This window comes from Centipeda artemidis DSM 19719, from assembly GCF_000426665.1.
Classification (GTDB): Bacteria; Bacillota; Negativicutes; order Selenomonadales; family Selenomonadaceae; genus Centipeda; species Centipeda artemidis.
Genome location: NZ_AUFU01000013.1, coordinates 1 through 57,671, shown reverse-complemented (window position 1 = coordinate 57,671; position 57,671 = coordinate 1). Strand labels below are relative to the sequence as shown.

Genomic DNA, 57,671 nt, shown 5'->3' with positions numbered 1-57,671 from the left:
GAAGAGGTACTGCGGCAGGAGATGCCCCAGTACGGTCTCCGCATCCGGCTCATAGATGTACTGTGCACGCGGCTGTCCGTCGTCCTCCGGCGCTTCGAACGGGAGGAGTTTCACAGCCTCCGGCACGCAGGTGATCGCCGAGACAAAACGCGTGTAGATCATGTAGACTTCCTTGATGCCGCCCTCCGAAAAGGCTGTGATCAGTTCGTCCGCGATCTTTTGTGCGTGCTGTGCGCGCGGCTTTTCGCTGATGCCGATGTGCTCGCTCACGATGTCAAAGGAGCGATTTTTGAAGAAATCGCGCGCCTTGCGCCCGACGGTGACAATCTGCGTGTTCGCCTTGTCCTCGACCAGCGCCATGGCCGCCTTCAGCGCGTTGCTCGAATAGGCGCCCGCGAGACCTTTGTCCGCCGCCATGACGAGGATGAGACGCTTGCCGCTCTCATGCCGCTCGAGCAGGGGATGCGATACGTCGTCCGCCGCAGCCGCGACGCTCCGAATGACCGCCGCGGTCTTTTCCGCGTACGGACGGTTCGCATTGGCCGCCTCCTTGGCACGGCGCAGACGCGAGGTCGCGACCATGTCCATGGCGTTCGTGATCTGCTGGATGCTCTTGACGCTTCGAATGCGACGACGAATGTCTTGTAAATTGGCCATTTCGTGTCACCTCTCTCCTTACGCTTCTTTGTAGGAGATGGTGTCCTTGAACTCCCCGATCGCCTGCGTGATCTCCGCTTCGATGGCATCGTCCAGTTTCTGCTGGCTCGTAATCGTCGCCGCGATGTTCGGATGCGTTGCCCGCATGAACTTGATGAAGTCCGTGTGGAACGTGACGACCTTGTCCACGGGGATGTCCGTGAGGTGTCCGCGCACCGCCGTGAAGATGACGAGCACCTGCTCGGCAACGGAGAGCGGGCTGTACTGCGACTGCTTCAGCGTCTCGACCATGCGTGCGCCGCGGTCGAGCTGTGCCTTTGTCGCTTTATCGAGGTCGGAGCCGAACTGCGCGAATGCCGCAAGCTCGCGGTACTGCGCGAGATCGAGACGCATCGTGCCCGCGACCTGCTTCATCGCCTTGATCTGTGCGGAACCGCCGACACGGGAGACCGAGAGACCGACGCTGATCGCGGGGCGGATGCCCGAGTAGAACGAGTCGGTATCGAGCATGATCTGACCGTCTGTGATCGAGATGACGTTCGTCGGGATGTACGCCGAAAGGTCGCCCGCGAGCGTCTCGATGATCGGCAGCGCCGTGATGGAGCCTGCGCCGAGTGCGTCGGAGAGTTTCGCCGCGCGCTCGAGGAGGCGGGAGTGTAAGTAGAACACGTCACCCGGATATGCTTCGCGTCCCGGCGGACGGCGGAGCAGCAGCGACATGGCGCGGTACGCAGCCGCGTGTTTCGAGAGGTCGTCATAGACGCAGAGCGCATGACCGCCTTTATACATGAAGTACTCCGCCATCGCAACGCCCGCATAGGGAGCGAGGTACTGCAGCGGCGCGCTGTCCGCCGCCGTTGCGGCGACGACGATCGTGTACTCCATAGCGCCGCCGTCTTCGAGTGTCTTGACAACGCGCGCGACGGTCGATGCCTTCTGACCGATGGCGACGTAGACGCAGATACAGTTCTGTCCCTTTTGGTTCAGAATCGTATCGACGGCAATCGCCGTCTTGCCCGTGCCGCGGTCGCCGATGATCAGCTCGCGCTGTCCGCGGCCGATCGGCACGAGGGCGTCGATCGCCTTCAGACCCGTCTGGAGCGGCTCGTGGACGCTCTTGCGGTCCGCGATACCGGGCGCGGGCGACTCGACCGGGCGGAACTCCTTCGTGTCGATGGGGCCCTTGCCGTCGATGGGGCGTCCGAGCGCGTCCACGACGCGGCCGATCATCGCCTCGCCGACAGGCACCTGCATGATGCGCCCCGTGCGCTTGACGGTGTCGCCTTCCTTGATGAGGGCTTCGCCGCCGAGAAGCACGGCGCCGACGCTCTCCTGCTCGAGGTTCAGAACCAGTCCGTACACCTCGTTGCCAAAGTCGAGCAGCTCGCCCGCCATCGCCTTGTCAAGGCCGTAGATGTGGGCAATGCCGTCGCCGACCTCAAGAACTGTGCCGACGTCGTTGACGTTCAGATCGACGTCGTAGTTCTTGATTCGTTCCTTAATTATGGAAGTAATCTCTTCCGGATTCATTTTCATATTTCGCTGTCACCCCGCTAGTTCGCCATTAACTCTGCCGTCATTGCCTCGAGACGTCCTTTGATGCTGCCGTCGATGCGGCGGTCGCCGATGCGCACCACCACACCGCCGATGAGCGAGGGGTCGCGGTGCCGGCGCAGGGATACCTGTTTGCCCGTGACGCTCTCGAGCTTTTTGCGCAGCTCTTCGATCTGCGCCTCGTCCGGTTCGCCTGCCGTCGTGACGTCCGCCACGGCGATGCCGAGTTTCTCGTTCGAGAGTTCGTTAAAGATGGCGCTGATGGCTTCGAACACATGCATACGCCTCTTGTCCACGAGCAGCAGCAGGAAGTTCAGAACGTGCTCGTGAACGCCGCCCTCGAAGACCTCCTTCAGGAGGGATTTCTTATCCTCCGGCTGGAAGTTCGGATTGCTGAGGTAGGATTTCAGCTCCGGACATTCGGTATAAAGACGCTGTACCTTCGAAATATCCTCGCCGAACTCCTTCAGCTTGTCTTCCTCGCACGCCAGTTCAAAGATCGCGCGGGCATATTTGCGTGCAAGCTCCATGTTCAGCATGTCGCATCACCAATCTTATGCGCGTCGAGTTTCGCGATAAACTCGCCGATGATGGCGTCGTTGTCCGATTTCTCCAGATTCTTCTGCACGATCTTGCCCGCGGCCGCGAGCGCCAGTGTGACAACCTCGCCCTTTAACTGCTCGACGGCGTGGGCGCGTTCGCGCTCCATCTGCTGCTCCGCCGCCTTCTTCATCTGCTCGATCTCGCGTTTGGTCGCCTGAATGCTCGCCTCATGCTCTTCGCTGGCACGCTTCTCGGCGAGATCCATGATCTCCTGCGCCTTTGTACGCGCCCCTGCAAGCTCCGCCTTGTAGGCTTCGAGCGTCTTTGCCGCCTCGGCGGCGTCGGCGTCAGCCTTGTCGATGCTCGCGGCGATCCTGTCCTCGCGCTCTTTGAGAATCTTGAGCACAGGTTTATACGCCACCGCACGCAGGAGAATAACGAGGATGAGGAAGTTCAGTATCTGAGCAAAAAAAGTCGAATTAAGCTCTATCAATTACGCTGCCTCCTTTGCACATATCCTCCCGGGACTTATTTCATGAGCGGGTTGGCATAGAGCATGATGAGCGCAACGACCGTAGCGATGATCGCCATCGCCTCGATCAGACCGACGGAGATGAGTGTATTCGTAAAGAGAACGCCCTTTGCCTCAGGCTGACGCGTGATGCCCTCGATGAACTTGCTCGTAACGAGACCGTCGCCGATGCCCGCGCCAATCGCCGCCAGACCCATCGTAATGCCCGCACCGATCAGAGCAGCTGCTACCATGATTGCGTTTTCCATTGAGAAAATCCTCCTTAAATTTTGAACCTAAAATTTTTAATACATCAAAGTCAATGCGAGGAGCAAATTAGTGCTCGTCCTCTTTGACCGCATTAGCAAGATACGCCATCGACAGCATCGTAAAGATGACCGCCTGTACTCCGCCGATGAAGATACTGAACGCGAGCCACAGAACCGAGGGCACCGGCATCCAGATCGGCATGAGTTTGAGCAGGACGATGATGAGAATCTCGCCCGCCAGAATGTTGCCGAAAAGACGGAACGCCAGCGTGATCGGCTTTGCGACCTCTTCGATCGCGTTGATGATCACGAACACCGGGGTCGGCTGAAAGAAGTGGGCGATGTAATGCCCGCCTTTCATATAGACGCCCAGCACATGAACCATGCAGATGACCAAAAGTGCTAAACCTAATGTGGTGTTCAAGTCGTTCGTCGGGGACGCCATCGTGGGAACGAGTCCTACCCAGTTCGAAACGAGCAGGAACAGAAAGAGCGTGACAATGAACGGGGACAGGAACTGACCGCGTTTCCCGAGCATCGTGTCGCTCTGCTCGGCAAGCGCCGTCACAACCATCTCGACGACGTTCTGCCAGCCGCTCGGGACGAGCTTTAGACTGCGCGTTGCAAGAAAAGCAATGAGCAGAACGATCGCCATCGTGATCCACGTCATCTCGAGCGTTTCCCAGTTGAAGGTGAGACCCGCGAACTGCACTGTTTCGCGAACACCGATTTCATGCATAACCTCTACCTCCTTACTGCGGTGAGCGGCAAAGCCGCGACCGCTTCATTTTTGACTGCCCTGCGCCGCAATGAGATGCAGCATAAAAAGCGCGTAAAAGAGGAGACATCCTCCCGCCGCCGCCCAAAAGACCGCCGGCGAAATCTGTGCGGCGGCGCTGAGTATCAAAAACAGCGTCATGAGCCGCAATGCCAGTCCCCACAGCATCTCGCGCCGCGCGCGCGCCGGCGGAAAGCCCGCACTGCGCCAAACACGATACGACATGCCCCAAAGGATTGCCGCGCCCGCCGCATAGCCCGCCAGCACGCCGCCGATGAGACGCACCTCGCCCGCCGCAAACAGCATCGCGGCAACAGAAATCGTCACCAAGAGGAGCGTACGGGCAAAGCGCCGCACAACAGGCAGTAATACGTCTTTCATATCCCTCCTCCGACAGCGCCAAAAGCGCACAAAAAACCGCGTCCCGAGCGCATCGGGGCGGGGGGTGCACAGGCACCGCCATGGTTGAATATCAGTACCTTATGACCATTCGACACAAAAAAAGAAAATCCTTCCACAATTGTATACACGCGTGGAAAGACCTCCCCCTCTGTGCCGAACACATAAGACTCGGCTATGTGAATCGCTTCGTGCGATTCATTCCCCTTATGAACTATTATAGGGGCTTATGAGAAATTCTGCAACAACATTTTAATTAATTCATTCATTTTAATGATTGAATTGCGTGAAACGCTCTGCTACAATAGGCAAAATATCCGTGTTCCGCTGCCTTCCCGCCGAAGGGAGGGCGGGGGAACCGCACTGAAAGGAGCCTACCCATGACCATCGAAGGCGCCGTCATCATCGAGCAGGGCGTCACGTTCGCCCTCATCCACGTCGACCCGAGCGTCACCACATATACCGTCAAATCTACCCAAACACGCCGCGCCCTCATGCGATTCTTCCCCGGCATGCCCATCATCCTCATGAGCCTCACGCCTGCAGGCGAGCCGCGTTACTACGGGCGCAAGGAGATCGTGGAGTTCCTCAGCGGCATCCGCCTGAACCAAATCCCGTGGAAACAGTACCATATTGTGTAGGGAGTTTTTACGCCGCGCACGCGTCCTAATTGTTGATTTTCCCTCGCAGTATACTACTCGTAGGCAATCAGTTTACCGCAAACGACGACCCCTCTAGAGAGCATGGACGCGCTCCTAGGGGGTTCTCTTTTATTGCCCGTGTATAAATGCCGTGGCAATTATGCCAAATACATTCATTGATAACGCGAAGGTAATGGCAAAGGGACAGGTCACGATACCGAAAGATGTGCAGCATGCTCGGCGTGTCGAGCGGCAGCCGCCTTACATTCATTATGAAGAACGGTTCTGTGCGTCTTGTCAACGCCGCCGTCTATGCAATGCAGCTGATGCGCAAGGAGATGACAAGCGAGCCAAAGCCGTCGGAAGAAGAGGTCACATCCCTCGTCAAGGATATGCGCCGGGAGATGTAATCCCCCTTGACATGAAAGCGCGCTCCAATGCTATAATGCAGTCAGTATGGAAACCGGGGTATAAGGAGCGCGGCATGAGTCGCGCCGCACAATGGAAAAGGGGGATTTTCTTTGTATTTGGAAAAAATCACGTCGCCCGCGGACATCAAGGGCTATGACGCAGCCGAGCGCAAGGCGCTCGCACAGGAGATGCGCGACGCGATGCTGAAACGTGCGAGCATTCACGGCGGGCATTTTGGCCCGGACTTCGGTGCGGTCGAGGCGATCATCGCGCTGCACACGGTGTTTGACTCGCCAAAGGACAAGATCGTCTACGACGTCTCGCATCAGTCCTATCCGCACAAGATGCTGACGGGGCGCGTCGAGGCGTACATCGTGGAGTCGCAGTACGACGAGGTATCGGGCTATACGAATCCCGAGGAGAGCCCGCACGATTTCTTCAACGTCGGGCACACGTCGACCTCTATCAGCCTCGCAACCGGTCTTGCAAAGGCGCGCGATCTGGCGGGGCGAAAGGAAAACATCATCGCCTTCATCGGGGACGGCTCAATGTCGGGCGGCGAAGCGCTCGAGGGACTGAATACGGCGGGCGCGATGAACTCGAACCTCATCGTCGTATTCAACGACAACGATCAGTCCATTGCAGAGAACCACGGCGGGATGTACCGCGCGTTCAAGGAGCTGCGCGAGACAAACGGTACTTCGCCGAACAATCTCTTCCGCGCGATGGGGCTGGACTACCGCTATGTCGCGGACGGCAACGACGCGGAGACACTCATCGCGGCGTTCTCCGAGGTGAAGGATACGGAAAAACCCGTCGTCGTCCACATCGCAACGCAGAAGGGCAAGGGCTACAAGTTCGCGGAGGAGAACCGCGAGGCGTGGCACTACTGCGGGCCGTTCGACATTGCGACGGGCAAGGCAAAGCATACGGGGAGCGATCCCTATGCCAAGGCAAGCGTGGAGTTCGTACTCAAGATGGCGAAGGAGAATTCGAATTTCGTCTATCTGACGGCGGGCACGATGGGCGGCATCGGGCTTTCCCCATCAAAGCGCGCAGAACTCGGCAGTCAATACGTCGATGTGGGCATTGCAGAGGAGCAGGCGGTCGCGATGGCGTCGGGACTTGCAAAGGGCGGGGCGCGCCCGATCTTCGGCACCTACAGTACGTTCTTCCAGCGCGTTTATGACCAGGTGGCGCAGGATGTCGCGGTGAATAATAATCCGGCGGTATTCCTCCTCGTCGGCGCGTCGATGTACTACATGAACGACGTGACACATCTCGGATTCTTTGACATCGCGATCTTTGCGAACATCCCGAACCTCGTGTTCCTCGCGCCCGCGAGTCTCGCAGAGTACAAGGCGGTGCTCGCGTGGTCGGTCGCGCAGACTGCCCATCCCGTAATGATCCGTATGCCCGTCGGCGGCTACGAGGAAAGCCCTTACGACGTACGCACGGACTACAGTGACCTCAATAAATACGAGGTCGTTACGGAGGGCGCGGACGTCGCCCTCATCGGCGCAGGAAATTTCGCGGCGCTTGCAAGCGAGGCGGCAGCTGAGCTCGCAAAGGAGGGCATCTGGGCGACGGTCGTGAATCCGATCTTCCTCTCGGGGCTTGACACTGCGCTCCTCGATGCGCTCAAAGAGAAGCACCGCCTGATCCTCACGCTCGAGGACGGCATCCTGGAGGGCGGCTTCGGGCAAAAGATCGCCTCGTACTACGGCACGGACGAGGGGCTGCGCGTGCGGAACTACGGTCTCAGCAAGGAGTTCCACGATCGCTACGATGCCGCGGAACTCGCGCGCGAGCACCATCTCACCGCCGAGCAGATCGCAGCGGACACGCTGATTTTGCTGAAGAAATAAGGCTCTGTTTATAAAACAAAACTGCTGCACCTCTCCGTGGAAAAAGGTGCAGCAGTTTTTGTATGCGCTCAAAAATTCTCGAGACGACTTTTTGAAAAAATGCTATAATATAGAGGTTTTATGAACAAATGCAAACAAAGGAGAGTCTTTCGCATTGTATTTAGAACGCATCACTTCCCCGGAGGACATCAAGAGCTATACCCCCGCCGCACGCGCCGCCCTCGCAGAGGAAATGCGGGCCGCCCTCATCCGCCGCACGAGCATCTGCGGCGGACATATTGCACCGAACCTCGGCATCATCGAGGCAACGATCGCACTCCACACGGTCTTTGACTCGCCGCAGGACAAAATCATCTTTGACGTGTCGCATCAGTGCTACCCGCACAAGATGCTCACAGGGCGCGCGGGTGCGTATATCAACGAGGCGGAGTACGGCGACGTCTCGGGTTTTACGAATACGGACGAGAGCGTGCACGACATCTTTAACATCGGGCACACATCGACCGCTGTCAGCCTTGCGACGGGGCTTGCAAAGGCGCGCGATCTTGCGGGACGCACGGAAAATATCATCGCCGTCGTCGGCGACGGCTCGATGTCGGGCGGCGAGGCGCTCGAGGGGCTGAACGTCGCGGGCGAGATGCACTCGAACCTCATCATCGTGTTCAACGACAACGATTGGTCGATCTCGGAGAACCACGGCGGCATGTACGAGAAGTTCCGCGCCCTGCGCGAGACGGGCGGAAGCGCCCCCGACAACCTCTTTCGCGCGATGAACCTCGATTACCGCTTCGTCGCGGACGGCAACGACACGGAGGAGCTGATCCGCGTCTTTTCCGAGGTCAAGGATACGAAAGTGCCCGTCGTCGTCCACATCGTCACGCAAAAAGGCAAGGGGCTCTCCTTTGCCGAGGACGATCCCGAGGGCTGGCACCGACACAAGCCCTTTCACCTCGATACGGGCACGGCAAAGTCCCCCGAAACGCCGGGCGCATACGACGCCGCGACCGTCGATTTCGTCCTGAGGACGGCACGGGAAAATCCGAACTTCGTCTATCTCTCGGCGGGCATCGTCGGCGGCATTGGTCTCACCCCCGAAAACCGCGCGGCGCTCGGCGCACAGTACGTCGACGTCGGCATCGCGGAGGAGCACGCCGTCGCAATGGCGTCGGGACTCGCACGCGGCGGAGCGCGCCCGATCTTCGGCACATACAGCACGTTCTTTCAGCGCGTCTATGATCAGATGGCGCAGGACGTGTGCATCAACCGCAGTCCCGCCGTGTTCCTCGCGACGGGCACGTCGCTCTACCGCAGTACGGACGTCACGCATCTCGGGTTCTACGACATCTCGATTTTCTCCAACATCCCAAACCTCGTCTATCTCGCGCCCGCGAGCATTGAGGAACATCTCGCCGTGCTCGCGTGGGCGGTGCGCCAAACGGAGCATCCCGTCATGATCCGCATGCCGTTTTCGGGCTACGCAAAGAGTCCCTATCCCGTGCGCGCGGACTACGCCGACCTCAACAAATATCAGGTTGTCACAAAGGGCGCGGACGTCGCCCTCATCGGCGTCGGCAACTTTGCCGCAATGGCGAGCGATGCGGCGGCAATGCTCGCGCGCGAGGGCATCCGCGCGACCGTCGTGAACCCGCTCTATCTCTCGGGGCTCGATACCTCACTCCTCGATTCGCTCGGGAAAAAGCACCGCCTCATCCTCACGCTCGAGGACGGGATTCTCGCCGGCGGCTTCGGACAAAAGATCGCCGCCTATTATGGAAATCACCCCGCCGTTCGCGTTCGGAACTACGGACTGCCGAAAAAATTCTTCAACCGTTATAATCCCGCGGAACTCGCACGGAAATATCACCTCACCGCCGAGCAGATCGCGGCGGATGTGCTAAAGGAACGGCGACGCCTATGAAATTGGCTTCGCGCTCTCATAAGCTGCAAAAAAGAGCCGGTGCCGGCTCTTTTTTCATGCGGCAGCGCCGCTTACGGCTCATAGGGAATGCCCTTTTCCTTCATCAGCTCGATGAATTTTTCCTGTTCCTCACCGGAACTGAAAGCGCGCAACGGAATGATGAGCACCGCCGTGGGTCCCGACGTCAGATAAAACGCCGTCGCCGACCGCTGCAGCACAATGAACTGCTTATAGCGTGCCGTCATATCGTAATACGACGCATGTTCCGTGAGGTGCTGATCGCCGCACTCGACGATCCGCGCTCCGACACTGTTGTTTCGCCCCGCAGTCAGAAACATCGCCCGCGCATTGTGCCGCAGTGACGCATCGGTGATCTTCACTATCACCCCGTAGATCACAAGCGCAAGCAGGAGGATCAAGCCGGCTAGAATCGCCCCATGCATGACGTTCATGATATGCACCCGGGGCAGTGCACCCAAGACGGCGACAAGCGCGCAAAGCGCGATCACGATCCGTAGACGCCTCCGCGGCTTTTTGAAAAAGGGTGCCCTGCGCGCATAGAAAAGCGTGTAGTCGATATAATCCTGCGGCGTCAGATCAAATGTAAGTTTCATCAGCGCACCTCCCGTGTACGTTCCAATGCGGATAAACCGCCCTGATTTTATAATATCGTTCGTTCGCATCTCAAGCAAGACCGGTTCCCTTAGAACGGCGCCCACAACAAAAGTACAAAAAAAGAACCGCCGCACCGACGCAGCAGATGCGTTTCGGTGCGGCAGCTCCTTTTCTCCTATGGTATGAATGTCCCTGAATGCAATATTCCGCTATGCCGAGATGCCCGCATAGCGCTCGCTGCCGAGCACCTGCATCATGTAGTCGTAGGGCGTGATCCGCTCCTCGACCACCATCCCGAACACGCTCGGACTGCACCCGGAGACGAGCATGACGCCCTGCTCGTTCTGCGACACGGGCTGGTGCCCGTGCCTGCTCGCCACATTCCAGAAAACAAGCTCCGGCAGCGTGTAGCCGTGCGATGCGAAAAGCTCCTTTGCATACGCAAAATTCGTCATATCGGCATTCTGCGTGCAGACGTTGAACTCCATATCGGAGATGATATAGAGCCGCGCAGGCAGCTCCTCCTGCGAGAGGCCATTCTTGACAGCCGTCTCTAAAATCAGCTCGAACACCGCCTGAATATTCGTATCCGCCGCCTCGTTAAAGCTCGCGCAGTACGCCGCCTTTTCATCAATGCGCGCGCCCTTCACCTCGACGAGACGCGGATGCTGCGAAAACGTAATGAAGTGATTCTTGAACCGGCCTTCGTTCCGCTCGGCAAAGTAGACCGCAAGCGACACAGCGACGGCAATCGGCTGGGGATTTGCGCCCCACTGATACATCGAACCGGAACCGTCCATCACAACGAGAGCATTCTCTCCGTGCGTATAATCGGGGAGCGAGCGCCACGCCGCATCCATGGAGCGGCGCTCCTCCTCGGAGGCCGGCTCCTTGCCCTGCAATATCCCATAGATGACAGTAAAGTCCATCAGCGGACGAATGATGTCATACGGATAGAGCGTTCCCACATGCATGGACGCCTCGCCGCGCTCTACACGCGTGATGAAATCCGTATAGCGCTCTTTATCATTGCGCAGGAATGCCCGACGATAGAGGAACAGCGCGCGGGACGGCTGCTTTTCATAATCAAAAGTATAGTCCTTCGTCCGCAGGTGATCCTCAATGATCGCGATGCGGCGGCGCAGTTGTACGAGCGACTTTCGGTACTGCGCCTCGGTCTGCCCGAGCAGGCGCGCGAGCCTCCGCCCGCGCATGACGGCCGCACGGCTCGACGTATTGATCGAGGGCAGCCATTTCGCGAGCAGCGAGACAGACTCCCCTGCTGACAGCGCGCGAAGATCCTCCCTCATCTGCGCGGCAATCACCCGGGCGGCGCAGGGTGCGCACGGCGTATCGACCAGCGCCGCGACGTCGTCCCAGCGCCCGTATTCGGCGATCTGCGGGAGAATTTTCTCCACGATCTCGGGCGCGTGCACCGCGAGATACGCCAGAATTACGCGAAACACGCGCCGCTCGCCAAGCCCGCCGCGAATATCGCGCGCATAGAAGAGGATCCGCAGCGCCGTCGTCCGGTCCTCGGCGAAGGCACGAACAAAGCGCCGCCGAATCTCCTCCTCGTCCGCAGCGCGCAGCGCCCCGATCGAAGCAAACAGGTCGAGGCAGTCGGAACCTGTGCTTGCAAGCGCTGCCGCATCGTTTTCCGTGCGCGCAAACGTCTCGTTATTCTCTTTTTTCAATAGTTCCAACATGGCTCCGTCCTCCTCACCTGTATATCGTCAACAAGATGCCATGCTTTGCAGGCACGGGATCAAAGATCCCGCGGTACGGATTCGAACCATACTTCGCTCCAACCGGTCGTTGCTGTAGGCATCTTTCATAAAAACTAGGCGCATTGCACGCGCGATCCGAAGACCGCAAGCTATCGGGAAACCCCAATCATTTTCTGCATTAATTGCTGTTTGCGCCTACGAATTGAAGTAGAATATCATATTTTGTAAGTGAACACAACACTATTTTATAAAATTAATTTTTTCGTAACAAAAAAAAAGAACCGCCGCACCTGCACATAATGTGCAGGCCGCCGGTTCTCTCATATGCGACAAGATGCCGACCCGCAGGTCTCGCCTGCGGTGCACGGGTATCACGCCGTGCCCGGGTGACAAACCCAAGTTGAGATATGTTTTCGCTGCTGTGGGCATCTTTCCTGTAATACGGCACGAAGCTCCGCCGAAACGAGCGGGGTTCGCGCCTTTATGTTATCAGCATATCACGTTTCCATGGATAAGGCAAGTGGTACGCATCGAAATACGCCAATATTCCTGCAAGGCTTTCAAAAGCCGTCGAATGCGGCGATAAATTCGCGCGTGAACTCCTCGCGCGGCGCGCTCAGCACTTCGTCGGCGCGCCCCTGTTCGACCATGCGCCCGCGGCACATGATGCCCACGTCGTCGGCGAGGAAGCGCACGAGATCGAGGTCGTGCGAGATAAAGAGATAGGTCAGACGCTCTTTTCTTTGCAGGTCTTTCAGGAGATGCATGATCTGCACCTGTACGGTTGGGTCGAGCATCGCGGTCGGCTCGTCGAGCACGATGAAGGACGGCTGCATGGTCAGTACGCGCGCAATGGAGAGCCGCTGGAGCTGTCCGCCGCTCAGCTCCGCAGGATACCGATCCAAGAGGTCGGCGCCGAGACCGACTTTTTCAAGGCACGCCAAGATCCGCGCCCAATCCGGCGCGCCCATCGCCGCCGCATGAATGCGGTACGGCTCTTCGAGCAGGCGGCGGATGGGGAAATTTTCATAGAGCGACGCCTGCGGGTTTTGAAAGATCATCTGATTGTGCCGGCGAAACTCCTGCTCCGCGGCGCGCGTCCTCAGCCGATCGGCAAGAGGTTCGTCCCCGTAATACACGGCGCCGCTCGTTGGGGGGATGAGTCCCAGCACGATGCACCCGAGCGTCGATTTGCCCGAGCCGCTGAGCCCGCAGAGCGCATAGGTCGTCCCCTCCGCAACGGAAAAAGACACGTCCTCAAGCGCGGTCACCGCCCCGCCGCCCATAAAGCCGCTGCGAAAGACCTTGCCGACGTGTTCACAGCGCATCATGCCGCTCCCCCCTCTCGTGCGAACGCCTCCGCCGCCGCCGCGAGCGTCCGCGTATAATCCGCTTGCGGCTGCGTAAAGAGAAGTTCCGTCGCGCCCTGCTCGACGAGCCGCCCGTCCCGCAGCACAACGGTGCGGCCGCTGATCCGCCGCACGAACCGCAGGTCGTGGCTGATGATGATAAAGCCGCAGTTCTGCGTCTCGGCAAGCCGGCGGAACAGTGCAAAGACCTGTTTGCGCAGTCCGGGGTCAAGCCCCTTCGTCGGCTCGTCCGCGATGATCCACTGCGGGCGCATGAGCGAGGCGATCGCGCAGAGGACGCGCTGCCGCATCCCGCCGCTGAGACTGAACGCATAGGCGTCAAAGATCCGCGCCGCGTCGTCGAATCCATAGCGTTCCAGCTCGGCAATCGCGCGCCGCCGCGCCGCACCGGGCGCCGTTCCCTCATGGTATTCGAGCGCCTCGGTGAGCTGCTCTCCGATGGTCAGCGCGGGGTTGAGCGCGAGCGCGGGATCCTGCGGCATGAAGAAGATGTGCCGCCCGCGGTACGCGCGCAGTTCCGCTTCCCCGAGCTGCGCTAGATTTTGCCCGTCGTAAAGAATGCGCCCCGTGACGGCGGCGCGGCTGAGCAGCCCGACGATCGCCTTGCCGAGCACGGATTTCCCGCTGCCCGATTCGCCGATCACGGCGGTGATCTCACGTGCGGGGAACGTGCAGTCGACAGGATGGAGGACGAGCCCCTGTTCATAGGGGAAACTCACGCTCAGCTCTTGCAGTACGATGTCTTCACTGTTCATTTCCTGCATGACCGTCCCCCCCTACATCTCGCGCCGCGTACGCCCGGCAAAGCGCCGCTGCAAGCTCTCGCCGAGGATGTTGACCGCAACGCACAGGATAAATATGCACGCGCCCGGCGCATAGAGAAGCAGCGGATACGTGCGGAAATAGGTCTGCCCCTCGCTGACCATGAGCCCCCAGTCCGACGTCGGCGGCTGGAGCCCGATGCCGATGTAGCTGAGCCCCGAGACGGAGAGGATGACCATGCCGATGCGGATGGTAAAGAGCACGATGACGACGGGCAGGAGACTCCTGAGGACATAGCGGCCGACGATGAATCCCGCGCCCGCCCCGAGCGCGCGCAGCCCCTCGACGAACGGCTCGCCCTTGATGCGGATCACCTCGCCGCGCACGACGCGCGAGAATCCCGTCCACGAGGTCACGACGACCGCAATGAGCATGCTCGTGACGCCCGGCTCGAGAAGCCCCGCCAGCGCGATCATCAGACTAAAGCTCGGGATGCCCTGAAAGACGTTCACCACCGTTTGAATCAGTGCGTCCACACGCCCGCCGACATAACCGCTGACCGTTCCCACGACGAGCCCGACCGTCATCGTGCAGAACGCGGCGGCCGTGGCAAACCCGATCGAGACGCGCGCGCCCGAGATGAGACGGCTGAGCACATCGCGCCCGAGCGGATCGGTGCCGAGCAGATAGCGCGCGCTCGGATATTCGAGCACATGCCCCATATCGACGAAGTTCGGATCGTACGGCATGAGGAGCGGCGCGGCGGCCGCGACGAAGATAAAGGCGGCGCAGACGGCGAGCGCGCCGCGTTCGAGCCGGTTCATCTCAGTCATTTTGCCCATCCCCCAGCCGCAGATTCGGTTTTAACATCACATAGAACACATCGACGCACATGTTTACGAGTATCATCATGCAGCCGACCATCAGCACATAGCCTTGGATCATCGGATAGTCGCGCGCCTGCACCGCCGTCAGCGCGAGCGTGCCGAGCCCGGGCAGGGCAAAGATCAGCTCGATGATCGCCGCGCCGCCGAGCAGAGCGCCCGCGTAGTTGCCGAGCATCGTCGCGGTTGCAATGAACGCGTTGCGCAGGGCGTGGCGGTAGACGATGTAAAAGAGCGGGAGCCCCTTGGCCCGCGCCGTCAGGATGTAGTTCTCCGCGAGCACGTCCGTCAGCGCGTCCCGCTGGAGCCGCATCACCGCGCCGATCGTCCCCGCGCCGAGGACGAGTCCCGGCAGCAGCAGATGGCGCACCGTCCCGTAGCCGCTCGTGGGGAAGATGCGCAGGTTCTCGCAGAGGATCTGCATGAGGACGATCGCGAGCCAGAAACTCGGCAGAGACGTCAGCGCGATGGAGAGCAGCGTCAGCCAGCGCTCCGCCGCTCCGTGGCGATACACCGCCATGACGGCACCGAGCGGCACACTGAGGAGGATCACCCAAAGGAGCGCCATGCCCGCGAGCGAGAGCGTCACAGGGAGTGCCTGCAGGAGTTCCTGCAGTACGTTTTTCCCCGTGATAAAGGAGACGCCCCAGTCCCCGCGGAGCACCCCGCCGAGCCACGCGGCGTACTGCACGGCATAGGGGCGGTCGAGCCCGAGTTCCACCCGCTTCACCGCGATCTCCTCCGGCGACGGCGCGGTCACGCCGTCCATCGTCATGATCACCGCCGCCGGATCGGAGGGCGAGATAAAGCCGAGCGCAAAGACCAGCGCCGTCATGCCGACGAGGGTCGGCAGGAGGAGCAGCAGGCGCTGCCGGAAATACGTTTTCATCGCCTCACCGCCTCTCCACCTGATCCAGCGTAATCCCGTACGTCGTCGCGTTGTAGCCCGTCAGCTCCGCGGCATTGTAAACCACGACGTTATTGTCGCTGCCGAAGGGGATGAGCGGCGGCGCCTCAACCGCCATATCCTGCAGTTCGTCATAGTATGCGCGGCGCCGGTCCATGTCGATCACCTCCGGCAATTCCTTAAAGACCGCGTCCGCCGCGGGGTTCTCATAGCCCACGTGGTACAGCTTATTATTGCTCCCCCACGTCGCCATATAGCTCTCCATCAGCGTCTCCGGCGCGTAGTTCGCAAGCCCGTGCGTCCCGATCGAAAAGTCGTAGTTGCCGGCGGACATGTATTTCGAATGCGTCGCGCTGTCGAGGATCAGAATGCGCGCTTCGACGTGCAGCTTCCGCAGCGCCGCCTGAAGATACTCGACCACTTCCTTGTAGGAGTAGCGGCTCAGCCCGTACTGCGGGATGAGGAACGTCGCCCGATAGGTCTCTCCTCCCATCACTTCGTCCGCAAGGCGGACGGCCTCCGCCTCGTCGTGTACGAGCGGAATTTCTTTATAGAACGGATTGCAGCGGTTCAGCAGATTCATCGTCGGCTCCGACTGCCCGTTGAAATAGTACCGCACAATCGCTTCGCGGTCGATGAGAAGGCTGATCGCACGCATCATCCGCACATCCGAAAACGGGAAGCGGCTCTGGTTCACCGTCACATACTGATTGATCGTATTGCGGTTCGAAGAGACAGCAAAGCGCGGGTCCCGCAGCAGGGCGAGCGTGAGGGACGGCGTGAGCGAGCCGAGATCGAGGACGCCCTCCACCTCGCCCGCCCGCAGCGCCGAGAAGCGCGTGGCGGCGTTCGGCATGCTCACGAGCCGGATGTATTCGCTCTTTGCGGGCGTCCCGTGATAGCCGTCGAAACGCTTCAGCACGACATACTGCCCCGGTTTGCGGTCAACGATGGCAAAGGGGCCCGTCCCCACGGCATAGCCCGTGAAATCGCCCGACTCGATGTCAAAACACTTTGGACTGAACATCGGCGAGGAGAAGTTGATCATGCGGTAGACGAGCATCGGCTGCGGTTCGGAGAAACGCAGCTCCACCTCGTCGTCGGCGATCTTCTCGATCCCCGCGTAGCCCGGATAGACGCGCGCGAGGAGGAATCCGTAAAACGACGACAGGCGATAGCCCATATTCTCCCAGCGGCGGAAATTCGCCACCACCGCGTCCGCGTCGAAGGGTTCGCCGTCTTGGAAGGAAATGCCGCGGCGCAGCTTGAACCGCCATACCGTCGCGTCCTCGTTCGCCTGCCAAGACGCCGCGAGCACGCCGCGCAGATGGCCGTCGGCATCCACCCCGACGAGGGGTTCCCACACCATGCCGATACTGCTGATGTAATAGGGATCCTTCTCCCCCGGCGCGAGGTCGCGCGGCGCCGCGAGCGTGATCTCCGCGGGGTGCGCGCTCTTATCCTGCTGCACCGCCCCCGCGAGCACCGCCAGCCACAGCGCGAGGAATACCGCGAGCAGCCTGCATTTGCGCAGGTAAAACCGCAGTCGTCTCATGAAGCGCCTCCTCTCGGGCCGTCATGCGGAAAACGCCGCACACCGACAAGCGGTATGCGGCGTACACACATCATTAAATATCAAACTGCGCCGAGAACATCCATGTGCGCGGCATCGACAGCCCGAACGTCGACGAACCGCCGCGCCCCATCCAATAGCTCTTGTTGAGCGCGTTGTAGCACATCAGGCTCAGCTTCGTCGGCACCGTGTTGATGTGCGTCTTATACGTCATCCCGAGATCCACCGTCGCGTATGCGGGGATCTCGATCTTGCCCCTGCCCGACGTATTCTCAATGTAGGCCTTATCGCTCCAAACGAGGCGCCCGATGAAGCTGCACGCGTCCGTCGGCTCATAGGTAAGACCGACGACGCCCGAGTACTTTGCGGCGCCCGTGACGAACGCGCCGTCCTTCGCCCCGCCCGCCGTATGCGCTCGTTCGGCGTCGAGATAGAGGAGGCCGCCCGTCACCGTCCACTTCGCGTGAGGCTTGCCGTTCACCGTGTACTCGATCCCGCGATAGCGGTTCTTGCCGTCCGCCGCGCGGCGATAATTGGTGCCGCCGAGCGGCACGTCAATCAGATTCGGCTCGTCGATCTCGAAGAAGCTCAGCGTCGAAAGCACGCCGCCCGCCAGATGCTTGACGCCGATCTCGTTCTGCCTGCTCCGCACGGGCGCGAGCGTTTCCCCCTCGTTGATATACGTTTTTGTGCTGCTGTTCATGACAACCGCGCCGCGCGAGAAACTCTCCGTATGCCCGTAGTAGATCGACGTGCGCTCCGTCGGACGGTAGGTCAGTCCCCACGTCGGCAGGATATTCGTGTTCTCGATCGTCTTGCCCGAGGAAATATTTTTGAAATGCTCATGTTTCTGCGACGCCGCGAGCAGTACGTTCCACTTGCCGACGCGCATGGCGTCCACAAGCGTCACGCCGACGTTCAGCTCCTCCCACTGCGGCAGATAGGGCTTATAGCTCGGCACCGTAAAGCCCGGCAGGAAGGAAATCCCGTCGTAGAGGTTCCCGCCGTAGAGATTATAGCCGCTCCAGTTGTTCGCGTTCCAGTACTTCGCCCACGAGCGGTCGACGGACAGCGCAAAGTCGTGACGCACGGCGCCCGTCACCGCGGTTCCCTTGATGCCCGCCTGCAAATAGACGTTGCGCGCCGCCTCGTGCTGCGCGTTCGAGCGGTTGCTCCCGGTGAAGTTCCCGTTCGCGTCAAATGCCAAACTGGCGCCCGAATTGTACTTCTCCCCGTCGCGGCGCGAGAATCCGACGTTGAAGAACGCCGTATAGCGGTCGTCTATCTTTTGCTCGTGATTCAGCGTGAGGATATGCCCCCACATGCGCTTCGTCGTCTCCTTGAAGTCATACGGGGTCGTCGCATCCGGCACCGTCGGCAGCTGCGCCGTATTGCCCGTGTAGGTGAACCAGCGCTGCGCGCCGTCCACGCGCTGGTCGAAGAATCCCGCGAAGAGATTCGTCGTGCTCCGCGCATCATGGTGGTCGAGGTTGAAGAAGATATTGCTGTTGTGCATCTCGGCGTCCCGCAGCGACATCTTCCCGTGCAGAAGCTCGCCGTTCACGCGCAGCCCCCACGCCTCGTTCCTGCCGAAGCGGCGGCCGACGTCGATGTACTCGCCGAACGTCCCGCGTCCGCTCACGACCTGCGTATAGCGCGTGACGGGCACGGCGCCCGCACGCTTCGTCACGATATTGACCGTACCGGGCGCCGGCGTCGCGCCGCTGTTTGTGCCGTTGTTGGACATACTGACGCCGTTCACGGCTGCGTTCGGTCCCGATGTGATGTCCATGCGCGCGATCACATGCGACGGCGGCACCGTGAACTGCGAGTAAAGGCTCGGCACGCCGTTCAGCATCATGTGATTGCCGTTCATATTGATGCCGCGCATCGAAAAATCGCTGTACATCGGCGAGCTCGTGCTCGAACGGATCGACGGATTGTTGAGAAGGACATTCGCGAGCGGCTGACTCGGATCGTTATACGTCTCGATCATCTTCTCCGTCATGCTCATCTCCGAATACGGCACGGTAAAGATGCTCTGCGCACCAAGCACACCGAGCTTCGTCTCCTCCTGCACCATGCCGCCGGGAATACTTTCTCTCCGCCCCTCGACATCCACGGGATCAAGCTCATAGGTATCGACTGCGCCCGTTGCATGATCGTCCGCCTTCTCTGCGGCAGATGCCGGATTCCCGCACGGACAGGCATAGACCGCAAGCGCCGCAAGCACGAACGCCGTCAACTTCTTCTGATTCGTCATTTCCCCTGTTCCCTTCCTTAGATGTCCATCGCCATCGTCAGCGCGAACGTGCGCGGCGTGGAGAGGTAGAGACTCTGATCGGAACGCGACGCCATCCAGTACTCTTTGTTGAGCACGTTGTAGACGGTGAGCCCGAACGTCGTCGGCACGGAGCCGAGATTCGTCCTGTAGTTCATGCCAACGTCAAAGACGGCATTCGAGGGCACTTTGAATTTCTGGTTGTACGTCCATGCAGCCCCGGCATAGGTCATGCGGGCAAAGGCGCTGAATTTGTCGTCCGCCGCATAGCGCGCCATGAGCGTCCCGTTCCAGCGCGGCTGTCCGTCGGGCGTGCGCCCGTCCTTTGCGCCCTTTGCAGTACGCTCATAGGTCGCCTGCATATAGGCAAGTCCCGCCGCAACCGACCACTTCGGCGCAAGCCTGCCGCCGATGCCGAGCTCAATGCCGCGGTGACGCTCCTCGCCGTCCTGCTCCAAATAATCCTTCGCCGCGCCGCGATTGACGGCGATGTTGCTTGCCTGCTTAATATCAAAGAACGCAAGGGAGTAAAGTATGTCCTTGTTCGCGTACTTGACGCCAAGCTCGTTCTGCTTGGTCTTGAACGGCGGGAGAATCGTTCCTGCATTCTGATAGGAAGTGCTGACCACCGTCCCCACGTCAAAATACTCCGCGTGGCTCGCATAGACGGTAATGTCCTCCGTCGGACGGTAGGAGAGCGCGTAGGTCGGCGTCGTCGCGCTCGAATCCGCGCTCGACGATACGCGCCCCGTCGTGAGATTGTAGGACTTCACATTCGCAGAGTGATGATGGACGCCGAGGATCATGTTCCACTTATTGAGGGTAATCGAATCAACAAGCGAGATGCCCTTGATGCTCGTCTTGTTGTTCATGCCGATGCTGTAATCTGTCCTAGGGTCGCTCGTTTGATTAAACACGCCTGTGTAGATATTGCCGGTTCCAATATTTAGCGTCGGGCTAGCGGTCGCGGCTTCCCGCGCACGCCATGCACGATCGACGGCAACGGTCAGCTCGTGACCGGCGCTCCCCGTTTCGAATTTCCCGGTAAAGCCCGTCTGGATGTAGTTTGCGCGCTGCGGCGTCGTCGTCCGCTGATAGTTCAGATGAAAATTTCCGTCGTCGTCCAAGATCGTGAGCGCACTGTACTGATACATCACGTTCCGGTTCAGTTTGTTCTTGAGCATGCCCGCATTCACGAACCATTTCCAGGCGTCGGAGAGTTTCTGCTCGTGATTGAGGATCATCATCCAGCCGTAGGACTCCTTGTCCATGCCGTCGAACGAATAGTTCCGCGATGCTTTCGGTACGGCGGGGAGCTTCGTCACGCCCGCGCCAATTTTGAACCAGCGCTGACCGCCGACGATCTGGTTCTGCCGATAGCCCGTAAAGAAGTTCGTCTTGCTCTTCGCGTCCTCATGGTCGATGTTGACAAAGATGCCCGCAGACTTGACCTTTTGCCCGTCCACGGCGGTCTCGCCGTGCACCTTCTCCGCGTTGAGGCGGACGCCCCACTCCTTATTTTTGCCGAAGCGATGCCCGAGGTCGAAATACGCGCCGTTCATGCTCTGCCCGGAGTGGGTGAGTGTGAGCCGCCGCAGATCCTCCGCGCCCGCGCGTTTCGTCGTGAAGTTCACAATGCCGCCCGCCGCGGTCGACTCGTACTGCGTGCCCGTCCCCGCAAGGCCGCTGTTCGGTCCCGAGATGACGTCCGCCTTCTCCACAACAAACATCGGCGCGTTGAACTGCGTGAACATCCCCGGCACATTGTTGACGTAGGTACTCGTCCCGTTCGCGCGGAACCCGCGGTGCTGGAAGTCGTTGTGCAGGATGCTGCCCGTCGGGCGGATCGACGGCGAGATCGAGAGCACGCTGTCGAGCGGCTGCGAGGGATCGCCGAACGACTGAATCGTTTCCTTCGTGATATTCGTCGTCGTGAACGGCGTCTCCATCGCGGACTTTTCCCCGAGAAAGCCGACTGTTCCCTCGGTGGCCGTAAAGTTCTCAGCGCTCTTCTCGTCGCGCTCCCCCTCGACATCGACGGGATCAAGCTCATATGTATCGACGGCATCTGTCCCCCCCCCGCGGACAGTCTCTTTCTCTGCGGCAGACACATTGCTCATCCATACTGTACTCGTCCCAAGTGCCGCGATAGCAACGGCGAGCGCTAATTTTCGCTTCGTCATGATAAATCTCCTCCCCAAAATCCCCGGGCGCCCCCGCGCCGCCTCTACACATTACACCTCATTGTACGCAATAAAAAATACTGCCGTCCTGTCCATCGCAGGATGCATCTGCGTACGAGATTCGGTAGGTCTTCCGGCTCTGCGTCATCGTCCGCCCCGCCTTCCCGCTCGCGCAGTGACATGATGGGGCTTCCTCGGCATTACGGCGGCGGGACCGCATCGGCATCGCACCGATTTCCCTGTTACCTCCTTTTGTATCAGGAGCACCGAATCTGCTTATGAAGTTAAATCAAAATAAATTCGCATTGAGTATAGCTAAGGTTTATGCTGCTGTCAACCGTTTTTATAGGACTGTTGTATTTTTTCCTTAAAGAAATCTCCTGAATCTCACTTCATATATTATTTCCGTTTATTTTTTTCATGCAAAACTTTCATGTATTTTGTCAGAATCTTAGTAGGAAAAGCGCGACAAATGCAGAATAGAATAGATAAAACGGCGGGCGGAGAAAACTCCGAATACGCCGACAGATTCGTATGATGAGAACGAGATGCGGCAATGCTGCCGAACCGCCTACATCCATAGGCGTCATCATGCCCCGGTGCCGAGCACCGGCGTCCGAAAGGAGAATCTGCGATGGAAACAGAAAATCTGCTCAACCACCTGAAGGGATTCGACACCGAGATCTTTGAACTTTTGCAGGAGGAGATCAAGCAGCAGCGCTACACACTCTCCCTCGTCCCCACGGTCAACGCGATGTCGCCGCTGGCGGCATACCTCGAGGGGAGCCTCCTCACGAACACGACGATCGAACGCTGCGGCGGCCGCGTGAGCGCCATCGAGGAACTCGTACGCGCGCGCGTACGCAATTTGTTCGGCAGCGAACACGCCATCGTGCGCTTTGGCAGCATTGCCGCCGCTTCGCGCGTCGTCTTTCTAGGTCTTTTGCAACAAGGCGACTGCGTCCTCTCGTTCAACCGGCGCAAGGAGGAGCACTGCGCGGGGCTGGACTACGCCTTCGAAAATTTCGGTATCGATCCCGCCGCGGAAAAGGTGGACTGGGACGCAGTGTCGGCGCTCGCGCAGCGTGTGAAACCGCGGCTCATCGTATTCTCTCCCGTCAGCTATCCGCGCATCCCGAACTATGCGAAACTCGCCGAGATCGCGCACGCCGTGGGCGCCTATCTCTGGGTTGACATCGGGCAGAGCGTCGGTCTGATCGCGGCGGGACTGCTGCCGTCCCCCGTCGCGCACGCCGACGTTATGACCTTCCCCACGAACGACTCCCTGCACGGTCCCGACGGCGCGGTCGTCCTCTGCAAGGAAAAACTCGCAGGGAAGCTGGACGCCGCCGTTGAGAATACGGGGCATGTCGCCCTCCATATGAATCACCTTGCCGCGCTCGGCATCGCTCTCCACGAAGCGGCGAGCGAGACATTCAAGGCATACGGACGTCAGGTCATTGCGAACGCCAAAGCGCTCGCCGCGTCACTCACACAAAACGGCGCAAAACTCCTCTGCGGCGGCACGGAGACCCATCTCGTCCTCGCCGCTCCCGCCGCAGGCGTAAAGCTCGTTGACACCGCGCACCGGCTCTCGCGCATCGGCATCCGCGTCAAAACCGACGTTGTGCCGACCATGGAGGAGAACAGGACGCTCGACGCGCTCCGCCTTTCGAGTCTCAATCCGACGACGCGCGCCTTCAAGGAAGAGGACATGACTGCCGTCGGCAAGATCCTCGCACGCATACTCGCCGCCGCCCCCTCGGACGACGCTCTTGAGGAGATGCGCGGAGAGGTCGCCGCGCTCATCATCAGCAAGCCCATCTTCTCAAACGAGTGGTATGTCGACGCAAACGCCGACGAGAGTGCCTTCTACGACGAATCCAGCGCCGGCGCCGTCCACGAGCACGTTGCACGCGCCCGCATGAATACCATCAAGAAACTGTTCCGCTGGAAATAAGCGGCGGTATTGGAAGGGAAGTAAAAAGGAGAACCCGCGCGGGTTCTCCTTTTTTGTCGTCCACATTATATTAAATCGTTTGCAGTTGTTTTCATTCGATGATATAATGGCATCAAAGGAGGACTGCAGCATGGCAAACGCACTCGTACAATTTCGCGCCGATGAACACGAAAAAATGCAGGCTATCGACATATGTGCCCGCCTCGGAATGGATCTGCCCTCCTACCTGCGCATGTGCATGTCGCGTCTCGTAAGCGAGCGCGGCATCCCGTTTCGTATGCATTTAGACGATTCGCCCACAGGAAAGGGGCTTCGCGCACTTCACGCAGCAAATCGCATCGCCGCACAGCATGGTACCGCCGACATGTCGCTTGATGAGATCAATGCGGAAATCTCGGCAGCTAGAATGTGATATTTTCATGCAATACCACGCTGTCATCGACACCAACATCCTTGTCTCCGCCGTTCTCAAAGGGGATTCCGTCCCCGGACTTATCATCGAGCACACCTTCTGCGGAACGATAACGCCGGTACTGAACGACTGCATCTTACAAGAATATCACGATGTTCTGCGCCGTCCAAAATTCCGCCTAACCGACGCCATCATCAACGACATCCTGAATGCGATATGCGACCGCGCGCTGTGGATAGACGCCCCCGCAATCGATATCATCCTTCCCGATCCAAAAGATCGCGTTTTTTATGAAGTCCTCACCGAAGCACGAAAGAGTCGCGACACCTATCTCATCACAGGCAATATGAAGCATTTCCCCACACTGCCATATATCGTTACACCGCGCGAAATGCTCACACTGATCGAATCGTAAATCAAAATATACATCCAACCGCCCCGACGGACATACCGTCAGGGCGGTTTTCGTATGCGTATAAAGGACTCAGAACGCGCAGTTCACGCCGACGAGGAAGCTACGCCCCGTCGTGTAGTAGACGCCGCTGTTCGTAAAGTCGCGGCGGTTGAAGAGATTATCCACGTCGAATGTCCCCGTCACGTTCGGCGTGAACCGATAGGCGACATGGAGGTTGGAGGCAAGGAGATTGCCCGGGATGTGTGTGAAGGTCACCTGTTCGTTCCGCGTGCCGTTATAGCCGCGGTCGCCCCAATAGCTGAGGTTCAGCGCCGCCGTGAGGGCGCGGTTCTCGTAGTTCAGCCCTGCCGTCATCTGATAGCGGCCGAGCGCACGCTGCCACGGCTGCCCCTCCTTGTACTTGCGCTCGGGATTGCCGACCGTAACGCCTACGTTCCAGCCGAAGTGCGCGTCCCTTTCCTCGGCATACGAGAGTTCGACGCCCGTATTGCGATACGACGCGGCATTTGTCTGATACGTGACTGCACCGTCCTTGACCCCGACGATCTGATCGCTGACATTGATGTGGAAGATCGCTGCCGTAAAGCGCCGTTTGCCCGCATCGTACTTATACCCCGCCTCATAGTTCCAGCCGGATTCCGGCTTGAGGTTCGGGTTCGGCCGCATCACCGCGCTCGCATAGTAGAGGTTGCGGAAGTTCGGCATACGGAAGAACTTGCCGACGCTCGCATATGCGGCGCTGTCCTTCCCGAGCCGTGTCGTCACCTGCACCTGCGGCAGGAATGCACGGTAGTCCCCCGCCGTCGACTTCACCCAGTCCTGCCGCATACTGAGAATCGCCGCCGTGACGGGGCTGAGGTCGCGGTCGTAGGACGCGAGCAGCGAGTACTCGTTCATCGCGTAGGGGCCGAACTTCGCGTACGGTCTGAGCGCGCTTGAACTACTCGAAGAGCTCACATATTTTTGATTCTCGTTGACATAGGTCTGCCGCTTGACCGAGAGCCCGACGAGCGTCGTACTCACATCGTCCTTCCAGACCTTCTTGATGTCCGTGCCGAAATGCCGGTGCCGGCTCTTTTCCCACTCCACAACGGAGGGGTTGACAACGAAATAATCGGGGTTGGAAATCGAGCGGTAATTGTAGAACGCGTCCGCCGTCCAGCCCTTTTTATCCCGGTAGTTAAAACTCGTGAAATGTTCGTCGTCATCGTACTTGAAATACTTGAGGGGGCGCTTTGCCGCGTCGTTGTAGTGAATCGAATGGTTCTTGCCGTTATACATGTAGGAAAGGCGCATTCGGTCGTTGATGCGGTAGGTCAGCCGCACATGGTCCTTGCGGCTGTCTCCGAACCCGACCATGTAGGGGGTCGGCACGCCGCTGATGGTGAGGCTGCCCATCCGCCCCGTCATGTTGCCCGTTGCGCCGTACCGCGTTTGACTGAGGGCGAGCCCGACGGAGCCGAGGTCAAACGTCGCGGCATAGACGCGCTGCCCGCGGTCGCCCGCGGCAATCCGCGCCGTATTCTTGTACGAACTCTTCGTGATGACGTTGACGACGCCGCCGAATGCCTCGGAGCCGTAGAGCACGGAGCCGCCGCCCTTCACGACCTCGACGCGGTCGACCGTATCGAGCGTCAGCATGTCGAGATGGCTGACGTTGTTAAAAGACGCGGGAATCCCGTCGATGAGCACGAGCGTCCCGTTCTCGATGCCGCGCAGGTTGACGCCCGCATTCCCCGTGATCCAGCTCTGATTGTCGGGTCCCATCTGCGTAAAGTGGACGCCGTTCTTGTATTTCAGTGCAGAGATCACGTCGTGCGCGCCCGTCTTCTTCAGCTCGTCCGCCGTGTAGACGGTCGCGTCCACGGGCGTGTCAAGCGTTGGCTTTTCATACCCCTGTGCCGTGACGTTGACATCTGCGGTCTGTACCATATTCGAAGTCTCGTCGACGGCGGGCGCCGTTTCTGCCGCCTGTACCGTTACGGGCAGCATACACGCGAGTGCACAGATGCTGAACATCCGGTTCTTTGTTTTCATCCTGATTCTTCCCCTTCTCATACATATATTCAGCGCGAGAGCCCCTCGACCACGGAGAGATGGCGGTGCACGGGCAGCGGGACGATGTCGCCGTACGCCGCGTGCGCGATGTCCTGCGCGCCGAAAATCATATCCTGCGACGCGTTGTAGATATATCCCTCGTGCGGGCGATAGATCCGCCTCTCGCGGATCGCCCGCACGGTTTGCAGTGCGGGATCATCCAGGTATTCGCGGTTGAACTTCTCGATATCGTAGCTGCCGTGGTCGTTCCAGACGGGTACGATGAGGAAGTCCGGATTCACCGCGACGATATGCTCCTTCGTCAGCGACTGCCCCGCCGTGAGGCCGATTTCCGCCGCGCCGTTCGTGACGCCCGCCATGCCGCACAGCCCGTCAAAGAGGCCGCCGCGGCTGCCGTAGGTCGGCGACATGGAGATGACGACGACGGTCTTGCGCGCGTCCGGCGGCACCTCTTTGAGCCGCCCTGCGAGCGCCTCCCGCTCCGCATCGAAGAGGGCGACGAGCGCCTCGCCCTTTTCCTCCTCGCCGAGCGCGGCGGCGACCATGCGGACGGCCGCGCGCAGCTCCTCGGCATTATGCGGCTTTTTGCAGGCGACGACGCGGATGCCGAGTTCCGGCAGTGTCTGCGCGGGTCCCGCGTCGATGTCGGCATCGAGGAATACCACGTCGGGATGCAGGGCGAGCACACGCTCCGCCGACGGGTGATTGATTTTCTCCGCGATACCCTCGGCGATATCGACGATGTTGGAGCTGTTAGGGTCGTCCGCCATGTGGTCGATGCCGACGAGGCGCTCCGGCGGGAGCATCCCGAGCACAATGTTGTCCAGCCACAGCCCGTAGTTCAAAATCCGCACGGGCTTTTTTTCAAACGCAACCGCGCGCCCCTGCGCATCCGTCACCGTATAGCCCGCCGCCTGCCCGGGCGCGGACTTCCCACAGCCGGCGGCGAGTACGAGGAGGAGCACGCTGAGCAGGAGAACGTATCTGCGGAACAGTCTCTCCATCATCTTCTCCTTTTCCATACGCTCACGGCTTTAAGAGCCGCACATGTTTATACCCGTCCTCGACGCTGACGCGCGTCTCAACGGCGTACATCGCGGCGATGTTCTCCTCGGTCAGCACATCCTGCGCCGCGCCGCATGCGAATACGTGCGCGTTCTTCAGCATGAGCAGGCGGTCGCAGAAGAGCGAGGCGAGGTTGAGGTCATGGATAGTGAGGAGGATGGCGAGGCCGTCCCGCTTTGCAATCTCCGTAACGATTTGCAGGATGAAGAGCTGGTTATGCAAGTCGAGGCTTGCGGTCGGTTCGTCGAGGATGACGATGCGCGTCTGCTGCGCCAGCGCCCGCGCGATAAAGACGCGCTGCCGTTCGCCGCCGCTCATCTCCTTGATGTTGCGCAGGGCAAACGGCTCCAGCTCCATGCGGCGGATAACGTTAAAAGCGATCTCCTCGTCCCGCGCGGAGTACCTATGTCCCGCGTAGGGCAGCCGCCCCATGAGCACGGCCTGCAGTGCCGTCATGCCGAAGGACGCCGTGTTGTACTGCGGCACGTACGCGATGAGCTTCGCGATCTCCCCCGCGCCGAGCGGCGACAGATCTTCGCCTGAGATGTGCACTGTCCCACTCTGCGGCCGCAGGAGGCGCGCGACGCACCGCAGGAGCGTCGTCTTGCCCGTGCCGTTGGGGCCGAGGAGCCCGAGCACCTCGCCCGCCCGGAGCTCAAGCGACACATCGTCAAGGATTTTCTTTTCCGCCTTGTAGCCAAAGGTCAGATGCTCCGCCGCAAGGATCACCTTCGTACTCATTCGAACTCCTTTCCCCTGCGCAGGATGAGATGGATGAAGAGCGGCACGCCGAAGAAGGAAATCACGATGCCGACGGGCACGGTCACAGGGTAGAGAATGAGTTTCCCGACCGTGTCCGAGACGAGGAGGAGCGCCGCGCCGAGCACGCAGGTAAAAGGCAGATAGAAGCGGTGATCCGTCCCGATGAGGAACCGCGCCATATGCGGTGCGATGAGCCCAACGAATCCGATGACCCCCGTAAAGCTGATGATCGCCGCCGTCATAAGGACTGCCGCGAGCCCCACGATCGTCCGCAGACGTGCGGGATTCACGCCGAGGCTGACGGCGGTCTCGTCGTCACTTGTCGCCATGACGTTCAGCTGCAGGCAATAGAACATCGCGACGGCAAAGCCAAAAGCGACAATCAGCGCGCCGATGACAACATAGTCCCACGAGGCGCGGTGAAGCGACCCAAACGTCCACTGAATGACCGCCGCGAGCTTATGCTCCTGTGCAAAGAACTCGAGCGTCGCCGTGAGCGCGCTGAAGAAATAGTTCAGTGCGATGCCGACGAGTACGAGCGTCGTCGGTGTGAGCCCTGCACGCTGCGCAATGCCGTAGACAAGCACGCCGCACACACAGGAAAGCGTGAACGCGGAGAGGATGATGCCGAGATCCGTGTCCATCGCCGTTCCTGCGGCAAATACGATGCAGATAGAGGCGCCGAGCGCCGCCGCCGAAGAGATGCCGAGCGTAAAGGGACTGACGAGGTAATTGCGCGTGATTGACTGCATAAGCGCACCCGCAAGTGCAAGCCCCGCCCCCGCGACGATCGCGAGCAGGATGCGCGGCAGGCGCAGCAACAGAATAATCTTATTCGTCGCCGCATCCGCACCGCTCCCCGCCGTGCCGCCTGCCCACTGCTCGATTGCGGACACCGTTTGCGACATCGGAATCTCCCGCATCCCGATGGTCGTGAATGCATAGGCGGCAAGGAGTGTGAGGACGATGCCTGCCGCGATCATCAAGCCCTTGCGGCGGGCATTTTCATGATATGCTTGTTCCAGCATGATGCACTCACTCACTCAGGGGAAAGGCAGGATAGGTATGCCCGCTGACGTACGGCAGGTGCTGATATTTCTCAAGCCACACCTTGAACACGTCTTCCGGGTGCAAATCCGGCAGCTCTTCCGGGTAGAGGAACTTCGCGATATACATCGTCCCCACGAGCTTGGACGCGCCGCCGTGCACATAATGCGAGAGCAGCAGGATGCGCCGGTTCTTCACCGCGTCGATGGTATCCCAGCCCTTGCGCGACTCCAGTTCGTGCAGGATGCGCGCGTGATCCTCCTGTGTCGGCGGGATGTACGAAGAGTTCACCTTCGGCTCGGAGACCTTGACGATGTAGGCGGGATTGCGCTCGATGACCGCCTCGGGGTTCACCTGCGGGTTCGCCGCGTCGCCGAAGATGTTGTGTGCACCCGAATACTCTACCATGTCGTAGAAATAGTTCCCCGGCACGGTCGTATTGCCCTCGGTACGGTACTCAAAATAAAGAGATTTCTTCGGCACATCCTTGGTCTGCCGTTCGATGTAGTCTAGTTTCTCCATAAAGAAATCCGAGAGTTCCTGCGCTTCGGCTTCCTTGCCGAAGAGCTGCCCAATCAGCGCACAGTTGTCCCGGAACTCGCGCGTATAGTAGGCGTCCACGACGATGACCGCGATGCCAAAAGACGCGAGTTTTTCCTGCGCGTCCTCCCAGCCGCCGTTGCCCGTCAGGATGAGCGCCTGCGGCGCGAGCTCGACGATCTTCTCGTAGTTCAGATTGCCCTGGTTCGCCCCGATGACCTGCTCCTGCTTGAACTTCCCCTTGAAACCTGCCTCGTCGTTAAAGATGTAGTTGTCGACGCCGACGACGGTATCGAGTGATCCGACGGCGTTGATGAGCTCGGCATTGTAGGCGTTAGAGACAACGACGCGCGTCAGCGGATGCGGCACGGTCACGCTGCGCCCGATGCTGTCCGTCACGGTGATCGTATCGGCGGGTGCCGCCGCACTGTACTGTGCCGCGTCCTTGCCGCAGCCAACCGCCATGATGAGAATAGCCATTGCGGCAAGCGCAGTGATGATGCTGTATTTTTTCATAATCCCCTCACAAAAATAAGGGAACCCGCCGCAGATGCGGCGAATCCCCCGTTGTTTAATTAGATATCCATCGTCATCGACAAAACGAGGCTGCGCGGATTGCCCTGAATTCCATAGTTATAGGTCGGGCGCGACATCCAATAACGTTTGTTGAACAGGTTGAACGCAGTGAGACTCAGCGTCGTCGGGACGGTGCCGAGCTTCGTTTGATACGTCACCCCAAGATCGTAGGTCATGTACGAGGGCACGGTGAGCTTTTCCGCGTTGTTTTTATAGATCGGTGCGGAGCCGGAGTAGACTGCACGCGCAAATGCCGTAAACTGCGTATCCGGTGCGTACTCGAGGGCGAGGATGCCGCTCCAGTCCGCGACGCCCGCCACATCCTTGCCGTTATACACCGTATTCGTCTGCTGCTCGGTCGATAGATGCATCAGACCGCCCGTCAGCGTCCATTTCGGCGCGATTTGACCGCTCACGCTCAGCTCGACGCCCTTGAACTTATTCTTGCCCTCCATGACGCGCGTAGGATTCGGGTCGCCCGTATAGCGCACGTCGATCGTCCGATCCTGCTCGATTTGGAAGACGCTCAGCCCCGCAAGGACGCCGTGCTTCCGATACTTAACGCCGATCTCGTTCTGCTTCGTCTTTGCAGGGGTAAGAACCGCACCCGTATTCATAAAACCGCTGCCGACTGCGGTCCCCTTATCAAAACTCTGCGAATGGCTCGCGTAGACACTGAAGTCGTCCGTCGGCCGGTAGACGACACCGAACGTGGGCGAATTCGCACTGCTGTCCACACGTGCCCCGCCATAGGACGTAGCCGCGACACTATGGTGATGGATACCAATTAGCGCAGTCGCCTTCCCATATTCGATTGTATCAGTCAGAGAAATGCCCGAATACGTCGTGAGACCGCTTTTCTTCGGCCCCGACACGGCGGAGTTCGGGTAGTTCAGCAGCATGCTTGTCACGCCGTCGGTTAAATTACCGGAAATTGAGCCGGCATTTCCCGCGGGTTTGTAAAATCCCCAATACGCATGGTACCAGTCGCGGTCGAGTGCAAGCACGACATCGTTCTTCACGTCGCCGATTTGGAACGTGCCGCGCACGCCGAGCTGCACATAGCCGTTGCGCAGCGCATACTTCTCAAAACTGAGCGTATTGCCGAAAGCTCCCGCCTCATTCAGCATATAAAGTCTGCTTGCCGAGGTCTGCATATAGTCGCGCCCGCGGTTGTAGCTGTATCCCGCATTGAGGAACGCCTTCCACGTATCGCTGAGTTTCTGCTCGTGGTTGAGCACTGCCGACCATGTGGCAACCGTGATCTTTTGCCCCGGGAAGCTGTAGTTGCGCTTGCCGCTCGGCGCAGTGGGGAGACTCGTCCCCGTATACGCGTTTGCACCGGAGCCGTCGAAAGCGAAATAGCGCTGCCCGCCTTCGTTCTTCGTATAGCGATAGCCCATAAAGAGATTCGTCGTGCTGCGCGCGTCCCTATGGTCAAGGTTGATGTAGAAGTCCCGCGTCGTCAGCTTCTCACGCTCAATCGCTGTCTTTCCCTGAATATTTTCCGCATTGATGCGCAGTCCCCACGCCTCGTTCTTGCCAAAGCGCTTGCCGATGTCGACGATCTCGCCGAGTGCGCCGCCCGAGCTCACCGACTGTGTATAGGTGACGCGCTCCTTGCCGTACTTCGCCTTCTTCGTCACGAGGTTGACCGAGCCGCCCGCGGACTCCGAATTCGTCGAGCCGTGAATGCCGATGGCGGGTCCCGAAATGACCTCTATGCGCTCGACAAAGTTCGACGGCATATTCGTCTGCGAGAAAAGCCCCGGCACGCCGTTGACCTTAAACTGATAGGCGTTCATCTGGAAGCCGCGGATCGAGTAGTCGTTATACATCGTGCTGTTGCTCGTGCGGACGGACGGCGACATCAGGAGCGCGCTCGTCAAAGGGCCGCTCGCATCCCCGTAGCGCGTGATCGCCTTGTTCGTAATGTTCGTCTGCGTGAAGGGAACCTCCATCACGTCCTTCGTTCCGAGGAAGCCTGTGCCGCCCGTACTGCTCGTGAGACTGTTGACCTCCTCGCTCCGCTCCCCTTCGACATCGACAGGATCGAGTTCATAGGTATCGACGGCATCCGTTCCCCCCCCGTGGACATCCTGCTTCTCTGCAGCAGATACACCGTTCATCCACACCGCATTCGTACCGATCGCCGCGATGGCGACGGCAAGTGCCAGCTGTCGTTTCGTCATGATGATATTTTCCTCCTCCAAAGTTCCCCTGAGCGCCCCCCGCGCCCTCTTCCCTATGCATTGCTTTCCTCCATCGTACGCACTAAAAAACACTGCCGTTCTGTCCATCGCAGAATGCAGTGGCAGCGCCGCCCTGTCGTGCATCCGCACACAAAGGGCACCGCTCCCGGCGTACGAGATTCGGTAGGTCTTCCGGCTCTGCGTCATCGTCCGCCCCGTCTTCCCGCTCGCGCAGTGACATGGTGGGGCATCCTCGGCATTACGGCGGCGGGACCGCATCGGTTTCACACCGATTTCCCTGTTACCTCCTTTTTACAAGGAGCACCGAATCTGCTTATGAAGTTAAAAATGAATAAATACTTATTGAAGTATAACGAATACTAATCCTATTGTCAACCACGAAAACCGCGGACTCCACAACGACCGGGGCATCCTCCCTGCTGATCGGGAATGACCGCATCTGCATCACACAGAAGCACAGGCATTCCGGAAGACGTTCTACCTCTTTAGAAGCACGCCCTGCATATTCACCGCCGTCCCCTCTTCTCCTGCGCCGCGCGCCATGATCCGCAGTTCGCTCAGGCAAAGGCGGCTCCGGTCATCCAAATCGATCTGCATCTCACGTGTGAATCTGTTTACACCGTTTCCCGCACGATGTTCGCGCGCATACGCCAACGCCTCCGCGACGTACGCCGAAACATCGCAGTATTCCTCTGCGCCCGCTCCCTTTTCCACAACGAGCACGCCGTCCCTGACAGGCGTATCCGAAAACACATAGGCTTCCTGCCATCCGGCCACCGGAACGAAGGCAGGATCGGGCGGGGTGAAAAGGAACCAATCGGCAGTGTCTTCTCCCTCATAGCTGCGGCGCAATTCCGCGAGCGTATCGTTCATGCCCGGCGTCTCGAGGAACGCCGTCTGACCGCGCTCCGTCAGGTACTCCGAGGCGCTCAGCAATTTTTCCTGCGCCTCCGGCGAAAGAGCAGGGTTCCCCACAACAGTGCCGTCCCTTATCATATCGTTTTCCTCAAGAACGCTCCAAAGGCGTGCCTCCTGCGTACGCAGCGGGACGTCGAGGATGCTCAGCGGCGTCAGCGCGGACACGGCGATCATGACCGTCAGGACAAGAAACGCCGGGCGCGGAGAACTGCGCCGGAACGCACATATGAGCAGGAAAATACCGAACGCCGTGCAGAGGATGGATGCGTACCGCGGTGCGGTAAGCCCATACGGCGCGATCCGCTGCCACACGGCCGCAGCCTGCACTGCAAGAATCGGCAGAAAGACCGGCAGCCCGCGGTGCAGAAAGGACTTCAAAAAGGGGTGCCATTCATCCCCCGCAAAACAGACAAAAAACACGGCAAAGGCAAGGAGCGCCAGTGAGACAAACCAATTCATCATGCCGACGGGAATCTCCCACAGGAAGATGATCTTCGCCACGTAGAGATAGAGAATAACGAGCAGGATGAGACAGGCAGGCCAAAGGATGCGCGCGAGCAGCACGCGGAAAAGTGCGGGCATCTCCGCTCTTTGCCCGTACACGGGCAGACCTGCAAGGGCGACCTGTCCCCCTGCAAAAATATAAGAGACCTCCGCAATCAAGAAATACAACAGCGTCAGCAAGTTCGGCGGCACTGAAACGATCAGCGAATCAAATGCCATGAGGCAGATATTCAGCGATGCGGTCAAGAGTGTGCCGACAACGGCAGCCTTGCACAGAGAAAATATGACAAGCGGAGCGGAGCGCCCCTCCTCTTCGCCCTCCAGACAATAAAGTCCAAAAGCCGCAAAGGAGAGCGCAGCGCCGAGGGTTTGGAGCAGGATGTACGGCACCGTCCAGCTGTGCCCCCGCACAAGAATGAAGACTGCGGCACATACGGCGGCTGTAAGGATCGCCTCCACACGTCGGTGTTCCTTGCCGCGTCTCTCAAAAAAGAGGTGCAGCGAGACGGCAAAAATACAGCCGACTGCAGCGGCCGCCGCCGCGCAGCCGGCCTCTTCCAAATACCAAGCCTCCGCCTCGTATATTTCGCGATAGGTAAATGCTCCAAGACAGAGGAGCAGCACGACATCCGCCGCCACCGCGGTGCGGAACCGCCGCGCGCCCGTACGCACGGTTTGGCACAGATTTTTCCACAGCTTCTCGATCCTCATCTTGCACCTCCTCTTGTATATATTCTTCTGCACGCGCAGTCTTTCCTTCCGCGGGCGTCCTTTTTTAACAATAGGATCTCACACCATATAAAAATTTTTTCGCTTCATTTCGAAAGTTTTCATTACATATATTATATTATAGTAGATAAATGATTTTTATCACGCATTAGCAGGGAGTTCAATGTTGCTCGGGCTTCCGGGATTTTTCCATATCACGTCCTGAAGTTCCATAAATAATTTTTTCTTATTATAGTTTTAGACTATGTTTTTTATACTAAAATATTATGTCGGCTGCAAAGGAAAATAAGAAGGATTTGAAAAAGAGATAGAGAATTAAGAATTTCGTCAAAGAAAGTTTCTGTAATATATTTCAGAAACTAAAGTTATGAACTGATGAATGGAGATGAATCAATGGATGCAGCAATGCTGACATTAGGGGTTCTCGCGGTGGCGGCGATTCTCTTCGCTACTGAGATTATCCCGCTCGCCGTTACCGCGATGGGCGCGGCGATCTCGCTGGGACTGTTAGGCGTGCTAACACCCGCACAGGTATTTTCCGGTTTATCTAATTCCACCGTCGTTCTGTTCGCCGGTATGTTCGTCATCGGCGCCGCGATGTTCCAGACGGGACTCGCACAGAAAATCGGTATCGCTGTCGTGAAGAAGTCCGGCAGCAGCGAGGCGCCTCTGATGGCGGCAATCATGTTCATCACGATTGTCCTCTCGTCGGTCTCCTCGAACACGGCAACGGTCGCCTGCCTCATGCCGGTCGTGATCCAGATCTGCGCGGCGGCAAAGGTGCCTGTCTCTCCGCAGCTCATGGCGCTCGCCGTCGCGGCGAACGTCGGCGGTACGATCACGATGGTCGGCACGCCGCCGAACATCCTCATGAGCGCAACGCTTCAGTCCAGCGGGCTCCAGCCGTTCGGCTTCTTCGAATTCGCATGGATCGGCATTCCGCTCTCCATCGCGGGTATGGCGTACATGCTCACGATCGGCCGTAAGCTCTGCCCGCAGCACATGGTACAGGGTCTCAGCACAGATGACGCCGACGCAGCGATCGAAAAAGAGGAGAAGACGAACGCGAGCAAGATGTATGTCTGCGCCGCCATCCTTATCGCTGTTATCGCCGCGATGGTCTTTGAGAAAGAACTCAACGTTCCGATGCATATGTCCGCCATCATCGGTGCGCTCATCTGCGTATTGACGGGCTGCCTCAACGAGAAACAGGCGTATCAGGGCATCGACTGGACGACGATCTTCCTCTTTGCCGGTATGCTTCCCCTTGCGAGCGCGATGGACAAGACGGGCGCAGGCGCGCTCATCGCGAACTTCGTCGTCAGCCTCATGGGCGACGCCCCCTCGCCGTACGTCATCATCTTTGCGATGTTCGTACTTTCCTGCGGTCTGACGCAGTTCATGTCGAACACGGCGGCGGCGGCTCTGCTCGCGCCGATCGCAATCTCGATCGCGGAGACCGTCGGCGTCTCGCCGTACCCCGTGGTCATGGCGATCGGTATCGCTGCATCCTGCGCGTTTACGACGCCGGTTGCGACCCCGCCGAACACGCTCGTGCTTGGTCCCGGCCAGTTCCGTTTCATGGACTACGTCAAGGTCGGCGTGCCGCTCGTCGTGGTCTCGCTCATCGTCTGCCTTGTCGTCATTCCGCTGGTATGGCCGATCGCGAAATAAAAATCGGTAAGATATGAGTGACCAATCCTTTTCATTGTGCTATACTAAGGGTACACTGAGCCGATTTGAGGGCGTGGGGTACACCGTATGGCAAGCAGCCTCCCTGCGGGGCGTTTGACGCGACTGTATATGTGAGGAGATCTGCAATGAAAAAGAAAGAGTTGCTCAACCATCTGAAATCGTTCGACGAGGAGATCTTTACACTGCTCGAAGATGAGGAACAGCGCCAGCGCTACACCCTCTCCTTCCTGCCGAATACCAACGCTATGTCACCGTTCGCGGCGTATCTCGAGGGGAGCATCCTCACGAATAGCATCTTTGACCACCACGACGAGACAACAAGCGGGGGCATTCACCTCGAATCGATTGTACAGACACGCGCCCGGACGCTGTTCGGCAGCGACCATGCGATTGTGCGGCTTGGCAGTATCGCCTCCGCCTCGCGGGTCGTCTTCCAGGGCTTGCTCCAGCCGGGCGACTGCGTTCTCTCTTTTAACCTGCGCAAGAAAGATCACAGCACGGGGCTCTCGTACGTGTTCGAGAATTACGGCATCGATCCTTCGACGCAGCAGATCGACTGGGGCGAGGTGCGTGCGCACGCAGAGCGTGTGCGTCCGCGTCTCATCATCTTCTCGCCGGTGAGTTATCCGCGCACGGTAGACTACCGCATTCTCTATGAGATCGCGCAGTCCGTGGACGCCTATCTCTGGGTGGATATCAGCCAGTGCGTCGGACTCGTTGCGGCGGGGCTTCTGCCCTCGCCCGTGGCGCTCGCTGATGTTGTGACCTTCTCGACATCCGAATCTCTGCGCGGTCCCGACGGCGCGGTTATCCTCTGCAAGCGCGACATCGCCGCCTGCATGGACGCCGCCATTGTCAATACGGGACATGTCGCCCTCCATATGAACCACCTCGCGGCGCTCGGCGTCGTGCTGCGCGAAGCGGCGAGCGAAAAGTTCCGCCGCTACGGGGAACAGGTGCTCAAAAACGCCGAAGTCCTCGCGCGCGCCCTTGCCGACCATGGAGCCTCGGTGCTCTGCGGCGGTACGGATACGCATCTCGTGCTCGCCTCCGCGACGGGCAGTGTGAATATGGACGAAGCGTCGAGCGTGATCAATCGCATGGGTATCCGCGTCCGTGTGGAAGACATCCCCACGATGAACCCCGGACTGTTCCTCCATGCGCTGCGTCTCTCGACGTCCAATCCGACAACGCGCTCGCTCAAGGAAGAGGATATGGCGTACATCGGTCTGCTCCTTGCAAAGCCGCTGACACAGATCCTCTCTCCCGAAGAAATTGAGCAGTCACATCAAGAGATCGTTGCACTCGTCAAGGACAGCCCCATCTCCTCCGAGGAGTGGCTGGGCGAAAGCGACGACTAAAACGTAATGATAAAAGCCCGCTGCGGATGCATCCGCAGCGGGCTTTTTATATGGTCGGCAGGATAATATTGCAACATATGTTTCGCTATGTTATACTGTATATAAGGCACTGCTAACTACGGTAGGCGGTCGATTTCCGATCTTGCCCCCGAGATATATACAACGGGGGGGAGGTGATCGGCATGGGTACATATGAGTTTCTTACGACACTTGTTCTGTTGCTTGCGCTGATTATCGCGATTAAGTCCTAGATTGAGAAAGCCCCGCCTAAATGTTTCCAGCAAACGGGCGGGGTATCTCGCTTTTCTGTTTGGGGGCAGCCGCTTATCGGCAGTGTCCCTTTTTTACGCCTTCATTGTACCATGTTCCGCTCATATCGTCAAGTTTACACAATCCCAATGATCTCTTTGCGGATATAGCCCTCACGGACGCCTGAGTCGCTGTAGAAAATATCCTCGGCGGCGAAGGTTTCGGCAAGCACCCGGGCGATGATCATGCCGGGAACGATGTTATGCAGACGGTCGGGCGCGGCGCGCAGGAGGAGTACGGCCCGCTCCTCGTCAAGAGGTGTCGCCGCGCTGAACATCTCAATAAGCTGCGGGAGCGCATCCACGCGCAGCACGCGCGGTACGGCATCCGTATGCAGGAGTTCATACATGCGGCTCGCGCTGCTGAGAACGCCGCCCAACCCCAGCATATGCGGGGCACGCAGGGCACATACATCGGGGAAGTCCGCAAGAACGGTGCGCACAGCCTCCTCCATCGCGGCGCATTCCGCGGGCGTCGGCAATAAGTCTTTGACATGCTCACGGCGCAGTGCAAGCGATCCGATCGGCAGGCTATAACGCGCACCCATGCGATCATCCGCATAGGAGACGATCTCCGTACTGCCGCCGCCGATGTCCATCATGATGCCGTCCGGATACGGGATGCTCTGTACGGCGCCGATGAAGTCATACGCCGCCTCTTCGTCCCCCGAGATGATGCGGATCCGCACGCCCGTGCGGCGCGCAAGCTCCTCACAAACAGCGCGGCTGTTCGTCGCTGTGCGCAGTGCCGCGGTCGCAAAAGCATGAACACTGCGGATATCAAAAGTCTCGATGTAGCTCCGGAATCCGCGCAGAATCCTGACCGTTTTCTCAATGCCGTCACGCACAAGCCGCCCTTTTTCCAGATACGCGGCAAGCCCGACGGTATATTTCCGCTTCATCAAGAGGTCGAACGAACCTCCCTCGATGCGGTAAATCGCCATGCGTATGGTATTCGAACCGATGTCGATGATCGCGTGCAGCATGGGCATCCCTCCCTCCGATTCCCCTAGATTATACGATAAAGAAAAGTGGTTCGCAACCGTGTTCCGGTGGTTCGGAACAATACGGACACGTGCAATAAAAAGAATTGCCGCAAAGACGCATACCATCTCTGCGGCAATTCTTTTTGCGCTCTATTATTTTTCCTGCGGTACTGCGCCCGGCACGGCGTAGATCGGCGGCTCGGTGTCCTCCGTGAGGCGGTGCATCCCGAACATGGTCGTCAGCGTCTCGCGCGTGAACCCGTAGGAGGGGCTTGAAAAGTCCTGCAGGGGGTCGTAGCGGTTGCTCGGTGCCCCAAGCAGTCCGCAGACAGTGTCATACATCATATCGTTCGTGAAGTATGCTTCACGGCGTGATGCGAGGATCTCGCTGCGGCGCGGGAACGCGGCACGGTACTCGGGCGAGAGGTAGATGAAGAACGGGATCTTCACCATGTCGAACTTGAACACGTCCGGATTGTGCGAGATCTTGAGGTTCTCGCCGTGGTCGGAGAAATAGACCATGGCGCGCAGGTTGAGGTTCTTCTGCGCGTAGTCGAAAATCTCTTTGAGAATGTGGTCGGTGTAGAGGACGCTGTTCGCATACGACGGCGCGCTCGTCATCGTGGAGTCACCCTCCGCCGATTCGAACTTCGCCCATGCGTCCGGGTAGCGGTTGTTGTAATAGATGTGACTGCCCATGAGGTGCAGGACGATGAAATTGTTCGCGTGCGGGTCGATGCGCGTCAAATACGGGAGGAGTTCTTCGTCGTATTTCGACGTAAAGGTATAGGAGTCGTCCGTCCACTCCGCCTCGTCCGCCGTCTTTGCGACCATCGTGATGGCGCTGTCAAACTGCCCGTAGCGCCCCTGATTACTGAACCAGTAGGTCTTGTAGCCGATTTTTTTTGCGACGTCAAGGAGCGATGCAGACTCGAAGAACTCCTTGTCGTTGTACTGGCTCTTCTCAGTGAGCGCGCGTTCGAGGACGGGGACGGTCTGCGTCCACGAGGAATATGTATTTTGATAAAGGATAAATCCGGGGTTCTGCGTCATCTCTTCCATCCACGGCGTATCATCGTACGGGAAGCCCGGCGTGTAAATATGCATGTAGTCGCGCGAGGCGGACTCGCCGATGATGAATATGACCGTGCCGGGCGCGCGTGCGGCGAGGGTGTTCTCCCTGTCGATGATGAGCGAGTCGTACCGCTCGTCCCGGTGGAGACCGTAGGTCTGCGTCTGCTCCACATAGTCCGTGACGTCCTTGTAGACGCCGGCGATGGAGCACTCCGGAATGAGTGTGATATGGACGGCGGCAGCGATGAGCATGACAAGAAGCAGCGCGCCCATGCGCGTCCCCTCCGCCGCAGGGTAAATGCTGCGCCCGAGTGCGCAAAAGCTCCGATAGGAGAGATAAACGAGCGCCAAGAGCCCGAGCGTGATGAGGACGGCGGGGACAGTGCCGACCGTGGACTCGATGTAATCCCCGGCCTCGTGCCAGTTCGTGAGGTAGAGCGCCATGAGCGAGGCGGGCGAGAGCGCGTGCCAAACGGTCATGTAGTATGCGATCTGCGTCATGGGGATGAGTTCCATGAGAAAGGATAGGATCGCAAGGAGCGCGGCGGTCAGTTTTTTCCGTCCGAGATGAAAGAGGACGCCGCCGAGCGCCGCGAGCATCATCATCTGCCCCGTGCCGATGAGGAAGTCGTAGTAGATGAGCGAGCGGTACCAGTCCTGCGCGTACGTCCACGCGTAGAGCAGGGGGAACGTGACGCTCCAGAGTACCCCCGTGACGAGCGGGGCGCACATGCCGCGCGAGAAGAGAGAAACGCCCGTGCCGTACTGCATGAGCACCAGCGTGCCGAGAATAGGAATGAGCGCGGGTACAAAATACTCCGCGCCCATGTCCTGCCCCATATTGATGTCGGCGGCGATGAGCATGAGGAAATATGCGCCCGCCGCCGCGGTATAGCGGATCAGTTCGTTCTGCCGCTCAACAGTGAGTTTCATAACGGTTTGCATCTACTCCATGATAAAAATTTCCAGTTCCTGCCATCCAAAGAAAATGGCTTCTTCGTGCGTGTCGAACGCAACGTCGATGCGGTTGCCGTGAATCGCGCCGCCGACGTCCTCCGCGACCGCTTCGCCGTAGCCGGGGATAAAGACCCGCGTGCCGAGGGGGATGACCGCGGGGTCGACGGCGATCACGCCGTGCCGTACGGGCGTCCCCGTCGCCGTGCGGCTGCCGTTGCCGGGATCGTGCGCACTGTACGCCGTCGCCGAGACGAAGAGGGAGCGCCCGCTGCCGCGGCTCACCTGCTCCGAGCGCTCGTCCCGGATGCCGAGTGCAACGGGATCATACGGGACGCCGCCCGAGAGGACGAGATAGGTCGCCTCGCCGCAGATGCCGTCCACGACGAGCATGTGATCGGTCTGACATCGCTCGATCGCCGCGCGGGTCTTTGCGCCCGCGACGCCGTCGGCGCCGCCCTCCTCGAGGTAGCCTGCCTTCACAAGGAGCTCCTGCACATGCTGCACCGCCCCGCCGCGCATCCCCTCCTTCACGAGAATGTGCGCCGCCTCCGCAGGGGCATGGATCGCGAGGGGGGCAGCGAGGGCAATCGCCGCCCCCGCGATGATCCCGCGCCGAAAATGTTTTCTCTCACGGAGTTTCCGTACGCCCCAAAGGAGTCCTTTTGCCACCAAAAGCAGTTTCCACACCTGCATCTATCATCGCGCTCCCTTCTTTTCTGTTCCTTTAATTTGGTTATATTTTACTATAAAGCGTGCTCCACGTCAAACTGGAGCAAACGCAAGCGCAGGCGCGGCGGGTATCAACCCGTCCTCCGCCGCATATGCGTAGAACCGGCGCAGCCCCGCGATCGTCTCCGCATCGAGCCGCCACACGACGGCATTGCCGAGGTATGCCGAGAGCTGTGCGTACGTGAGCCGTCCATCCGCAAGAACCTCGCCGATCGCAGCGTCCCGCACACGATCCCAGCCATCGAACGCGCCCTTGATCCGCGCATGAATCATGCGGAGCTCCGCCGGATGCACCGCCGCAAAGGTGCGCGCCGCCGCCCAGATGCCGAACACCATGCGGTGCCCCGTGAGGAGCTTCCACTCGTGCGCGAGGTCATAGATACGGCAGCCCGCAGGCGGACGGTGATAGAGCTCGAGCGCATCGTCCCCGATGAACAGGGATGCCGCCGCCCCGTCCGGCACGGGATCTGCAGGCGTGAGTGCGCGCACCTCATAATCGGGCGCGGCACGGTACGCACGGCGCAGAATGATTTTGAGCAGCGCATGGGATGATGCGGATTTATCCGAAAGCAGAACGCGCCGCGTGCCGATCTCCTCGGCGGGGACGCGCGAGACGAGGAGCACGCTGCGCACATCGCCGTCGGACGCGATGCACACGTCGGGCAGCATGAGAAGCTCGTCTGCGTGCTGCGCATAGGTGATCGAAGAGATGCCCGAGATGTCGAGTCCCTTCTCCTCAAGCGTACCGTTCAGCCGAGCGGGCGACGCGCGCAGAATATCAAGCCCCTCCGCCGCCCCGTGCGCGAGCGCATACGTTAGCGGCAGCACATTCAAAAACGCGATATGCCCGAGTCTCGGCGTCATATCCCTGCCTCCCGTCCTCATCCCATTTTAGCTTTATGGACACTATTATACTACGTTATGCAGGGAAAATATAGTATTTAGAATTTTTCGTGTCTTTCTGCGCATCTTCATGTCATGCCGGCTACATGGTCAGCAGCATAAACTTGTATTTATTGTAGTCAGAGGAAGGAAGCTCCAGTACCTCCAAGATCTTTTCGAGCGACCATCCCACATTGTTCAGTAGGGTTATGACGCGGAAGCGCTTCCTCTCCTCGCCGTATTCAATTCCTTCCAGATACCCTGTGCTCGTCCGGCGTGTCTTTTTTCTCTCCACGATCTCCCGCACCTGCGCGTCAATCTGCTCCTGCAAGTCCTGCATAGGCCTCGCCTCTTTTCTATATCGTTGAACCTATGATTATTTTACTGTATCGTATGGCGGTATTCAAGAAAAAACCGCATGAGATGGTCATCGCCGCGTCTTTGTGATATGATAGCCGTGAAAGTATTTTACCGGGGAAGAAAAGGAGCACTCACGATGAATGAACTCGCACTGAAATATGGCTGCAATCCGAACCAAACGCCCGCGCGCGTCTATGCCGAGGGCGGTCTGCCCTTTACCGTGCTGAACGGGCGTCCGGGGTACATCAACCTGCTCGATGCTCTGAACAGCTGGCAGCTCGTACGCGAGCTGCGGGAGATGTCGGGGCTGCCCGCCGCCGCCTCGTTCAAGCACGTCAGCCCCGCGGGCGCGGCGCTCGGACTACCGCTGCCGGAGACTCTTGCCCGCGCCTGCCACGCGGAGGGACTCTCCCTCTCTCCCATCGCCGCTGCCTATGTGCGCGCACGCGGCGCCGACCGCATGAGTTCCTACGGCGACTTTGCCGCCGTCTCGGACATCTGCGACGAGAGTCTCGCGGAGTTCCTGCGCGGCGAGGTCTCCGACGGCATCATCGCGCCCGGGTACACGGCGGGTGCACTTGAAATTTTGAAAAGCAAGCGAAAGGGCAGCTATCTCGTCCTCCAAATGGATGAGGACTACACGCCGACCGCCATAGAGCACAAGGACGTCTGCGGCGTCACGTTCGAGCAGCGGCGCAACGACATACGCATCACGGAGAACTGCCTGACGGACATTCCGACCGCCAACAAAGACATCCCGGAGCACGCGCGGCGCGACCTCCTGCTTGCCCTCATCACGCTGAAATACACGCAGTCCAACTCCGTCTGCTACGCCTCCGGCGGACAGGCGATCGGTGTCGGCGCCGGGCAGCAGTCACGCGTCCACTGCACGCGCCTTGCGGGGAGCAAGGCAGACACCTGGCATCTGCGCCAAAGCCCGCAGGTACTCTCCCTCCCCTTCCGCGAGGGTGTCCGCCGCCCCGACCGCGACAACGCGATCGACGTCTATATCACAGGCGATGAAGAGGACTATACACAGCTCGCCGCCGACTGGCAGCGGCTCTTTACCGCAAAGCCCGTGCCCTTTACCGCCGAAGAAAAGCGCGCGTATCTAAGGACGATCAGCGGCGTCTCCCTCGGCTCGGACGCGTTCTTCCCCTTCGGCGACAACATCGAGCGCGCGCACCGCAGCGGCGTCTCCTACATCGCGCAGAGCGGCGGCTCCATCCGCGACGACAATGTCATCGAGACGTGCGATAAATATGGGATTGCGATGGCGATGACACATATCAGGTTGTTCCATCATTGAGCGGCGTGACACGGGATTTTCGCGTATAATTTAACTCATCCGGATACACGAAAGAGGCGATCTGCCGATCGCCTCTTTTGTTGTGCTTGTAATCCTTTTAGAACGCCCAGGTCATCTGTACGCCGCCCGTGATGCCCCGACGCTTGCCCGTCATGCCCATCAGGTTCACGCCATAGCTGACGCGGCTCTCTTTCGGGGTGAACCGGTAGCCCAGTTCGAGGATGCCCGTGCTCCCCTTGAGGCTCGGGCTCGGTGTGCTGTACCCTTGGTAGCTCGCTCCTGCTTCGCTGCCGAACTCGTACTCATATGCAAGCCCGGTGTAGAATGCGCCGCTCCCCGGCATCTTGTGCGTATAGCGTGTGCCGATGCGGATGCGGTTGGAGTTGACGCTGTCAAATTCGTACGTCTCGCCCGTGTGCAGGGTTGTTGTATTGCCGCCCTGATGTGCGTAGAAGTACTTGGCATACCCTTCGATGGTGCTGCCGTTCTTCAGCTCCTTTTCTTGTCCGATGCCGATATGTGCCGCATAGTAGGTACTGCTGTTGTCATAGCCGGTATTCGTGCCGGCGATGTTGCCGCTGTAGTCGCTCTTGACGCGTCCTGCACGCAGGCTTCCTTCGACGTAGGTGCCGCCTGCGCTCTGCACTTTTGCCATGACGCCGCCGCCGAAGTAGCTGGTTTTGCCGTCGCCGTGCGTGCCGTCGTCGAGGTAGGAGTCATACGTGCCGCGGCCGTACTCGAGGAACGGCCCGTAGGTGATGGTGTTGCGCCCGGCGGCGGCTTTCTTGGCAAAGCCGAGGTTGATGTTCCAGCCCTTGGCATCGACGTGGGAGCCGGAGTTCAGACGCAGCGACGAACCGCCCTGTGCCGCCCAGAGGTTAAAGTCGTTGCTGCCGCCCGGAACCGTCCGCGGAGCAGCGGATGCCGCCTCGATCGCTGCGTTCATTCCGCTGTCCGTGAGGAGATCGGCACCGCTGTTGATGAGTGCGGCGCTGGCGGCGCGCGTCTCAACGAGGGATTTGGTCTGCTCATTGAGGGCAACGGAATTGACCTTCGCGACGAGTTCGTTGTCCGCACGCTTCATGAGGTCAAATCCATAGCGCAGGCTGACGCCCTGCATTCCCTCGGTACGGTTGACGAGCGTATCGTCCGTCGTAAGGGGAACGGCATCCGCATCCGCCGTGCTGTTGTTCTTGTAAGTCTTGACGAGGCTGACGGTATCGCCGACCGAGAGGGTCGGGCGGTTGCCCGCGAGTCCGACGCCGATGTTCATGCCGCTCAGGTCTTTGCCCGCGGTCGGCGCGTTCTTAATGTAGAGCATCGTATCGCGGACATCGGACGTCGTGTCTGCCGGGATGTAGAAATGCAGGTTCTGAATGCTCGCGTTGTCGATCTCGCCGACCTTCGTATTGAATCCGCGGACGGCAAGGGTGTTGTTCAGGCTGCGGTGCGTTGCATTGACAACGCCGCCGCGAACGCTGCCCATAACGTAGCCGCCCGTGAGGTTGACCATATTGCCGACTGCATCGCCGTTCGTCGATTGACCGCCCGTAACATCGCCCTTTACAACCGTGCCGTTCAGCGTCACCATGTTGTAGTTCGCCGTGCCGCCGTAGCCGCCGCCAATGTTCATGCCGATGTATTTGTTGTGGTCGTAATCAGAAGCCCCGATGATGACACGGTTGTAATTTGCCGCAGCACCTTGCCCGCCCTGAACATTTTGATTGATGTCAGGATTGCCGGATATGACGCGGCGGCCGAGCGTGACATCGTCGCCGATATGAACGACGTTGTACGAGCCGGAACCGTCGCCGGTATTATCCGGCTTGCTGAAGTCATAGCTGCCGCCGCCCGCGACAGCGCCCGTTATTGTTACGCCGTCCGCAACGGTAACGGTATTCTTCTCGGCGGTCCCGTTCTTCGCCGCGCCGCCGATCACACCGCCGCTGACCGTGCTGCCCGAAACGGAAACATAATTCTGTGATGCCGTCCCGTTATCAGTTTCCGAGTGTCCGCCGAGCACAGCGACGTGCTGATTGTTGAAATCTGCGCCGCTGATTGTACCTGCCTTGATCTCAACTGTGTTGTCCGTCGCGGTCGCGCCATAGCCGCCCGTAACGACCTTCACGGATGCCGTAGATCCCTCATCCATGAGCACCCGGTTGCCAACCGCACGCCCTGCCGCAGTCTTTGCCGTACCGCCGAAGGCTTGATCAATCGTTCCGCCGGATAGCTTCAGCGTATTGTTCCGCGCGAGACTGTCTGCCGTTGTGCTGTTCGCCAGTCCGCCGTGGACAGCCCCGCTGCCGGCATTCGTAATGGATCCGCCCGAGACTGTAAGCGTATTATTCTCAACGGTATTGCCCTTCTCGGAACGACCGCCCCAAACGATGTCGTGTGCGGTAGTTTCGTTATACTCTGCCGTATTATTGCGGAAGCGATAGCCCGTCGCGGTGACTTCCGTATCGGCGGAGTTCTTATCAACGGTCAGCTCATAGTCGCCGTCCGCTGCCCCATACTCTTTCGCATGATCGTACGTCGTGCCGAAATCGAGCTTATCGTTGCCGACGGCACGCATCAGCGTCCATGTCGATTCATAGGTGCTCGCCGTGCCGCCCGTACCGTTTTCAATCTTGAGCTTCGACCAGTCGAGCGTGGTGGTCGTCACGGTTGACACATGATCGCCGTCGTTCAGCGTCAGCATGGCGTCGCCGCCTGCCTTGACCGCGTTCAGCGCAAAGGTGATGATGTCAAACTTCTCAACGGTCTTGGCAGACGCTTTGCCGCGGACATTGAGCTTGTTGTTCGTAGCGGCATCCTTATTTCCGCCCGCGATCACGCCGCCGACGGTGATGCCCGTCCCCTCGATGTTGACGGTGTTGTTCGTGGTGACGCCTGTACCGTCGGCTTTGCCGCCGTAGACGTCACCTGTGATATGACCGCCGCGCAGGGTCACAGTGTTGTGCGTCGCGTCCCCCGTCGTCGCCTTGGTATAGCCTCCGTAGATATTGCCGATCGTCCGCGTCGTACCGACGGTGCTCTCAATATTGACCGTGTTGTACGTCGAGTGTGCCGTCACCGTCGTCGTATCGGTCATTGCACCGTAGACGTTGTTCAGATTGCCGCTCGGCAGAGCCTTGACCGTCACTTTATTGTTCGTGGTCGTATTGCCGCCTGCCGAATAACCGCCATAGAGATCGCCGTCTGCAGGGCGGTTCGACGTATCGTCAAATACAATGTCCGCATCCCGGACTTGGTTGTTGACGGCATAGATATTCGTTGCCGTGCGCGTGCCGTTTGCTATCGTTCCGTCGTCATAGATACCGCGCTCATATTTCCCGTCGGCAGTAAGCGCAGCCCTATCGCTGCCGGCGTAGTTCGAGATTTGCAGCCCGTCTGCCTGCCCGGTAAGCAGCGTAAGTTTAAGACGTCCGGATCCCGCAGAAAGGAATTCCATGCCGATCTTCGACCAGTCAAGTTTTGTCTTGTCCGTGCCGTTGTTCGTGAGCCTCAGCATCGTATCGCCCGATGCCATCGTCCGGTTGAGCGAGAAATTGACCTGATCGAAATTTGCTATATTGCCCGCCTTGTAGCCCCACGCACGGACGTTCAGCGTATTCCCGTCGGCACTTGCTGCGCTGCTGCCGCCGTAGATCGTTCCGGTGGTACCGACATCATTTGCGTGGGTCTTTGCAAGGGCATGTTCACCGTCGCCGATGTTGACCGTGTTCTTTGTCGTTGCCCCGGAGGTGGACTGTCCGCCGTAGACGCTGCCGCCAATGGTACCGCCATAGATGTTGATGGTATTGCCCGCAGCGGAGCCGCTCCCGTCAGCGAATCCGCCGACAACATTTCCCGTAATATTGCCATTTTCGATGGTCGCCGTGTTCTCGGCCGCCTTGCCCGTTGTTGCCTTCGTATAGCCGCCGTAGGCGCTGCCAATCGTCCTTGTTGCCGTGTCGACAGTCGACGCGACGATGACTGTGTTCTGCGTCGAATTCTTCGTGCCGTCGCCCGACGCATTACCGGTATAACCACCATAGACAGCGGTCAGATTACCCGTCGGCAGCCCCGTGACCTTCAGCCGGTTGTCAGTCGTCGTATTTTTGCCGCTCGAATACCCGCCGTAAACATTACCGTCGGCGGGACGCACTGCGCCGTCATAGACACCGCGCGCATGTTGGAAGCGGTCGACATTGGCGTGAATATACTGCGTCGTCTTATCGAACACTCCGGAGGGACTGTCGTTATCGGGGCGCACCGTATACTCGAAATCGCCGCTGACTCCTGTTTTAACCCCGCGGTAGGTATCTTTGTCAATAATAAGATCCGTACCGGAGCTGTGCCGCATGAGATCGACAATATTGCGTCCGAATTTCGACGTATCCTTCGTCCACTCGGAGACATCAAGGTTGATCTTGCTCCAGTCGTATTTCGCCCCCGTCATGGACTCCGTTATGGTGATCATTGTGTCGCCGTTGGAGATGTTCTTCGTGAGGTTGAAATTGTAGTTCTCAAAGTTGCGCAGCTGGGTGAGGCTGATGCCCTTTGCATTGACGTTCAGCGTGTTGCCCTTAACCTTCTCGTCAGATGAGGCATAATTCGCACCGCGGTAGCTGCCCCATATGCTCGCGCCTGTCAGGGTCGCGCTAAACTCACCGGTTTCTTTATCGCCGAGCGTGACGGTATGCCCGTTGACAAGCGGTGCGCCGTCCGTCGGCGTTCCCGAAGCCGTACCGCCAGTAATCGCGGTTCCTGTACCGAATGTACCGCCCGTGATCTTGATCGAATTCCCCGTCACGCTGCCCGAGTAGCTGCCGCCTCCGGCTGAGTTCAGTCCGCCCGTAATGACGGAATTCGTATCGAAAGATCCGCCGCTGATCACAATCTCGTTATTCGACGCGCTTCCGTTGGAACGGCTTGCCTCGCCGCCATAGACGCTATTGATACCGATTCCGCCCGAAATCGTGACTTTGTTCCCATTCGCAGAACCTCCGTCACCGGTATAACCGCCGCGGATAGTGCCGTTGATCGTACCGCCGGAAATATTGACCTTATTCCCGTCTGCCGCACCGCCGTTATTAGTATAACCGCCGTACACGGTGGTTACCGTGCCGTTGCCCGAGATATTAACGGTATTATCCTTCACGGCACCGCTTGATTTCCCGTAACCGCCGTAGATGGTAGAGGCGCTGCCTCCGCTGACATTAACCGTGTTGTTCGAAGCTGCTCCCGTCTGTGCAGCATAACCGCCATAGAGATTTGAAACACTGCCGCCGCTGACGTTTACCGTGTTCTTGGTTGCCCCGCCGGCTTTGTTCGCATGTCCGCCGTATACATTTGAGATAGTTCCCGAATTTCCGGTGATCGTAACGGTATTTTCAGTGGCTTCGCGTTCCGTTTGCGCGTTGTCAAGCTGTCCTCCATAGATATTGGTTACCGTGCCGCCCGAAACCGTGACGCTATTGTGGTGCAGCTTCCCGCGTCCGTCGACGACACCGCCCCATACGGTATTGACGCTGCCGCCGGAAACTGCAACAGTATTCCCCGACGCCTCGCCCGTCCCGGTCTCATTGGTCAGATAGCCGCCAAAGATCTTCTGTGCATGCGAGGAGCCGCCAAAGTCCACGGTATTGTCCTTGGCGTCCCCAATGCCCCTTGAACGCCCGCCATATACTTCCATGGTCGAGGAACCGAGATTTGTCCCGGAGATCGTTACATGGTTGTCCGACGCAGAGCCGCCCTTCGCATTATCGACATAGCCGCCGTCAATGGTTCCCCCGGTGCGTGACCCGAGCGTATAGTTGACGGTGTTTCCTGTTGCCGAACCGAGCGACGTCCATCCGCCGTAAATGCCGTATCCAATCATATCAAGACCATTGATGGTAATCGTATTGGATGTTACATTTGCCGCGTCGTCCGCCTTTGCGCCGTAGATATTGCCGTGAACTTCGGGAGAAGTGTCGTTTCCGGTAAAGGTGATATGGTTGTTCGAGCTGTACCCCGTCAGCCCAGTCCCGTTAACACCGCCCGCTTGATTGCTGTCGATTGTCGCCGAATGCTCTTCCGCCGCCTGTACCGACGGTGAAAACAGCAGCCCTCCTCCGGCAGACAGGGTGAGTGCCACGCCAAATGCCACGCGCTTCTGCGCCTTCATTCCTTTGAACATAATGTCCTCCTCCTCATGCATCGTACACGAAACCCCGGCGATTTGAGCTGAACTTAACCGTCGTATTTCCTACATGTAGAAAATCTCATTATATCTTAGTTCAATATCATACAATGGCGGCTTTTCCTCGTCAAGTTCTCATCACAAAGTTATAATTTCAAAGAAAATCATTCATGAATTTTTTGTGAAAAAGATTTCGTTTGTTGGAAAGGGCATCATACGCTGCACATTTTCCTAAATAAATCCGGGCACACGAAAGCTCCGTACAGGTCATGTCCTGTACGGAGCTTTCGTATTCTATTGCCGTACGCGATCTATGGCGGCGCAGCATACGGATACAGCGAGGTGCCAGAATCCTTTGTCACACCGCAATCTAAGTGGCGCGGAAGTTTCGATGCAGCGCAAGGAACTAGAAAAAGCCACGCGAAGGCGTAGAAAAGCTACTACGAGCTCAGGATTTTCGCAGTGACACAGCTATGCGCCAAGATCGCACGCCGCGCCTACTCTTTGATTGAATCCGCAACGACGGCAGCCTTCGCCGTCCCCTCATCGACACCCGTGACGTTGACGTTCTTGGTGACCTTGGCGTCGTAGGTTTCGCCGCGCATGATTTCGGCGAGGTCGACGCCCGTGGTCTCTTTGATGGTTTGGAAGGTCTTTGCCATGACAATGGGCACGTTGTCGGCGACGGGACCCATCGCGCCCGCGCTATTCCCGCTGCCGATGATGGAGACGTTGCCGATGCGCTCCATGGGTTTTGCGACTTCGGCGGCGACTTTCGGGAGGATCTCGACGACCATCTGCGCCATGGCGGCTTTGCCGTACTTCTTCAGCGCCTCTGCTTTGCGGTCCATGGCGGCGGCTTCGGCTTCGCCTTTTGCCTGTATCGCGGCGGCTTCGGCTTCGCCCTTTGCCTTGATGCCGGCGGCTTCCTGCTCGGCGGTGTAGCGGGCGGCGGCGGCGCGGGCTTTCTGTGCTTCGGCGGCGCGTTCCTGTTCGTAGAGGGCGGCTTCGGCTTCGCGCTGGCGTTTGGCAAGGTCGGCCGCGGCTTTTTGCTCGACGGCGTATTTTTCGGCGTCGGCTTGTTTTTGAATCTGCGCGGCGAGTTCTTGCTCGCGGACGGAGACTTCCTGCCTTTTCAGTTCTTGATCGCGTTCCGCCTTTGCGATCTGGGCGTTGACGGTTGCGGTCTGGATGGATTTTTGCTGCTCCTGCGATTGGATTTCGTAGGCGGCGTCGGCTTCGGCGCGCTTGATGTCCGAGGCTTTCTTCAGCTCCGCCTGCCGGATGGCGAGATCGGTGTTGCGCTGGGCAATCTCTAGGTTCGCCTGCACCTGCGCGTCGTTGGCTTCTTTTTGTGCCTGTGCTTTGGCGACGGCGACGTCGCGTTCGGCTTCGGCTCGGGAGATGGCGGCGCGTTTTTTGATGCGGGCGGTGTTGTCGGCGCCAAGATCGACGATGAGTCCGTTGTCGTCGGTGACGTTCTGGATATTGCAGGAGATGATCTCAATGCCGAGTTTTTTCATGTCCTGCGCGGCTTTGATGACGACCTGATCGGAGAAGCTGTCGCGGTCGGTGTTGATCGCCTCGAGGGTCAGCGTGCCGATGATCTCGCGCATGTTGCCCTCAAGGGAGTCCTGGAGATCCTTTGCGATCTCGGCGGCGGTGAAGTTGAGGAAGTTGCGCGCCGCGAGCTGCACGCTCTCTTCGTCACGCCCGACCATGACTTTGGCGACGGCGTCGACGTTGACGTTGATGTAGTCGTTGGTGGGGACGGAGGTCTCAGTCTTGATGTCGACGGAAATCTGTCCGAGGAAGAGGGTGTCCATGCGCTCGAGGAAGGGGATGCGCACACCGCCCTGTCCGATGAGGATGCGCGGGGTGCGCTTCAGCCCCGAGATGATGAGCGCGGTCGACGGAGGCGCTTTGACGTAGGCATAGACGATACCGACAGCGATGATGAGCAGTATGACTGCGGCGGGGATGCCTGCTGTGATGATAAGGTTCGACATAGTGCTGCGGTGCGATGTGCGCCGCGCTCACCTCCTTCAGATGAAAATATAATGATGACGACGCTAGGCGCGAAAATCCCGCGTCACGGCACGCACCACACCGCAGCGTAAGTGACGCGGAAGTTTCGATGCATAGCTAGGCATGAGGAGAATCCAAGCGAAGGCGTAGTTAAGAGCTACGTCGAGCGCAGGATTCGACGAATAACGACGCTAGGCGCGAAAATCCCGCGTCACGTCTAAAAAAGGAAGGCTTTCGCCTTCCTTTTACTATATCTCTCTTTTCTTAATATATAATTGTATTTCGCTCATTTCTTTGCAAATGTGCCGCTGACGAACCGTTCAAAGAGGATCAGCACGAGGACGAAGACGCCGAGCCCGAGGTACTCTGCCGTTCCCGCGAAGTCGCCGCCGACGAGACGGAGCGGCTCTTCGCCGCCGCCGCCGGAGACGGAGACAACGATAAGTCCCGCGAGCAGGACGCCGATGATGGACTCGCCGACGATGAGTCCGGAGGCGAAGAGTGTGCCGCGGCGTTTTGCTTCCGTTTCCTCCTCTTTGCCGCGGGTCACGCGGATACGTTTATTGATAAAGTAGCCGAAGATTGCACCGACAATGAGTGGCGTCTGTACGGACGGCGGCAGGTAGATACCCATACCGACGGCAAGCGGCGGCAGGTAGAGACTGCGCGTCATGCGTTTCAGCGAGACGTCGGCGAGCACGAGCAGGACGCCGATGCCGATGCCCATATAGATGTACTCCCATGCGATCTGCCCGGAGAAGATGCCCTGCGCGATGGTGGTCATGAGGGTCGCCTGGGGCGCCGCGAGCGCCTGCGCGGGATCCATATCGGGGCGCGGGAGCGCGCCGGTGAAGCCGTACGCCTCATAGAGGAGGTTCAGGACGGGCGCGATGACGAATGCGCCGACCACACAGCCGAGGAGCAGCGCGACCTGCTGACGCCACGGCGTCGCGCCGACGAGATAGCCGGTCTTGAGATCCTGCATATTGTCATTCGAGATGCAGGCGATCGCGAGGATGATGCTCGTCGTAAAGATCGCGGTCGCAGTTGCAAATTTCTCACCGCCCGGCAGTGCAAAGACGCCGAAGGACGAGCAGAGCGCGTACATCACGAGCGAGGAGACGATGATGCCGAGGATGCCGATGCCGGAGATCGGACTCGACGATGTGCCGACGAGACCTGCCATGTACGCGCAGGCGGCGGCGACGAAGAAGCCCATGAGAACGGCGATGAGGACGCCGACCACGACGATGGACAGCGCCTGCCCCATCGGCAGTGTCTCCGGTGCGACAAATACATAAAATACGCCAAGGAGTCCGACAACCGTGACGGCAAAGACCAGCAGAATGGAGTTCAATGACATGTCAATGTCCATACGGTGCAGTTTTTTCTGCTCCTGCGGCATCCGCATCATGCGGAAGGACTCGCGGATGCCGTCAATCACGGGACGCGAGAGTGTGATGAGCGTCCAAATCGCCGCGACGCCCATCGCGCCCGCGCCGATGAAGCGGACTTTGCTGCGGTAAACATCGTTTGCAAATGCCTGCATCGTCATGCCGTCGGGCATAGGCAGAGTGTTCGTGAAGTACGGGACAAAGACGCCCCACACGATGAGAACGCCGATGAGCATCGCTATGCCGCTCCCGATGCCGATGAGATACCCCGCGCCGACGAGCGCGGAGGAGTAGCCGAGCGGCATCTGCGTCATGCCTTTGCCGACGCTTATCCATACGGTGAACGTGCTCGTGAGGACTTGGAAGCCGCTTGTGCACAGAGCGATGAATCCGCCGATGATGCTGCCTGAGAAAATTTCGCGCAGCCCCGATCCTGCGGGTTTTCCGTCCACGGTTTCCTTTGCGCCCACCTTTAGAATCTCCGCCGCGGCGACTCCCTCCGGGTACGGCAGATCGCTATGTACGACCATCGCGCGGCGCAGCGGGATCGTGAAGAGCACGCCGAGACAGCCGCCGCACGCGGAGACCAGCAGCGTCTGCCAGAACTCAAATCCCTGCCAGTAGCCGATCATGAGCATACCGGGGATGATGAAGATGATCGACGAGAGCGTGCCCGCCGCCGATGCCTGTGTCTGCACCATATTGTTCTCGAGGATGTTGGCGTCCTTTGCCATCTTGAGCACCGCCATCGAGATGACGGCGGCAGGGATCGCCGAGGAGAACGTCAGTCCGACCTTGAGCCCGAGGTACACATTCGACGCGGTGAAGATGACGGTGAGAATCGCGCCGAGCAGCATTCCTCGCACAGTGAGTTCAGGCAGGCGCAGATCGTGCCGCATAAACTCCGTTTCTTCGTGCTTCATACATGCATTGCCCCTTTTCAATTTTATAAAAATCATTTTTATTATATCATAGTTCACAGATATATAAAAGAAACAGAGGTCCTAGGTTAAAAGTATACAATGTGTGAATTGCGCGGTTTTTTACCTATCGATGTATCAGCCGGCTCTTTTTCTATTGAAGAAACTGCGGCTGTGTGCTGCAACCGGCATCAATCCGCAGAATCTTTGCGCTCAAGGCATAGAGACACTGTGCGCATTTATCATCACTCACAAATGAGAACGAATCCTATTTTTCTTGAACTCCCATCGACAGAAGCGTATAATAAACCGTAGGCAACACGGCATGCAGGCCGACAATAAAGGATCGGAGGTTCTAATGAAGATCAAGCTGGAAGGGGTCGCGGAGACTCTGCTCACGACGCTCTATGTTCGTGCAAAGGATACAGCATCACCGCACCCGGTGCTGCACGACACGAAGTCGGCGGAGCTCATTACGCGGCTCGATTATGATTTTGAAAAGTTCAAGCACGCATGGGCGTCCTACTACGGCGTGCTCGCACGCGCCAAGACCATCGACGCCGAGATCCGCAAATTTCTCGCGGCGCATCCGGGCAGCGTCGTCGTCTCCGTCGGCAGCGGTCTTGACACGCGGTTCTCCCGCGTTGACGACGGACGCGTCCTGTGGTACGACCTCGATTTCCCCGAGGTGATCGCGTGGCGCAGGCAGCTCTTTGAGGAGCACCCGCGCGTGCGCTGCATCGCAAAATCGGCGCTCGATCCCTCGTGGACGCAGGATGTTGAGACGGACGGGCGCCCGCTGCTGATCGTCTCGGAGGGAGTGCTCATGTATCTCGACGAGAGCGATGTGCAGAGGTTCCTCCATATTCTCACCGACGGGTTCGCGGCATTTACGGCATATTTCGACCTCATCTCTACCTATACGCAGAAACAGAGCAAACGCCACGACATGATCAAAAATATGAACGCTCCGTTCCGTTGGGGCGTCAAGGACGGCAGCGAGGTCATCCGGCTCGAGCCGCGGATGCGGCAGATTGGGCTGATCAACTTCACCGATGAGATGCGGCACCTCCTGCCCGGCTGGAAAAAGCTCTTCATCCCGATCTTCTACCTCGTCAACAACCGACTGGGGATGTATACCTACACGCGTGAAAAATAGGATTTGTTCCACATTCCGCCCACCGGTGATACGCGCGCATCACTCGCAGGAGGGCACGGCACGCCGTGCCCTGTAACGATTCATAGCGGCATATCTATCAGAAAAGGACTGTAACAGCCGTGTCAAAAACACGATTTTGTTACAGTCCTTTTTCGATATGGTTTCAGCCGGAGGCGACATCGCCTAGCTTTCGTTGTTCTCTTCCCTGGCGAACGCAAGAATCGTCTCCTCGGGCAGATCGAGAAACGCCGCGATCTCGGCGGGCGCCATCTTGGCGCGCAGCATACGGCGGGCAGTCCCTTTTTGGACTTCGGCGCGTCCTTCGGCATGTCCCTCGGCGCGCCCCTCAGCACGCCCTTCGGCACGCCCTTCGGCGCGTCCCTCGGCAAGTCCTGTTCTCCGCTCCCAATTCATTGCGCTGACGAAGTCATGTTCCTTCATTTCCTCGCTAAGATAGGCAAGACGGAGCGCTTTATCGCGCATGAACCTGTCCGTTGCCGTCCATGCTTCTTTGATTGCCGGTTCGCTCATGGCAAGTTCCTCCATTTCCTCATGCGATAATTTGTTGTTGAGATATGTCATCCACTTTTCGAGGAGACGCATGCCGCGCAGATTTTTGATCTCGGACGTGACTTTCGGGAGCTCGAGAAAGTGTATCTCGATGTCCTCTGTGAGACGGTGACCGGATGCGATATCGTACAGGCCGTAGATATTGTGGTAATCCGGTTGGGGCAGTGTGCTGTAGCCGAGCACGTTGATCATCACCGTGCGGCAAAGTCCGAGATAGTCCTCTCCCTTGTTCAATCCTTCCTCGTAAAGTCGCGCCCAGTAGAATAGGGTACGCTGCTCGATGTTGTGCCGATCCTGCACCTGTACTTCGATATTGACCTGAGAGCCGTCCGCCATCTTGCAGTAAAAATCAAGCTCCGAGGATTTGCCGTTGACATGCGCAGGATCGAGGGCACGGTCGGCAAACTCCAGGTCGACAAATACATCTGCGCCTTCGCGTCCGAGCACCGCATTAATGAAGGACAGCGTGACCATCTTGCGCTCGGGACGCCCAAAGATGTACTTGAAGAGATAATCGTTGAGCGGATTCACACCGGTGATATTGGGGGACATGGGGTTCCTCTTCGCGTGTACTATCTGACTATATCATTATTATATGTTTTTTTCGGATTGCGGTCAATTTTTTTCATATCGTGAATTGCAAGAGCAAGTTGAACAGTGATTTAATTAAGAAACATTTTCAATAGCGTATACTTCATCCAAGAAGGTGTTAAA

At 58.8% G+C, this 57,671-nt stretch carries 43 protein-coding genes and 2 riboswitches (1 of these 45 running past the window's edge); of the genes, 11 read left to right on the top strand and 32 right to left on the bottom strand.

The genetic code is table 11. The features are described 5' to 3' along the window. The 7 genes from atpG to K341_RS0108270 form a co-directional block, all read right to left on the bottom strand. A protein-coding gene (atpG, locus tag K341_RS0108300; RefSeq protein ID WP_026762482.1) for an ATP synthase F1 subunit gamma crosses the window boundary here: on the bottom strand, nucleotides 1-657 show its 5' portion. It extends 192 nt beyond the left edge of the window; only the first 657 of its 849 coding nucleotides appear in the window; it begins with the start codon at nucleotides 655-657; the stop codon falls past the left edge of the window. 18 nt (nucleotides 658-675) lie between these two features. Beyond that, nucleotides 676-2,193 (bottom strand): F0F1 ATP synthase subunit alpha, encoded by a 1,518-nt coding sequence (gene atpA / locus K341_RS0108295; RefSeq protein ID WP_026762481.1) that lies wholly within the window; start codon nucleotides 2,191-2,193, stop codon nucleotides 676-678. Nucleotides 2,194-2,210: 17 nt separating this feature from the next. Then, nucleotides 2,211-2,750 (bottom strand): ATP synthase F1 subunit delta, encoded by a 540-nt coding sequence (gene atpH, locus K341_RS0108290; protein ID WP_009439555.1) that lies wholly within the window; start codon nucleotides 2,748-2,750, stop codon nucleotides 2,211-2,213. After that, a complete protein-coding gene (gene atpF / locus K341_RS0108285; RefSeq protein ID WP_009349336.1) occupies nucleotides 2,744-3,247 on the bottom strand; it encodes a F0F1 ATP synthase subunit B in 504 nt (167 codons plus the stop codon). The genes atpH and atpF overlap by 7 nt, the downstream gene beginning before the upstream one ends. A gap of 35 nt (nucleotides 3,248-3,282) precedes the next feature. Continuing rightward, a complete protein-coding gene (gene atpE / locus K341_RS0108280) occupies nucleotides 3,283-3,534 on the bottom strand; it encodes a F0F1 ATP synthase subunit C (RefSeq protein WP_009349337.1) in 252 nt (83 codons plus the stop codon). 67 nt (nucleotides 3,535-3,601) lie between these two features. Then, nucleotides 3,602-4,273 (bottom strand): F0F1 ATP synthase subunit A, encoded by a 672-nt coding sequence (gene atpB / locus K341_RS0108275; RefSeq protein WP_009439476.1) that lies wholly within the window; start codon nucleotides 4,271-4,273, stop codon nucleotides 3,602-3,604. 45 nt (nucleotides 4,274-4,318) lie between these two features. Continuing rightward, nucleotides 4,319-4,693 (bottom strand): hypothetical protein, encoded by a 375-nt coding sequence (locus K341_RS0108270; protein ID WP_009439297.1) that lies wholly within the window; start codon nucleotides 4,691-4,693, stop codon nucleotides 4,319-4,321. A 398-nt stretch (nucleotides 4,694-5,091) separates the two neighbouring features. On the opposite strand from K341_RS0108270, the gene K341_RS0108265 reads away from it, so the two are divergent. The 4 genes from K341_RS0108265 to K341_RS0108250 all read left to right on the top strand — a co-directional run bounded on the left by K341_RS0108265 (nucleotide 5,092) and on the right by K341_RS0108250 (nucleotide 9,549). Continuing rightward, entirely contained in the window at nucleotides 5,092-5,352 is a 261-nt protein-coding gene (locus K341_RS0108265) for a hypothetical protein (protein ID WP_009439338.1), read from the top strand. A gap of 233 nt (nucleotides 5,353-5,585) precedes the next feature. After that, nucleotides 5,586-5,762 carry a hypothetical protein gene (locus K341_RS11720; protein ID WP_009439556.1) on the top strand — a complete coding sequence of 59 codons (177 nt, stop codon included), beginning with the start codon at nucleotides 5,586-5,588 and terminating at the stop codon, nucleotides 5,760-5,762. Nucleotides 5,763-5,873: 111 nt separating this feature from the next. After that, the gene (locus K341_RS0108255; RefSeq protein WP_009439477.1) at nucleotides 5,874-7,631 is read left to right on the top strand and encodes a 1-deoxy-D-xylulose-5-phosphate synthase; all 1,758 of its coding nucleotides are present in this window, start codon (nucleotides 5,874-5,876) and stop codon (nucleotides 7,629-7,631) included. A 154-nt stretch (nucleotides 7,632-7,785) separates the two neighbouring features. Continuing rightward, nucleotides 7,786-9,549, top strand: a complete 1,764-nt coding sequence (locus K341_RS0108250) for a 1-deoxy-D-xylulose-5-phosphate synthase (RefSeq protein ID WP_026762480.1) — start codon at nucleotides 7,786-7,788, stop codon at nucleotides 9,547-9,549. Nucleotides 9,550-9,620: 71 nt separating this feature from the next. Here the strand turns inward: K341_RS0108250 and K341_RS0108245 are convergent, their stop codons facing one another. From K341_RS0108245 to K341_RS0108205, 9 genes are all read right to left on the bottom strand, one after another. Further along, on the bottom strand, nucleotides 9,621-10,163 hold the full coding sequence (locus K341_RS0108245; protein WP_009439392.1) for a YcxB family protein: 543 nt from the start codon (nucleotides 10,161-10,163) through the stop codon (nucleotides 9,621-9,623). A 210-nt stretch (nucleotides 10,164-10,373) separates the two neighbouring features. Further along, a complete protein-coding gene (locus K341_RS0108240) occupies nucleotides 10,374-11,873 on the bottom strand; it encodes a DUF2828 family protein (RefSeq protein ID WP_009439328.1) in 1,500 nt (499 codons plus the stop codon). 581 nt (nucleotides 11,874-12,454) lie between these two features. Further along, nucleotides 12,455-13,225 carry an ABC transporter ATP-binding protein gene (locus K341_RS0108235; protein WP_026762479.1) on the bottom strand — a complete coding sequence of 257 codons (771 nt, stop codon included), beginning with the start codon at nucleotides 13,223-13,225 and terminating at the stop codon, nucleotides 12,455-12,457. Beyond that, entirely contained in the window at nucleotides 13,222-14,028 is an 807-nt protein-coding gene (locus K341_RS0108230) for an ATP-binding cassette domain-containing protein (protein ID WP_009439400.1), read from the bottom strand. The genes K341_RS0108235 and K341_RS0108230 overlap by 4 nt, the downstream gene beginning before the upstream one ends. Nucleotides 14,029-14,040: 12 nt before the next feature. After that, the gene (locus K341_RS0108225) at nucleotides 14,041-14,859 is read right to left on the bottom strand and encodes an ABC transporter permease (protein ID WP_009439413.1); all 819 of its coding nucleotides are present in this window, start codon (nucleotides 14,857-14,859) and stop codon (nucleotides 14,041-14,043) included. Then, nucleotides 14,852-15,799 carry an ABC transporter permease gene (locus K341_RS0108220; RefSeq protein WP_026762478.1) on the bottom strand — a complete coding sequence of 316 codons (948 nt, stop codon included), beginning with the start codon at nucleotides 15,797-15,799 and terminating at the stop codon, nucleotides 14,852-14,854. The genes K341_RS0108225 and K341_RS0108220 overlap by 8 nt, the downstream gene beginning before the upstream one ends. Nucleotides 15,800-15,803: 4 nt before the next feature. Further along, nucleotides 15,804-17,372, bottom strand: coding sequence for an ABC transporter substrate-binding protein (locus K341_RS0108215; RefSeq protein ID WP_009349352.1), 1,569 nt, complete (start codon nucleotides 17,370-17,372; stop codon nucleotides 15,804-15,806). Between the two features lie 73 nt (nucleotides 17,373-17,445). Beyond that, nucleotides 17,446-19,653, bottom strand: coding sequence for a TonB-dependent receptor (locus K341_RS0108210; protein ID WP_026762477.1), 2,208 nt, complete (start codon nucleotides 19,651-19,653; stop codon nucleotides 17,446-17,448). 17 nt (nucleotides 19,654-19,670) lie between these two features. After that, the gene (locus K341_RS0108205) at nucleotides 19,671-21,854 is read right to left on the bottom strand and encodes a TonB-dependent receptor (RefSeq protein ID WP_026762476.1); all 2,184 of its coding nucleotides are present in this window, start codon (nucleotides 21,852-21,854) and stop codon (nucleotides 19,671-19,673) included. Nucleotides 21,855-21,960: 106 nt separating this feature from the next. Continuing rightward, a riboswitch (cobalamin riboswitch) is annotated at nucleotides 21,961-22,140 on the bottom strand. A 348-nt stretch (nucleotides 22,141-22,488) separates the two neighbouring features. Between K341_RS0108205 and K341_RS0108200 the strand changes: the two genes are divergently transcribed. The 3 genes from K341_RS0108200 to K341_RS0108190 all read left to right on the top strand — a co-directional run bounded on the left by K341_RS0108200 (nucleotide 22,489) and on the right by K341_RS0108190 (nucleotide 24,641). Continuing rightward, entirely contained in the window at nucleotides 22,489-23,814 is a 1,326-nt protein-coding gene (locus tag K341_RS0108200) for a PLP-dependent aminotransferase family protein (protein WP_026762475.1), read from the top strand. 130 nt (nucleotides 23,815-23,944) lie between these two features. After that, nucleotides 23,945-24,226, top strand: coding sequence for a type II toxin-antitoxin system RelB/DinJ family antitoxin (locus tag K341_RS0108195; protein ID WP_009658904.1), 282 nt, complete (start codon nucleotides 23,945-23,947; stop codon nucleotides 24,224-24,226). A 7-nt stretch (nucleotides 24,227-24,233) separates the two neighbouring features. Further along, the gene (locus tag K341_RS0108190) at nucleotides 24,234-24,641 is read left to right on the top strand and encodes a putative toxin-antitoxin system toxin component, PIN family (RefSeq protein WP_009349358.1); all 408 of its coding nucleotides are present in this window, start codon (nucleotides 24,234-24,236) and stop codon (nucleotides 24,639-24,641) included. Nucleotides 24,642-24,710: 69 nt separating this feature from the next. Here the strand turns inward: K341_RS0108190 and K341_RS0108185 are convergent, their stop codons facing one another. The 7 genes from K341_RS0108185 to K341_RS0108155 form a co-directional block, all read right to left on the bottom strand. Beyond that, nucleotides 24,711-26,678: a TonB-dependent receptor plug domain-containing protein gene (locus tag K341_RS0108185; protein WP_026762474.1), complete on the bottom strand. Its 1,968-nt coding sequence runs from the start codon at nucleotides 26,676-26,678 to the stop codon at nucleotides 24,711-24,713. Nucleotides 26,679-26,707: 29 nt separating this feature from the next. Next, nucleotides 26,708-27,703, bottom strand: a complete 996-nt coding sequence (locus K341_RS0108180) for an ABC transporter substrate-binding protein (RefSeq protein ID WP_037349529.1) — start codon at nucleotides 27,701-27,703, stop codon at nucleotides 26,708-26,710. A 22-nt stretch (nucleotides 27,704-27,725) separates the two neighbouring features. Then, entirely contained in the window at nucleotides 27,726-28,505 is a 780-nt protein-coding gene (locus tag K341_RS0108175) for an ABC transporter ATP-binding protein (RefSeq protein ID WP_026762472.1), read from the bottom strand. After that, nucleotides 28,502-29,554 (bottom strand): FecCD family ABC transporter permease, encoded by a 1,053-nt coding sequence (locus K341_RS0108170; RefSeq protein WP_026762471.1) that lies wholly within the window; start codon nucleotides 29,552-29,554, stop codon nucleotides 28,502-28,504. Before K341_RS0108170 ends, K341_RS0108175 begins: the two co-directional genes overlap by 4 nt. Before the next feature lie 7 nt (nucleotides 29,555-29,561). Beyond that, a complete protein-coding gene (locus K341_RS0108165; protein WP_026762470.1) occupies nucleotides 29,562-30,629 on the bottom strand; it encodes an ABC transporter substrate-binding protein in 1,068 nt (355 codons plus the stop codon). 59 nt (nucleotides 30,630-30,688) lie between these two features. After that, complete coding sequence (locus tag K341_RS0108160; protein ID WP_026762469.1) at nucleotides 30,689-32,881, bottom strand: TonB-dependent receptor; 2,193 nt, start codon at nucleotides 32,879-32,881, stop codon at nucleotides 30,689-30,691. A 165-nt stretch (nucleotides 32,882-33,046) separates the two neighbouring features. Next, nucleotides 33,047-33,225, bottom strand: a riboswitch (cobalamin riboswitch). 154 nt (nucleotides 33,226-33,379) lie between these two features. After that, entirely contained in the window at nucleotides 33,380-35,035 is a 1,656-nt protein-coding gene (locus K341_RS0108155; RefSeq protein WP_026762468.1) for a DUF4153 domain-containing protein, read from the bottom strand. 411 nt (nucleotides 35,036-35,446) lie between these two features. Here K341_RS0108155 and K341_RS0108150 point away from each other — a divergent pair, with 411 nt between their 5' ends. Together K341_RS0108150 and K341_RS0108145 are read left to right on the top strand one after the other, a co-directional pair. Then, entirely contained in the window at nucleotides 35,447-36,727 is a 1,281-nt protein-coding gene (locus K341_RS0108150; RefSeq protein ID WP_009439306.1) for an SLC13 family permease, read from the top strand. 146 nt (nucleotides 36,728-36,873) lie between these two features. After that, nucleotides 36,874-38,109 (top strand): PLP-dependent aminotransferase family protein, encoded by a 1,236-nt coding sequence (locus tag K341_RS0108145; protein WP_026762467.1) that lies wholly within the window; start codon nucleotides 36,874-36,876, stop codon nucleotides 38,107-38,109. Between the two features lie 385 nt (nucleotides 38,110-38,494). On the opposite strand, the gene K341_RS0108140 is transcribed toward K341_RS0108145, so the two are convergent. The 5 genes from K341_RS0108140 to K341_RS11715 form a co-directional block, all read right to left on the bottom strand. Further along, complete coding sequence (locus K341_RS0108140; RefSeq protein WP_026762466.1) at nucleotides 38,495-39,403, bottom strand: Ppx/GppA phosphatase family protein; 909 nt, start codon at nucleotides 39,401-39,403, stop codon at nucleotides 38,495-38,497. A gap of 153 nt (nucleotides 39,404-39,556) precedes the next feature. Then, the gene (locus K341_RS0108135) at nucleotides 39,557-41,410 is read right to left on the bottom strand and encodes a phosphoethanolamine transferase (protein WP_026762465.1); all 1,854 of its coding nucleotides are present in this window, start codon (nucleotides 41,408-41,410) and stop codon (nucleotides 39,557-39,559) included. Nucleotides 41,411-41,422: 12 nt separating this feature from the next. Next, nucleotides 41,423-42,127: a 3D domain-containing protein gene (locus K341_RS0108130; RefSeq protein WP_026762464.1), complete on the bottom strand. Its 705-nt coding sequence runs from the start codon at nucleotides 42,125-42,127 to the stop codon at nucleotides 41,423-41,425. A gap of 69 nt (nucleotides 42,128-42,196) precedes the next feature. Then, nucleotides 42,197-43,027 carry a menaquinone biosynthesis protein gene (locus K341_RS0108125; RefSeq protein WP_026762463.1) on the bottom strand — a complete coding sequence of 277 codons (831 nt, stop codon included), beginning with the start codon at nucleotides 43,025-43,027 and terminating at the stop codon, nucleotides 42,197-42,199. Nucleotides 43,028-43,148: 121 nt separating this feature from the next. Further along, nucleotides 43,149-43,385 (bottom strand): hypothetical protein, encoded by a 237-nt coding sequence (locus K341_RS11715; protein ID WP_037349528.1) that lies wholly within the window; start codon nucleotides 43,383-43,385, stop codon nucleotides 43,149-43,151. A gap of 156 nt (nucleotides 43,386-43,541) precedes the next feature. Here K341_RS11715 and K341_RS0108115 point away from each other — a divergent pair, with 156 nt between their 5' ends. After that, the gene (locus tag K341_RS0108115) at nucleotides 43,542-44,714 is read left to right on the top strand and encodes a phosphoribosylaminoimidazolecarboxamide formyltransferase (protein ID WP_026762462.1); all 1,173 of its coding nucleotides are present in this window, start codon (nucleotides 43,542-43,544) and stop codon (nucleotides 44,712-44,714) included. Nucleotides 44,715-44,811: 97 nt separating this feature from the next. Here K341_RS0108115 and K341_RS0108110 read toward each other — a convergent pair whose 3' ends face one another. The 3 genes from K341_RS0108110 to K341_RS0108100 all read right to left on the bottom strand — a co-directional run bounded on the left by K341_RS0108110 (nucleotide 44,812) and on the right by K341_RS0108100 (nucleotide 55,231). Beyond that, nucleotides 44,812-50,883, bottom strand: coding sequence for an autotransporter outer membrane beta-barrel domain-containing protein (locus K341_RS0108110; RefSeq protein ID WP_248676893.1), 6,072 nt, complete (start codon nucleotides 50,881-50,883; stop codon nucleotides 44,812-44,814). 500 nt (nucleotides 50,884-51,383) lie between these two features. Continuing rightward, on the bottom strand, nucleotides 51,384-52,895 hold the full coding sequence (locus tag K341_RS0108105; RefSeq protein ID WP_026762460.1) for a flotillin family protein: 1,512 nt from the start codon (nucleotides 52,893-52,895) through the stop codon (nucleotides 51,384-51,386). 305 nt (nucleotides 52,896-53,200) lie between these two features. Further along, entirely contained in the window at nucleotides 53,201-55,231 is a 2,031-nt protein-coding gene (locus tag K341_RS0108100; RefSeq protein WP_026762459.1) for an OPT family oligopeptide transporter, read from the bottom strand. Nucleotides 55,232-55,586: 355 nt separating this feature from the next. On the opposite strand from K341_RS0108100, the gene K341_RS0108095 reads away from it, so the two are divergent. After that, complete coding sequence (locus tag K341_RS0108095; protein WP_026762458.1) at nucleotides 55,587-56,387, top strand: class I SAM-dependent methyltransferase; 801 nt, start codon at nucleotides 55,587-55,589, stop codon at nucleotides 56,385-56,387. A gap of 183 nt (nucleotides 56,388-56,570) precedes the next feature. Here K341_RS0108095 and K341_RS12360 read toward each other — a convergent pair whose 3' ends face one another. Then, nucleotides 56,571-57,509: an Rpn family recombination-promoting nuclease/putative transposase gene (locus K341_RS12360; protein WP_071604416.1), complete on the bottom strand. Its 939-nt coding sequence runs from the start codon at nucleotides 57,507-57,509 to the stop codon at nucleotides 56,571-56,573. Nucleotides 57,510-57,671: the final 162 nt, after the last annotated feature.

What these genes read in the sequence shown, in the direction of transcription:
- atpA (WP_026762481.1), bottom strand. Translation starts at nt 2,193, where the DNA reads ATGAAAATGAATCCGGAAGAGATTACTTCCATAATTAAGGAACGAATC.
- atpH (WP_009439555.1), bottom strand. Translation starts at nt 2,750, where the DNA reads ATGCTGAACATGGAGCTTGCACGCAAATATGCCCGCGCGATCTTTGAA.
- atpE (WP_009349337.1), bottom strand. Translation starts at nt 3,534, where the DNA reads ATGGAAAACGCAATCATGGTAGCAGCTGCTCTGATCGGTGCGGGCATT.
- atpB (WP_009439476.1), bottom strand. Translation starts at nt 4,273, where the DNA reads ATGCATGAAATCGGTGTTCGCGAAACAGTGCAGTTCGCGGGTCTCACC.
- K341_RS0108270 (WP_009439297.1), bottom strand. Translation starts at nt 4,693, where the DNA reads ATGAAAGACGTATTACTGCCTGTTGTGCGGCGCTTTGCCCGTACGCTC.
- K341_RS0108265 (WP_009439338.1), top strand. Translation starts at nt 5,092, where the DNA reads ATGACCATCGAAGGCGCCGTCATCATCGAGCAGGGCGTCACGTTCGCC.
- K341_RS11720 (WP_009439556.1), top strand. Translation starts at nt 5,586, where the DNA reads ATGCTCGGCGTGTCGAGCGGCAGCCGCCTTACATTCATTATGAAGAAC.
- K341_RS0108245 (WP_009439392.1), bottom strand. Translation starts at nt 10,163, where the DNA reads ATGAAACTTACATTTGATCTGACGCCGCAGGATTATATCGACTACACG.
- K341_RS0108240 (WP_009439328.1), bottom strand. Translation starts at nt 11,873, where the DNA reads ATGTTGGAACTATTGAAAAAAGAGAATAACGAGACGTTTGCGCGCACG.
- K341_RS0108235 (WP_026762479.1), bottom strand. Translation starts at nt 13,225, where the DNA reads ATGATGCGCTGTGAACACGTCGGCAAGGTCTTTCGCAGCGGCTTTATG.
- K341_RS0108230 (WP_009439400.1), bottom strand. Translation starts at nt 14,028, where the DNA reads ATGCAGGAAATGAACAGTGAAGACATCGTACTGCAAGAGCTGAGCGTG.
- K341_RS0108225 (WP_009439413.1), bottom strand. Translation starts at nt 14,859, where the DNA reads ATGACTGAGATGAACCGGCTCGAACGCGGCGCGCTCGCCGTCTGCGCC.
- K341_RS0108220 (WP_026762478.1), bottom strand. Translation starts at nt 15,799, where the DNA reads ATGAAAACGTATTTCCGGCAGCGCCTGCTGCTCCTCCTGCCGACCCTC.
- K341_RS0108215 (WP_009349352.1), bottom strand. Translation starts at nt 17,372, where the DNA reads ATGAGACGACTGCGGTTTTACCTGCGCAAATGCAGGCTGCTCGCGGTA.
- K341_RS0108210 (WP_026762477.1), bottom strand. Translation starts at nt 19,653, where the DNA reads ATGACGAATCAGAAGAAGTTGACGGCGTTCGTGCTTGCGGCGCTTGCG.
- K341_RS0108205 (WP_026762476.1), bottom strand. Translation starts at nt 21,854, where the DNA reads ATGACGAAGCGAAAATTAGCGCTCGCCGTTGCTATCGCGGCACTTGGG.
- K341_RS0108200 (WP_026762475.1), top strand. Translation starts at nt 22,489, where the DNA reads ATGGAAACAGAAAATCTGCTCAACCACCTGAAGGGATTCGACACCGAG.
- K341_RS0108195 (WP_009658904.1), top strand. Translation starts at nt 23,945, where the DNA reads ATGGCAAACGCACTCGTACAATTTCGCGCCGATGAACACGAAAAAATG.
- K341_RS0108190 (WP_009349358.1), top strand. Translation starts at nt 24,234, where the DNA reads ATGCAATACCACGCTGTCATCGACACCAACATCCTTGTCTCCGCCGTT.
- K341_RS0108185 (WP_026762474.1), bottom strand. Translation starts at nt 26,678, where the DNA reads ATGAAAACAAAGAACCGGATGTTCAGCATCTGTGCACTCGCGTGTATG.
- K341_RS0108180 (WP_037349529.1), bottom strand. Translation starts at nt 27,703, where the DNA reads ATGGAGAGACTGTTCCGCAGATACGTTCTCCTGCTCAGCGTGCTCCTC.
- K341_RS0108175 (WP_026762472.1), bottom strand. Translation starts at nt 28,505, where the DNA reads ATGAGTACGAAGGTGATCCTTGCGGCGGAGCATCTGACCTTTGGCTAC.
- K341_RS0108170 (WP_026762471.1), bottom strand. Translation starts at nt 29,554, where the DNA reads ATGCTGGAACAAGCATATCATGAAAATGCCCGCCGCAAGGGCTTGATG.
- K341_RS0108165 (WP_026762470.1), bottom strand. Translation starts at nt 30,629, where the DNA reads ATGAAAAAATACAGCATCATCACTGCGCTTGCCGCAATGGCTATTCTC.
- K341_RS0108160 (WP_026762469.1), bottom strand. Translation starts at nt 32,881, where the DNA reads ATGACGAAACGACAGCTGGCACTTGCCGTCGCCATCGCGGCGATCGGT.
- K341_RS0108155 (WP_026762468.1), bottom strand. Translation starts at nt 35,035, where the DNA reads ATGAGGATCGAGAAGCTGTGGAAAAATCTGTGCCAAACCGTGCGTACG.
- K341_RS0108150 (WP_009439306.1), top strand. Translation starts at nt 35,447, where the DNA reads ATGGATGCAGCAATGCTGACATTAGGGGTTCTCGCGGTGGCGGCGATT.
- K341_RS0108145 (WP_026762467.1), top strand. Translation starts at nt 36,874, where the DNA reads ATGAAAAAGAAAGAGTTGCTCAACCATCTGAAATCGTTCGACGAGGAG.
- K341_RS0108140 (WP_026762466.1), bottom strand. Translation starts at nt 39,403, where the DNA reads ATGCTGCACGCGATCATCGACATCGGTTCGAATACCATACGCATGGCG.
- K341_RS0108135 (WP_026762465.1), bottom strand. Translation starts at nt 41,410, where the DNA reads ATGAAACTCACTGTTGAGCGGCAGAACGAACTGATCCGCTATACCGCG.
- K341_RS0108130 (WP_026762464.1), bottom strand. Translation starts at nt 42,127, where the DNA reads ATGCAGGTGTGGAAACTGCTTTTGGTGGCAAAAGGACTCCTTTGGGGC.
- K341_RS0108125 (WP_026762463.1), bottom strand. Translation starts at nt 43,027, where the DNA reads ATGACGCCGAGACTCGGGCATATCGCGTTTTTGAATGTGCTGCCGCTA.
- K341_RS11715 (WP_037349528.1), bottom strand. Translation starts at nt 43,385, where the DNA reads ATGCAGGACTTGCAGGAGCAGATTGACGCGCAGGTGCGGGAGATCGTG.
- K341_RS0108115 (WP_026762462.1), top strand. Translation starts at nt 43,542, where the DNA reads ATGAATGAACTCGCACTGAAATATGGCTGCAATCCGAACCAAACGCCC.
- K341_RS0108110 (WP_248676893.1), bottom strand. Translation starts at nt 50,883, where the DNA reads ATGTTCAAAGGAATGAAGGCGCAGAAGCGCGTGGCATTTGGCGTGGCA.
- K341_RS0108105 (WP_026762460.1), bottom strand. Translation starts at nt 52,895, where the DNA reads ATGTCGAACCTTATCATCACAGCAGGCATCCCCGCCGCAGTCATACTG.
- K341_RS0108100 (WP_026762459.1), bottom strand. Translation starts at nt 55,231, where the DNA reads ATGAAGCACGAAGAAACGGAGTTTATGCGGCACGATCTGCGCCTGCCT.
- K341_RS0108095 (WP_026762458.1), top strand. Translation starts at nt 55,587, where the DNA reads ATGAAGATCAAGCTGGAAGGGGTCGCGGAGACTCTGCTCACGACGCTC.
- K341_RS12360 (WP_071604416.1), bottom strand. Translation starts at nt 57,509, where the DNA reads ATGTCCCCCAATATCACCGGTGTGAATCCGCTCAACGATTATCTCTTC.